41 protein-coding genes and 1 pseudogene (1 of these 42 running past the window's edge) are annotated in these 57,671 nt (G+C 69.7%); 25 read left to right on the top strand and 17 right to left on the bottom strand.

What is annotated here, in order from left to right:
* Positions 1-69: 69 nt before the first annotated feature.
* The 4 genes from OXU32_04565 to OXU32_04580 all read left to right on the top strand — a co-directional run bounded on the left by OXU32_04565 (position 70) and on the right by OXU32_04580 (position 7,358).
* Positions 70-2,463: a TonB-dependent receptor gene (locus OXU32_04565; GenBank protein ID MDE0073242.1), complete on the top strand. Its 2,394-nt coding sequence runs from the start codon at positions 70-72 to the stop codon at positions 2,461-2,463.
* A 59-nt stretch (positions 2,464-2,522) separates the two neighbouring features.
* A complete protein-coding gene (locus OXU32_04570; protein MDE0073243.1) occupies positions 2,523-3,920 on the top strand; it encodes a RagB/SusD family nutrient uptake outer membrane protein in 1,398 nt (465 codons plus the stop codon).
* Positions 3,921-3,987: 67 nt separating this feature from the next.
* Positions 3,988-5,409, top strand: coding sequence for a DUF1552 domain-containing protein (locus tag OXU32_04575; protein MDE0073244.1), 1,422 nt, complete (start codon positions 3,988-3,990; stop codon positions 5,407-5,409).
* Complete coding sequence (locus OXU32_04580; GenBank protein MDE0073245.1) at positions 5,406-7,358, top strand: ankyrin repeat domain-containing protein; 1,953 nt, start codon at positions 5,406-5,408, stop codon at positions 7,356-7,358. The genes OXU32_04575 and OXU32_04580 overlap by 4 nt, the downstream gene beginning before the upstream one ends.
* An 81-nt stretch (positions 7,359-7,439) precedes the next feature.
* On the opposite strand, the gene OXU32_04585 is transcribed toward OXU32_04580, so the two are convergent.
* The gene (locus tag OXU32_04585) at positions 7,440-9,005 is read right to left on the bottom strand and encodes a DUF4384 domain-containing protein (protein MDE0073246.1); all 1,566 of its coding nucleotides are present in this window, start codon (positions 9,003-9,005) and stop codon (positions 7,440-7,442) included.
* 261 nt (positions 9,006-9,266) lie between these two features.
* On the opposite strand from OXU32_04585, the gene OXU32_04590 reads away from it, so the two are divergent.
* The 8 genes from OXU32_04590 (at position 9,267) to moaC (ending at position 21,211) form a co-directional block, all read left to right on the top strand.
* Positions 9,267-10,220: a DUF58 domain-containing protein gene (locus tag OXU32_04590; protein ID MDE0073247.1), complete on the top strand. Its 954-nt coding sequence runs from the start codon at positions 9,267-9,269 to the stop codon at positions 10,218-10,220.
* A 12-nt stretch (positions 10,221-10,232) separates the two neighbouring features.
* Entirely contained in the window at positions 10,233-12,191 is a 1,959-nt protein-coding gene (locus tag OXU32_04595) for a BatA domain-containing protein (GenBank protein MDE0073248.1), read from the top strand.
* Entirely contained in the window at positions 12,188-15,505 is a 3,318-nt protein-coding gene (mfd, locus tag OXU32_04600; GenBank protein ID MDE0073249.1) for a transcription-repair coupling factor, read from the top strand. The genes OXU32_04595 and mfd overlap by 4 nt, the downstream gene beginning before the upstream one ends.
* A 79-nt stretch (positions 15,506-15,584) precedes the next feature.
* Positions 15,585-17,042: a peptidylprolyl isomerase gene (locus OXU32_04605; GenBank protein MDE0073250.1), complete on the top strand. Its 1,458-nt coding sequence runs from the start codon at positions 15,585-15,587 to the stop codon at positions 17,040-17,042.
* 152 nt (positions 17,043-17,194) lie between these two features.
* On the top strand, positions 17,195-18,541 hold the full coding sequence (locus tag OXU32_04610; GenBank protein MDE0073251.1) for a peptidylprolyl isomerase: 1,347 nt from the start codon (positions 17,195-17,197) through the stop codon (positions 18,539-18,541).
* Positions 18,542-18,585: 44 nt separating this feature from the next.
* Positions 18,586-19,587, top strand: coding sequence for a 4-hydroxythreonine-4-phosphate dehydrogenase PdxA (gene pdxA, locus OXU32_04615; protein MDE0073252.1), 1,002 nt, complete (start codon positions 18,586-18,588; stop codon positions 19,585-19,587).
* Positions 19,584-20,726: a hypothetical protein gene (locus OXU32_04620; GenBank protein MDE0073253.1), complete on the top strand. Its 1,143-nt coding sequence runs from the start codon at positions 19,584-19,586 to the stop codon at positions 20,724-20,726. Before pdxA ends, OXU32_04620 begins: the two co-directional genes overlap by 4 nt.
* Positions 20,723-21,211 (top strand): cyclic pyranopterin monophosphate synthase MoaC, encoded by a 489-nt coding sequence (gene moaC, locus OXU32_04625; GenBank protein MDE0073254.1) that lies wholly within the window; start codon positions 20,723-20,725, stop codon positions 21,209-21,211. Before OXU32_04620 ends, moaC begins: the two co-directional genes overlap by 4 nt.
* 57 nt (positions 21,212-21,268) lie before the next feature.
* Here the strand turns inward: moaC and OXU32_04630 are convergent, their stop codons facing one another.
* The 3 genes from OXU32_04630 to OXU32_04640 form a co-directional block, all read right to left on the bottom strand.
* Complete coding sequence (locus OXU32_04630; protein ID MDE0073255.1) at positions 21,269-22,534, bottom strand: transglycosylase SLT domain-containing protein; 1,266 nt, start codon at positions 22,532-22,534, stop codon at positions 21,269-21,271.
* Positions 22,535-22,587: 53 nt separating this feature from the next.
* A complete protein-coding gene (guaB, locus tag OXU32_04635) occupies positions 22,588-24,042 on the bottom strand; it encodes an IMP dehydrogenase (GenBank protein MDE0073256.1) in 1,455 nt (484 codons plus the stop codon).
* Between the two features lie 172 nt (positions 24,043-24,214).
* Entirely contained in the window at positions 24,215-24,625 is a 411-nt protein-coding gene (locus OXU32_04640; protein ID MDE0073257.1) for a DUF2281 domain-containing protein, read from the bottom strand.
* A 203-nt stretch (positions 24,626-24,828) separates the two neighbouring features.
* Between OXU32_04640 and OXU32_04645 the strand changes: the two genes are divergently transcribed.
* The 4 genes from OXU32_04645 (at position 24,829) to OXU32_04660 (ending at position 28,665) form a co-directional block, all read left to right on the top strand.
* Positions 24,829-25,671 carry an acyltransferase gene (locus OXU32_04645; protein MDE0073258.1) on the top strand — a complete coding sequence of 281 codons (843 nt, stop codon included), beginning with the start codon at positions 24,829-24,831 and terminating at the stop codon, positions 25,669-25,671.
* A gap of 90 nt (positions 25,672-25,761) precedes the next feature.
* Entirely contained in the window at positions 25,762-26,703 is a 942-nt protein-coding gene (locus OXU32_04650; protein MDE0073259.1) for an aminotransferase class IV, read from the top strand.
* A gap of 61 nt (positions 26,704-26,764) precedes the next feature.
* Positions 26,765-27,562, top strand: a complete 798-nt coding sequence (locus OXU32_04655; GenBank protein ID MDE0073260.1) for a hypothetical protein — start codon at positions 26,765-26,767, stop codon at positions 27,560-27,562.
* A gap of 14 nt (positions 27,563-27,576) precedes the next feature.
* Positions 27,577-28,665: an NAD-dependent epimerase/dehydratase family protein gene (locus OXU32_04660; protein MDE0073261.1), complete on the top strand. Its 1,089-nt coding sequence runs from the start codon at positions 27,577-27,579 to the stop codon at positions 28,663-28,665.
* A 57-nt stretch (positions 28,666-28,722) separates the two neighbouring features.
* Here the strand turns inward: OXU32_04660 and OXU32_04665 are convergent, their stop codons facing one another.
* From OXU32_04665 to OXU32_04680, 4 genes are all read right to left on the bottom strand, one after another.
* Entirely contained in the window at positions 28,723-29,952 is a 1,230-nt protein-coding gene (locus tag OXU32_04665; protein MDE0073262.1) for a TCR/Tet family MFS transporter, read from the bottom strand.
* Positions 29,953-30,036: 84 nt separating this feature from the next.
* Positions 30,037-32,286 carry an ankyrin repeat domain-containing protein gene (locus OXU32_04670; protein MDE0073263.1) on the bottom strand — a complete coding sequence of 750 codons (2,250 nt, stop codon included), beginning with the start codon at positions 32,284-32,286 and terminating at the stop codon, positions 30,037-30,039.
* A gap of 14 nt (positions 32,287-32,300) precedes the next feature.
* Positions 32,301-33,698 carry a DUF1552 domain-containing protein gene (locus tag OXU32_04675; GenBank protein MDE0073264.1) on the bottom strand — a complete coding sequence of 466 codons (1,398 nt, stop codon included), beginning with the start codon at positions 33,696-33,698 and terminating at the stop codon, positions 32,301-32,303.
* Between the two features lie 78 nt (positions 33,699-33,776).
* The gene (locus OXU32_04680) at positions 33,777-36,236 is read right to left on the bottom strand and encodes a DUF1592 domain-containing protein (protein ID MDE0073265.1); all 2,460 of its coding nucleotides are present in this window, start codon (positions 36,234-36,236) and stop codon (positions 33,777-33,779) included.
* Positions 36,237-36,478: 242 nt separating this feature from the next.
* On the opposite strand from OXU32_04680, the gene OXU32_04685 reads away from it, so the two are divergent.
* From OXU32_04685 to OXU32_04695, 3 genes are all read left to right on the top strand, one after another.
* The gene (locus tag OXU32_04685; GenBank protein MDE0073266.1) at positions 36,479-39,157 is read left to right on the top strand and encodes a TonB-dependent receptor; all 2,679 of its coding nucleotides are present in this window, start codon (positions 36,479-36,481) and stop codon (positions 39,155-39,157) included.
* A 73-nt stretch (positions 39,158-39,230) separates the two neighbouring features.
* The gene (locus tag OXU32_04690) at positions 39,231-40,520 is read left to right on the top strand and encodes an NCS2 family permease (GenBank protein MDE0073267.1); all 1,290 of its coding nucleotides are present in this window, start codon (positions 39,231-39,233) and stop codon (positions 40,518-40,520) included.
* A 329-nt stretch (positions 40,521-40,849) separates the two neighbouring features.
* Entirely contained in the window at positions 40,850-42,133 is a 1,284-nt protein-coding gene (locus OXU32_04695) for a M24 family metallopeptidase (protein MDE0073268.1), read from the top strand.
* Between the two features lie 67 nt (positions 42,134-42,200).
* Here the strand turns inward: OXU32_04695 and acs are convergent, their stop codons facing one another.
* Together acs and OXU32_04705 are read right to left on the bottom strand one after the other, a co-directional pair.
* The gene (acs, locus tag OXU32_04700; GenBank protein MDE0073269.1) at positions 42,201-44,159 is read right to left on the bottom strand and encodes an acetate--CoA ligase; all 1,959 of its coding nucleotides are present in this window, start codon (positions 44,157-44,159) and stop codon (positions 42,201-42,203) included.
* 91 nt (positions 44,160-44,250) lie between these two features.
* Positions 44,251-44,817 carry a hypothetical protein gene (locus OXU32_04705; protein ID MDE0073270.1) on the bottom strand — a complete coding sequence of 189 codons (567 nt, stop codon included), beginning with the start codon at positions 44,815-44,817 and terminating at the stop codon, positions 44,251-44,253.
* Between the two features lie 132 nt (positions 44,818-44,949).
* On the opposite strand from OXU32_04705, the gene OXU32_04710 reads away from it, so the two are divergent.
* On the top strand, positions 44,950-45,390 hold the full coding sequence (locus tag OXU32_04710) for a transcriptional repressor (GenBank protein MDE0073271.1): 441 nt from the start codon (positions 44,950-44,952) through the stop codon (positions 45,388-45,390).
* 8 nt (positions 45,391-45,398) lie between these two features.
* On the opposite strand, the gene OXU32_04715 is transcribed toward OXU32_04710, so the two are convergent.
* Together OXU32_04715 and OXU32_04720 are read right to left on the bottom strand one after the other, a co-directional pair.
* Complete coding sequence (locus OXU32_04715; GenBank protein ID MDE0073272.1) at positions 45,399-45,656, bottom strand: hypothetical protein; 258 nt, start codon at positions 45,654-45,656, stop codon at positions 45,399-45,401.
* A 27-nt stretch (positions 45,657-45,683) separates the two neighbouring features.
* Positions 45,684-46,532, bottom strand: coding sequence for a hypothetical protein (locus OXU32_04720; protein MDE0073273.1), 849 nt, complete (start codon positions 46,530-46,532; stop codon positions 45,684-45,686).
* A gap of 227 nt (positions 46,533-46,759) precedes the next feature.
* Here OXU32_04720 and OXU32_04725 point away from each other — a divergent pair, with 227 nt between their 5' ends.
* A complete protein-coding gene (locus tag OXU32_04725) occupies positions 46,760-48,130 on the top strand; it encodes a hypothetical protein (GenBank protein ID MDE0073274.1) in 1,371 nt (456 codons plus the stop codon).
* Between the two features lie 16 nt (positions 48,131-48,146).
* Here OXU32_04725 and OXU32_04730 read toward each other — a convergent pair.
* Both OXU32_04730 and OXU32_04735 read right to left on the bottom strand, forming a co-directional pair.
* Positions 48,147-49,467 (bottom strand): annotated as a pseudogene (locus tag OXU32_04730) (FAD-binding oxidoreductase).
* 15 nt (positions 49,468-49,482) lie between these two features.
* Positions 49,483-50,892: a M24 family metallopeptidase gene (locus OXU32_04735; GenBank protein MDE0073275.1), complete on the bottom strand. Its 1,410-nt coding sequence runs from the start codon at positions 50,890-50,892 to the stop codon at positions 49,483-49,485.
* Positions 50,893-50,936: 44 nt separating this feature from the next.
* On the opposite strand from OXU32_04735, the gene OXU32_04740 reads away from it, so the two are divergent.
* Genes OXU32_04740 through OXU32_04755 form a run of 4 tightly spaced genes read left to right on the top strand, consistent with a single transcriptional unit; the run spans position 50,937 to position 55,252 of the window.
* Positions 50,937-51,710, top strand: a complete 774-nt coding sequence (locus tag OXU32_04740) for a hypothetical protein (GenBank protein MDE0073276.1) — start codon at positions 50,937-50,939, stop codon at positions 51,708-51,710.
* 13 nt (positions 51,711-51,723) lie between these two features.
* Entirely contained in the window at positions 51,724-53,073 is a 1,350-nt protein-coding gene (locus tag OXU32_04745) for a molybdopterin molybdotransferase MoeA (GenBank protein MDE0073277.1), read from the top strand.
* On the top strand, positions 53,070-54,071 hold the full coding sequence (locus OXU32_04750) for a DMT family transporter (GenBank protein ID MDE0073278.1): 1,002 nt from the start codon (positions 53,070-53,072) through the stop codon (positions 54,069-54,071). The genes OXU32_04745 and OXU32_04750 overlap by 4 nt, the downstream gene beginning before the upstream one ends.
* The gene (locus OXU32_04755; GenBank protein MDE0073279.1) at positions 54,068-55,252 is read left to right on the top strand and encodes a serine hydrolase; all 1,185 of its coding nucleotides are present in this window, start codon (positions 54,068-54,070) and stop codon (positions 55,250-55,252) included. Before OXU32_04750 ends, OXU32_04755 begins: the two co-directional genes overlap by 4 nt.
* 17 nt (positions 55,253-55,269) lie before the next feature.
* On the opposite strand, the gene OXU32_04760 is transcribed toward OXU32_04755, so the two are convergent.
* The 3 genes from OXU32_04760 to OXU32_04770 all read right to left on the bottom strand — a co-directional run.
* Positions 55,270-56,334: an electron transfer flavoprotein subunit alpha/FixB family protein gene (locus tag OXU32_04760; GenBank protein ID MDE0073280.1), complete on the bottom strand. Its 1,065-nt coding sequence runs from the start codon at positions 56,332-56,334 to the stop codon at positions 55,270-55,272.
* Positions 56,331-57,074 carry an electron transfer flavoprotein subunit beta/FixA family protein gene (locus tag OXU32_04765; protein MDE0073281.1) on the bottom strand — a complete coding sequence of 248 codons (744 nt, stop codon included), beginning with the start codon at positions 57,072-57,074 and terminating at the stop codon, positions 56,331-56,333. Before OXU32_04765 ends, OXU32_04760 begins: the two co-directional genes overlap by 4 nt.
* A 186-nt stretch (positions 57,075-57,260) precedes the next feature.
* Positions 57,261-57,671 carry the 3' portion of a C4-dicarboxylate ABC transporter gene (locus OXU32_04770; GenBank protein ID MDE0073282.1) on the bottom strand. Its footprint extends 1,002 nt past the window's final position, so the window shows 411 of its 1,413 coding nt (coding positions 1,003-1,413); its start codon lies off the right edge, out of view; its stop codon occupies positions 57,261-57,263.

Here is a 57,671-nt window from a genome sequence, read left to right on the forward strand (position 1 = left end):
GACCCGGTCATGCAAATCACGCGGGAATCTGCATGATTATGGGAGACAAGCCAGCGCCAGAGCCCGCTCATCTACGTGGACGGCGTGCGCATGGACAACGCAGTCGAGCGCGCCACGTCCGTGAGGACCGACCGGCTGCAGGACATCAATCCCCAGGACATCGACCGGGTGGAGGTCATCCGGGGGGCAGCGGCCGCGACCCTCTACGGCACCGAAGCCTCCAGCGGCGTGATCCAGATCTTCACCAAGCGGGGACAGACGGGCTCGCCGGTATACGCCTTCTCGACCGACCTCCAACACCTCGCCTTTCCACGCGACTTCCCGGATAACTGCGGATACAACCGTGCCGAGCATCGGCTCCTCTGCGACAGTCCCTGGGAAGAGAACGCGGTGCTCGGGTATCACCAGAACTACAACCTGTCGGTTCGCGGCGGGACGCCCGGCCTGCGCTACTACCTGTCCGGGCGCCTGATGGAGGAGCGGAACCCCTCGCCCAACAACGAACTGGCCAACCAGTCGGTGCGCGCCACCTTCGACTTCACCCATACCGAGAAGCTGACCAGCCAGGTCGGGGTGAATGTCGTGCGGCGCAACCTCCAGACCGCCACCCCCGGGTGGGGCGACCTCTTCGGCAACCTCATGCTCGGGAATCCGTTGCGCGCCACCGAGACCAATCCTCACGGGGCCTACACGCCCCTGCTGGCCAGCCGCATCACGGAGAACCTCCAGGAGTCCGTCAACACCATGCTCAACGCCTCGCTGGTCTACCAGTGGGCCGAAGGACTCAGCTCCACCCTTCAGATGGGGCACAACTTCATCGACAGCCGCTTCAGCGCGTTCTTCCCCCAAGGCGTGGTCGCGGAGTCGGTCACCGGCTACAAGCAGGTGAGAAACTCGCGCTTCGCCACGACCACGCTGGACTTCAGCACCCACTGGGAGACCCAGATCAGCGACCGGATGGTCGGCAACGTCACGGTCGGCGGCCAGAGCTTCCGCGAGGTGCAGGCGAACGAGTTCGCGTCCGTGCGCGAGTTCGGGTCGCCCACCCTCAAGACCCTCAGCGGCGGCGCCCAGATCACCGGGGTGAGCGAGGGCTTCGAGGAGGTCATCAACGCGGGTCTCTTCGTCCAGGGGCAGGTCGGGCTCGACGACCGCCTCTTCCTGACCGGGGGCGTTCGCGCGGACGGCAACTCGGCATTCGGCGAGGACTTCGGCCTCCAGGTGTACCCCAAGGCGGGTGTGTCCTGGGTGGTCTCCGAGTACGACTTCTGGAACGTCGGCTGGATGAACGAACTCAGGCTGCGCGCGGCGCTGGGTGCCTCCGGTCTGCAGCCGGGCGCCTTCGACGCCCAGCGCACCTGGAGCCCGAGCAGCAGCGTCATCGGCGGCTACCTTACGCCCCAGAACCTGGGCAATCCGGAACTCAAGCCCGAGCGTTCGACCGAGATCGAGCTGGCGGTCGAGGCGGGGCTGCTGGACGGCCGCTTCGGCATGGAGCTGGTGTACTTCAACCAGACCACCGACGATGCGCTGCTTCCGGTGCCGCCCTCGCCCGGAGACGGGTTCACCCGCTCGCAGTTGCGGAACCTGGGCACGCTCAAGTCCTGGGGGCTCGAACTCACCGCCGACGCGCGCCTGGTGCAGAGCCCCAGCTTTACCTGGGACCTGACGCTCAGCCCCACCTACCTGAAGCAGTGGGCGGACGACCTGGGCGGGCAGCCCGACCGGCGCCTCGGCAGCCGGCGCCGGTTCCATTCGCTCTACGAGGGGATGTGGCCCGGCATCTGGATCGCCCCCATCGTCGACCCCAACCAGCCCTACATTCTCTCCGGACCCATCGACGAGATCCGCAGCCGCCGGGACATCGCGCCCAACATCCTGAAGGCGGCCGACGGCACCGACTCGCTGGCGGTGATCGGCAGACCCCAGCCCAACTGGACCATCGACATCCGCAGCGCCATGCAGTTCGGGAGCTTCAGCTTCCGCAACATCTTCGAGGCGGCGGGCGGCTTCATCGTCTCCAACGAGACCGACCACCTGCGCAACGCGCTGGGCAACGGTCCCCTGGTAGCGACGCTCGAGCATACCCTGAACGACCCCAACGCCAGCGTCGAGGAGAAACAGCGGCTCGTGGACGAGTACGGCCGCAAGCACAACGGCGTCATCTCCAACACGGTCTACCCGGGCGACTATGTGCGCTGGGCCGAGCTCACCGTCTCCTACCAGCTTCCGGACTCGTTCGCCGAGCGTTTCGCGGCAACGAGCGCGCAGATCAGCGTGGGGGCCAAGAACCTCAAGGTGTTCAGCGACTACCTGAGTTCGCCCAAGAACGGCTGGATCGACCCCGGCACCCGCGGCATCGAAGCGGGCACCGCCGGCGCCAGCTACTTCACCCAGAACGTCGACTACCTCAAGGTGCCGGCTCCCAGACGCCTGGTCTTCTCCCTCAGGGCCCAGTTCTGACCGGGCCGAACATGCGGAGGCAATCCATGAACGTGCATGAGAGACAAGGGAGTCGACCGATGACAAAGAACGGAAACCCTGATGCCGGAACGATCGCTGGAACACGACGACTGAGGGGTCTCGCGGCCCTCGCTTCGGGACTGATGCTGACCACGGCCATCGGCTGCAGCGACTTCCTGGAGGTCGACAACCCGGCGAGTCTGCTGGACGAGGACCTGGAGCGCAAGGAGCTTCTGGGGACGCTGGCCAACACGCCGGAAGGGAACCTCGCCGGTACCTATTCGAGCCTGCTGACGCGACACGGGCTCCTGAGCGATGAACTGTTCCATCCCACCACGCAGCTCGAGAACATCGACGCCATGCGGGGCAACCGGCTGGCGTCCAACTCCGCCGTGGAAGGCCACTGGCGCGGGCTCGCCCAGGCGCGCTGGCTCGCGGACGAGGTGGCCGAACGCCTCTCGGCGGCCGGAGGCAACGACCTGGGCGTCGCGCGCGCGTACTTCTTCGGCGGGATGACCCGCATCACCATGGCGGATCACTACAACGTCATCGTGTACGGCGCGGAGGATCAGCTGCGCGGCCCGGTCGACGTGATCGCGGAGTCCGTCGAGCGCTTCCAGCAGGCCGCCCAGGTCGCGCAATCCGCCGGGGACGCGAATCTCGCCGCGGGCGCGATGGGACAGGTCGCGCGGGCCTATCGCTCGCTCTACTACGAGCGCACCCACCTCCAGGGCCAGATGGACCGCAGCCTGTTCGACCAGGCCGAATCGGCGGCCCGGCAAGCGCTTTCGACGGCCCCCGACTACAACGTCTCGCTGCGCTTCGGCGCCCCCGGCGGCTCCAACTCCGGGGCCTCCCTCGGAGGGCCGTACGGAGGCACCAACCGGATCGACGAGATCTATCTCTTCCTTTCGGACCCCGTGACCGGGGACTGGGACCCGCGCATCCCGCACGAGGAAACGACCCGCGAGGAGCCGCTCGGGACCAGCTCCTACAACCTGAAGTATACCGCGCGGGAAACGCCGCTCCCGCTCAGCCGTGCCGCCGAGGCGATGCTCATCATTGCCGAATCCCGCCTGCTGGCCGGAGACCTCGCGGGCGCGGTCGAGTGGATCAATCACACCCGCGCGGCGGCGAGGACCCGAACGATGGCCGGGGACTGGGGCGACGCGTCGCGCGGCTGGCCGCCCACAGCACATGCGCTTTCGGATCTGCGGGACTTCGCCAGCATGGACGCGGGCGAGATCATGGCCCAGCTCCAGCACGAGCGCAGAGCCGAGTTCTGGATGGAGATGCGGCGCTGGCAGGACATGCGCTACTACGAGATCTTCCCCTACCGCTGGTTCGACCAGAACAAGGCGATGGGGATTCATCTGCGCTGGCCGCCCTCTCCCGAGGACGTCAACGCCAACCCCAACCTGACCAACGAGATCGCGCAGCGCCTGTACGTGAACTGAGTGCCGTGAATCGAGTCCGGGAAACCGCGTCCTGTGAACCGAATCGCTGTATGGAGGGAAGTCGTCGATGAATTTCATCACGGGAAGACACCTTTCGCGCCGCACCTTTCTGAAGGGCGCCGGGGCCTCCGTGGGCCTCCCGCTCCTCGAGGCGATGGTGCCGGCTGGCAAGCCCTGGAGCGATGCGGCGCAGTCGCAGTTCACGCGCCTGGTGTGCGTCGAGGAGTCGATGGGGTGCGCGGGCGGGAACGACTGGGGGGACGAGCAGAACCTGTTCGCGCCAGCGACCGCGGGCCGCGACTTCGAGCTCAGGGCGGAGAGCCAGCTCAAGCCGCTGGAAGTCTACCGGGACTACCTCACCATCGTCAGCAACACCGACGTGCGCATGGCGGAGCCCTACCGGGCCGAGGAGATCGGCGGAGACCACGATCGCTCCACCGCCGTGTTCCTCACCCAGGCCCATCCGCTGCAGACCCAGGCCGACGTCTACCTGGGGAAGTCCCTCGACCAGGTCCACGCGGACCGCTTCGGACAGGACACCGCGCTGCCCTCGCTCGAGATCACCACGGAGCAGATGGACCGGGGGGGCGGGTGCGCCTACAACTACCACTGCGCCTACACGACCACCCTGGCGTGGGCGTCGCCCACCCAGCCGCTTCCCGCCATCCGCGAGCCCCGGCGGGTGTTCGAGCAGCTGTTCGGGGCCGGCGACTCCCCGGCCGACCGCGCCGTGCGCCTGCGCAACAGCCAGAGCCTGCTCGACTGGGTGCTGGTGGAGCTGAACGACCTGAAGCGGGAGCTGGGGGCGCTGGACCGGCAGGCGCTCGATCAGTACGCCACCCACATCCGCGAGCTGGAGCGGCGCATCGAGCTGGTGGAGGCGCAGAACTCGAGCGGTGAGGAGCGGCAAATGCCGGAGGCGCCGTCGGGCATTCCGGACCGCTGGGAAGACCACATGCGGCTGATGTTCGACCTGCAGGTGCTCGCCCTGCAGGCGGACCTGACGCGGGTCATCACCTTCAAGACCGGCTTCGACCTGCAGAACAGCACCTTCCCCGGCAGCGGCACCAGCAAGTCGTTCCATGCCGCGTCGCACCACGGCAACGTCCCCTCCGCCGTCATGGAGTTCAACGTCATCAACACGTATCGCCTGGGACAGATGGCGTATTTCCTGGAGAAGATGAAGAACACGATGGAGGGCGAGGCTTCGCTGCTCGACAAGACGGCGATCATCTGGGGTTCCCCGATGGGCGACCCGAACCTGCACAACCACCGGCGCTGCCCGCTCCTGCTCATGGGCCATGCGAACGGCGCGCTGGAGGGCAATCTGCATCTGAGGGCGCCCAAGGGGACGCCCATGGCCAACGTGTTCGTGAGCCTGATGCAGCGCCTGGGGCACGACGACATGCGCGCCTTCGGCGACAGCACGGGCGAGTTCCCGCTCAGCTTTCCGATGGGCCGGCCGGTGAGCACGCGGAGGGAGCCATGAGGCTTGGACGCGGGGTCAGGCGGGCCGGCGCGGTCCTCGCGGTCTTTCTGGCCGTGGCTGCGGCGCGCCCGCAGGACGGGCTGCTGGATGCGGCCAGGCAGGGGGACGCGGACGCCGTGCAGGCGCTGCTCGAGGACGGCGCCGACCCCAACTTCGCGCAGGGCGACGGCCTGACCGCATTGCACCTGGCCGCCCGCGAGGGTCACCTCGAGATCGTGGATATCCTGATCGGCGCAGGGGCCGAGACCGGGGCGGCGACGCGCATCGGTGAGTATACGCCCCTGCACCTGGCCGGCGGCGCGGGACACGCGGACGTGGTGGGCGCGCTCCTGGACGCAGGCGCGGACCCGGGGGCGGTGACCACCTCCAGCGGCGTGACCCCGCTCCACCTGGCGGCAGAGGCGCGCGGCGGCGAAGGCGCGGTTCGGCTGCTGGCCGAGCACGGCGCGCCGGTGAACGCGCGCGAAAAGTCAGCGGGGCAGACGCCCCTGATGTTCGCCGCCGCCGCCGGACGGACGGCCTCCGCGGCCGAACTGCTGGAACACGGCGCCGACCCCTCGATCGCCACCGAGGTGGCGGACGTGCTGCGCCGCATGGCGATCAGCAGGGCGGCCCGGGGGCGTCTGCTGGAGGCGCTGTCCGAGATCCAGCGGGCGACCGAGGGCGGGACCGCGCGGGCGCCCACCGCCGCCGAGGTGCAGGCCGCGCTCGCGGTTCAGCGGGAGTTTCTCGCCTCCGAGGAGCTGCAGGAGCAGTTGGCCGGCTTCCACCCCGACGACCTTGCCAACGTGGTGCCCGCGTGGGACACCCCCGCCGGCTACGTCAGCGACAACGAGATCGTCCGGCGGCCCATGTACGAGACCCTGGTCGGCAGGACCGGCGGCATGACCGCCCTGCTGCACGCCGCCCGCGAGGGCCATCTGGAGGTCGCGCGCGTGCTCCTGGACGGCGGCGCCGACATCGACCAGGTCGCGGGCGACGGGGCCAGCCCGCTTACCCTCGCCGCGCTCAACGGCCAGTTCGACATGTCGATGCTGCTCATCGAGCGGGGCGCCGACCCCGACCTGGCCACCCACACGGACGGCGTCGCCCCCCTGTTCGCTGTGCTGCAGACGCAGTGGGCCTTCAAGTTCACCGACCATCCCCACCCGCGCGCGCACGACAACCAGGCCACGACGCACATGGACGTCCTGCACGCCCTGTTGGAGGCGGGCGCCGACCCCGACGCGCCGATCGGGACACACCTGTGGTACTCGGACTTCCTGCGCGGCAAGCTGGGGCTCAACCTGACAGGGGCCACCCCGTTCTGGCGGGCGGCGCTGGCCCAGGACCTGCCCGCCATGAAGGCGCTGGTGGCGCACGGAGCCGACCCGGACATCCCCACCACCTGGCCGGAACCGGGAATGCGCGAGGGACGCCAGAACGACGGGCGCCTGCAGGAGGATTCCGGGCTGCCCATGATCCCCGAGGGAACCCCCAACATGTACCCCATCCACGCCGCGGCGGGGGGCGGGTACATGGGACTCGGCGCCTTCCTGATGAACCACGTTCCGAACAACTTCGTCAACACGGTCAGGTACCTGGTCGAGGAGCTCGGGGCCGACGTCAATCTCCGCGACTCGTGGGGCTACACCCCCCTGCACTACGCCTCGGTGCGGGGCGGCAACGACCACATCGAGTACCTGGTGGCGAAGGGGGCCGACGTGGGCGCGATCAGCCGGCTGGGTCAGTCCACCGCGGACATGGCGCGCGGCGGCCGGGCGGGCTACTTCTCGCGGCCGTCCTACCCCGGGACGGTGGACCTGCTGGTGGGTCTCGGGTCGGAGCTGAGGTGCCTCAACACCCACTTCCGGGGCACCGGCGACTTCTGCCCGGGTGCCGGGGTGGAGGCGTTCGACACGCAAGGGCCTCCGGGGGAGCAGGATCGGCCGCCGGGCGGAAGGCGGTGATCCCCCCGCAAGCCGGGAGATAGCGAAGCAACTCGCCTGCGCGGTGGCCGCGGCCGCGGCTGCCCGGTAGCCCCGTGCCGGCTACCCGACTGGTGGCCTGCCGGGCGGACGCCTCCGGGCGGCGGGCGGCGGTGGGCCCGAGGACCGGGGCGGAGGACCCGACCGCGCGGATGGCGGCGGCCCGGTTGCGGGGGAGCGACTCGGGCCCGATCCGGCGGCCGACCCCACCGATCCCGGAGGCGGCTGCCCAGCGGACGAAGGCGGCGGCTCGCCGGGCGGAGTGCGCGGCCGCGCCGAAGGAGGGGGACCGGCACCGGCGGGGGGCGGTTCGCCCCGCCGCTGCAGCACCGGTCGCTCGTCGCGGCCCTCAGCGGCACGGACCGCGGGAGATACCGCCGGATCCGGCCGCAACCGCGCCCCGCGAACGGCCGCATCCGGGAGCGATCCGTCAGGCCGCGGGGAGGTGGCGGGGGGCGGCACCGCGGGCGGCGCACCCGCCACGGCATCCCCGACCGTCTCCGGCGATGCCACCGGATCGGCCCCCTCCGCCCGCACCTCGCCGGCCGCGGCCGTGGACCGCCCCACCGGCGCCAGCTCCGCCCCGGCCGGCGCCTGCCCGCGGGCGTCCGCGCTCGACCCCAAGGAGCCCGACGGCCCCGCCATCGCCGGGGGCCGTACGACCCTTCCCGGCAGCGCCGACTCATCTGCGCGGGGTGCCAACCCTCCCCGCGCGCCTGCCCCCGGCCGCATCGGTTCGCGCAGGCCGGGAACGCGCGCGGTGGGCACCTCGCCCGGACCCTGCCCCAGGTCCCTGCCGATACCGCGTTCGGGCGCTTCCCCCGACCTCGTTCGGATCAGGGGCGTCGCGGCTTCGCCATCAACCCGCTCCTTGAACTCGAACATGGGACGCGAGGGCTCGGGCGGGCGCGTGTACACCACCCGGTCGCCGCTGTACCGGTACACGGGGTAGTAGTAGGGGTCGTCGTGGATCACGACCCGGAAGTCGGTGCACCAGCGGCCGTACGGGTTCCAGTCGAACATCGGCCGGAACCCGTGACACTGGTAACACAGGAAGCGCGGATAGTCGTGGGGCCGGTCGATGTCGTAGGCGACGAAGTCGAGCGCGTACTCCCCTGCCTCCTCCGGGATCAGCGCTGCGACCACATCGTCCATCATCAGGAACGGATCGCGATATGCGGCCTGCGCCAACGCGGCCAGGTTCCACCCGCCCTCGTAGCGCGAGTACGCGAAGCCCGAGAAGTCGAGCGGCGCCGAAGCCGCGACGATGAAGAGGTAGCCCTTGCCCTCGTCCTCCTCCACCTGCCAATAGCGCGACTCGGGAAACAGCAGCCGGTAGTCGCGCCCGGGCAGGGCCAGGTGACCGTCGGTGGGGGAGCCGGGATGGAGCAGGCGCGTGAAGCCGTTGGTGTCGATGTGGAAGATGCTCACGTAGGCGTCGCGCGAGGCGCGGTAGAAAACGCGCACCAGATCGCCTCGCCGCAGCACGGGGCTGGTGCCGCGATCCAGCCATATGCGCGACTCCAGGGGCTCGTCCCGGGCTGCGAACTGCTCCTGGGCTGCCATGGGCGCCGCACACAGAAGCGTCAGCCCGAACACCGGGCCGGTGGCCAACCTCGCGAACCGCATCGTCCTGACTCTTCCCCCTGCCGGCGGGCGCGGCCCGCGAAAACGAAACCCTGGGCCCGTTGTGCTGCACCAAGCGTGCCAGCGCCCCGGCCCGTCGCCTTTCCTCTAACCTATCCGACCATGCCGTCCTTCCCGCAAGTAGACGTGGGCCTGATACCTTGCATGCAAGGGCCGGCGGCGGCACCTGCCATACCCTGGAGCCAAAGAGCGGAACCCGGGCGGGCATGGCATCCTCTCCCACGGTTTTCTAGACTACCCACCATGAACGAACCCAACACGTCCGCACCTGACCCCCGCCTCGGGACCGCCCCGGGCCGGCGGCGCGCCGACCTGATGGACCCGGTGGCGCTGTCGGAGGTCGGCGGCCTCGAGTTCATCGCGCGCGAGGTCGTGGAGGGATTCTACATGGGGCTGCACCGTTCGCCGCACCGCGGGTTCTCCGCGGAGTTCGCGGAGCATCGGGCGTATCAGGCCGGCGATGACCTGCGCTACATCGACTGGCGCATGTACGGCCGCTCGGACCGATTCTACGTGAAGCAGTTCGAAGAGGAGACCAACCTTCGCGCATACCTTCTGCTCGACAACAGCCTCTCGATGGCATGGACTTCGCAGCCGGGCACGCTGGCCACCAAGTCGTGGTACGCGAAACACCTCCTGGCATGCATCGCGCTTCTACTCCTGGGTCAGGGGGATCTGGTCGGCTTCGCGTCCTTCCACCACGAGATCCAGGCCCGGCTCGGACCCAGCGGAGGACGCAAGCAGTGGCACGAGGTCATCCGGCGCGTCTCTCCGCTGGAGCCCACGGGCCTGACCTCCGCGCATTCTGCGTTGCGTGACATCGCCGGACGCCTGCGCCGCCGGGGCCTGATCGTGCTGTTGTCCGATCTGTTGATCGACCCCGAGGAGACCCGGCTGGCGCTGCGCTATCTCAAGCACTACGGGCACGAAGTGCTCGTCTTCCACATTCTGGATCCGGGCGAGCGCGAGCTGCCTCCCGCGGGCGACGTGCGCTTCTTCGATCCCGAGAGCCGCGATGAGATTCAGATCAGCGTGCCGGACATGCGCCGCGAGTACCGGGAGGCCGTGGATAGCGCGATCGCCGAGTGGGAGCGCGCCACCCGGCCCTACGGGATCGACTACTGCATGATCGAGACGAGCCAGCCGTTCTCGCTCGCCCTGAGGACGTATCTGCGCAAGCGGCAGAGACTGGGATAGGAGCCGGATGGCGTGGGCTTTCTGAACCCTCTTTTCCTGGCTGCCGCCGCGGTGGTCGCGGTCCCGCTGATTCTTCATCTCTTCCACCGCCACGAGCTCCGCCGCGTCCCGTTCCCCGCGCTGCGCTATCTGCTGCGCGCCACGCGCGATCATGCGCGCACCATTCGCATCCGACAGCTGCTGCTGCTCCTCCTCCGGGTCGCCATCTGCCTTCTGCTCGTTCTGGCGGGGAGCCGGCTCTTCTGGAGGGGCGCCGGGGGCACGCACCAGCCTACCGCGCTGGTGATCATCCTGGACAACTCGCTCAGCTCCGGGCTGGTCCAGGGAGAACAGCGCGTGCTCGATCGACTGAAGGCACTGGCCCTCGAGACCCTCGACGAAGCCGGGCCCGAGGATCGCATCTGGGTGATGAGGGCGGGAGAGCCGTGGGATGTCGCAGTTCCGGGATCTCCCGTCCAGGCGCGGGCGCGCGTTCTCGAGACCCAGGTGAGCGGCGGACGAGGGGATCTCGCCGCCGCGATCGAGAGAGCCGGCGCCCTCGTCTCGGCGGCGCCGCTCGACGAAACCGAAATACAACTGCTGTCCGACCTGCAGGCCACGGCGTTCCCGGGCGACGCCCCCGTGGTGCTCCCCGCCGACACCCGTCTCCTGGTGTACCAGGCACCGTCCTCCGTGGAGGACAACCGTTACCTCAGGGAGGTACTGGTGGGCGGAGGTCTCGCACCCATGACGAACGAGCGCTCCCAGGTGTCCATCGCGGTCGGGGGCAGCGGGGAAGGCGCGGATACCCTGGCGGTGCGCCTGGTCGTGGGAGGGCGCACCGTCGGCGCGACCACCATCACGGCTGGATCGGAGGCGCTGCTCAACGTGGGCCCGTTCGCAGGAGGCGCCGTGAGCGGGTACGCCGAGATCGACCCGGACGCGCTGCGCGGCGACGACCGCCGTTTTTTCTCGGTGTCGGTGCGGCCTCCAGTGGGGGTGTCGCTCCGGGGGGATGGCGGCTTTTTCCTTGAGCAGGCGATCGAGGTGCTGGCTCGGGCGGGCCGGGCGCAACGAACCGCGGACGCAGCGGCCCAGGTACTCCTGAGCGTCGGCGGAGAAGGGTTGGACGGCCGGCCCGGCGGTTCCGCCGCAGTCGTGGTTCCGCCCTCCGACGGAGCGATGCTGCCCGCCCTCAATCGCCAACTCCTGCTGGCGGAGATCCCCTGGCGTTACGAGAGCGAGCCCGGCGCCGGCGAGATCGGGGTGGCCGACAACCGCCTGCCGGTCGCCCTCGACGAGGTGCGCATCGTCCGCCGCTATCGCCTGGTCGCCAACGGCGAGGAAGCGGCGGGTGTGGTCCAGGCCACCCTCGACTCGGGCGAGCCCTGGATCGTGACCGGCAGCGCGCCGGGCGGACCCTATCTGCTGCTCGGCTCCCCGGTGGACGCAGAGGCCACCAGCCTGGCCGTGTCCGCCCCCATGCTGCCGCTGGTCGAATGGATGGTGTCGCGCTGGCCGTTCCAGAGCGACGGCAGGTCGTTCACCGTCGGGGATGTCCTGCCGATTCCGGCCGGAGTCGACGCCGTTGCCGATGCCGCCGGCGCGCGGACGCCGGCCGGCCCGGGGGCCCAGGTTGTCGCGCGCGCTCCGGGGCTCCATCGCCTTCTGGCCGGCGACTCCCTCGTGCGGCAGGTCGCGGTCAACCCGCCCGCGGCGGAATCGATCCTGGAGCCGATCGCGGAGAGCGCCCTCGACGGGGTTCTGGGGGACGACTACGACCGGGCCGACGCCTCGTCCTGGCGGCGCCTGGTCTTCGCCAGCCGGCAGGGCACCGAGGTATGGCGCTGGCTCCTCGTCGCCGCACTGGTGCTGCTGCTCCTGGAATCCCGGGTTGCCGCCACCGGCCGGCGTACCAGCTCCTCGGGCGGCGGCGCCATGTCGGGCTCCCGCGGCCCGTCCGCTTCCGGCCCTCTTCCGCGAACCGGATGAACGCGCGCGAGAACGCCATTCTCGACCTGATCGAGGCAACCGGGCCCTTCCGGTCCCTTCGAGCACGCCTCCCGAACGCCGGCCACGAGTTGTCCCTCGGCGGCGCGTGCGGATCACTGGGACATGCCGTGCTGGCCGCTCTGGTCCGTGCTACGCGAGATCGCGTGGTCGTGCTTCTCGCTCCGTCGCCGGACAGGGCGGTCGCCGCCGAGGCGGACCTGGAGGCCCTCGTGGGCCCGGATGCCGTGGCCGCCTACCCCCAGCGCGAGTCTCTTCCCTACGAGAGCGACGACTTCCACATCGAGATCGAGGGGCGCCGGGTCGAGGCGGTGGAAGCCGTGTTCGGCAACCGCTGCCGCCTGCTGGTGACCACGCTGCGCGCGCTCCAGGAGCGAGGCTCCTTCCCCACCCGCCTCACCCACCTGCACCTCACCCTGCGGACGGGCGCCGAGGTCGGGCTCACCGCTCTGGCGGAGCAACTCCGGGAGCGCGGTTTCCACAAGGCTCCGCTGGTGGAGGAAGTCGGTCAGTTCGCGGTGCGCGGGGGCATAGTGGACGTCTTCTCCTTCGGTTCCCCCGACCCGGTGCGCGTCGAGTTCATGGGTGACGAAATCGTTTCCATGCGCCGCTTCGACATCCTGGACCAGCGGTCCAGGGGGTCGGTCGCCGAGGTGCGCCTGCTCCCGGTCAGGCTGGGCGACGGCGGAGGTCCGGACGCGCCCGGCGCGCCCCGCTCCCTGCTCGACCTGCTGCCGTCGGACACGCTGGTGGCGCGCTGGGCGGGCCACGACCTGAAGGCCTCCGCGGAGCACACATGGACGGAGGTGGAGCGCCGCCACGCCGAAGCCGTCGCGGGCGGAGACGAGCCCCCCCCGCCGGACACCGTCTGTCTTCGGCCCCGGGACCTGCTGGAGCGGCTGGCCGCCCTCCCCCGGCTGGTCGTCTCCCCTGCCGCGGGTGGCGAGATTCTCTTCGGCTCGGAGGCGCCGCCGGTCATCTCCCGTGACATGAAGCGGTTGAAGGAAGTGCTGCGGGCCGGCGCCGCCCGCGGCGACCGAACCCTCATCCTCTGCGACAACGAGGGGCAGATTCAGCGCCTGGAGGAGATTCTGGGCGGGCAGACGCGCCTTCCGGCGGGCGCCCAGCTCGCCGTGGGGGCGCTGGACGGGGGATTCATCCTGAACGACTCGGCCCCGCGCCTGCGCGTCCTCACCGACCATGAGATCTTCCTGCGCACGCGACGCATTCGCCGGCGGCGCCGCTTTCGCGGCTCCGCTTCGCTCGAGAGCGTCGCGCAGCTCACCCCGGGGGACGCGGTCGTGCACATGGACCACGGCATCGGCCGCTTTCGCGGGCTGGAGCATGTCACCATCGGTGGCGAGGAGATCGAGTCGATTCTGATCGAGTACGCGGGGGCGGAGTACCTGCGCGTGCCCGTGTACCGGCTCGACCTGCTGGAGCGGTGGGTCGGCGGCACGGAGGGGGCGAAGCCTCCGCCGGTGCACCGCATCGGCGGGAAGCGCTGGAAGAATCTGCGCGCCCGCACCGAGCAGGCCATCCGCAAGGTCGCCACCGAACTCCTCGAGCTCTACGCCCGCCGCGAGATGGCTCAAGGGCACGCTTTCGCGCCCGACACCCGCTGGCAGAGGGAAATGGAATCGTCGTTCCTCTACGAGGACACGCGCGATCAGCGGCGCGTGGTGGAAGACATCAAGCGGGACATGGAGGCGGCCACGCCCATGGACCGGCTGGTCTGCGGAGACGTGGGATACGGCAAGACCGAGGTGGCGATTCGCGCCGCCTTCAAGGCAGTCCAGGACGGCAGGCAGGTCGCCGTGCTCGCGCCCACCACCGTGCTGGTCGAGCAGCACGCGCGCACCTTCGGAGAGCGTCTCGCCGACTACCCGGTGACCATCGGGGCGCTCAACCGATTCCGGAGCCCGAAGGAGACCACCCGCCTGCTGGGGGAGTTGCGCCGCGGGACCCTCGACATCGCCATCGGCACCCACCGCCTGCTCTCCAAGGACGTCGTCTTCCGTGACCTCGGCCTCCTCGTCGTCGACGAAGAGCAGCGCTTCGGAGTCCGTCACAAGGAGCGTCTGAAGCGGCTGCGGGCCTCGGTCGACGTGCTCACCCTCACGGCGACGCCCATTCCGCGCACCCTTCAGCTCTCCCTCGCCGGCCTGCGCAACCTGTCGCTGATCCGGACTCCGCCCCGCGACCGGGTCCCCATCACCACCCATGTCATTCCGTGGAACGACCACATCCTGTACGACGGCCTGTGGCGGGAGCTCGACCGGGGCGGCCAGGTCTTCTTCCTCCACAACCGCGTTCAGACCATCCACAGCACGGCCGAGAAGGTGCGCGCGCTGGCGCCCGGCGCGGCCGTCGCCGTCGCCCACGGCCAGATGGGCGGCCGGCAGCTCGACCAGGTGATGCTCGGTTTCGTGAACGGTGACGTGGACGTTCTGGTCTGCACCGCCATCATCGAGAACGGCCTGGACGTTCCCAACGCCAACACCCTGATCGTCGACCGCGCCGACCGCTTCGGGCTCGCGCAGCTCTACCAGATCCGTGGCCGGGTCGGGCGCTCCGACCGACACGCGCACTGCTACCTGGTCGTCCCCGACGGCGTTTCCAGGGACGCCATGCGGCGCGTGCGCGTGCTCGAGCGCCACACCGACCTGGGGAGCGGCTACGCCGTGGCGATGCGCGACCTGGAGATGCGCGGCGCCGGCAACCTGCTCGGCGAGGACCAGTCGGGATACGCGCAGGCGGTCGGCGTCGACACCTACATGCGCCTTCTGCGCAAGACCGTGGAGCGCATGAAGCGGGGACGGACCGACCAGCCCGCACCGCGCGATCCCGAGATCTCGCTCGCGGGATCGGCCTACCTGCCGGACAGCTACGTCCCCGAGTCCGGACAGAAGCTCCACCTCTACCGCCGACTGTCGCGCATCACGACCAAGACCGGACTCGACGAGTTCGCCGCGGAGTTGCGCGACCGCTTCGGGACGCTGCCTCCGCCGGCCGACCGCCTGCTCGACGGCCACGTGCTGCGCCTCCTCGGCCGCAAGATCGGCCTCCAGCGCATCATGGTGCGCGGACGCCGCGCGCGCCTCACCTTCCGGGACGACATGGTGCCCCGGCTCGCCGCCCTGGAGGAACCGCTTCGGGACCGATTGATCGCCGTGGAGGTACGCAGGATGTCGCCCCTCTCGCTGGTCCTCCGCCAGGAGGGCGCGGACCCGCTGACCGCCACGCTGATCCGGGCGCTGGACCGGCTGTCGGCGAACCGCGCCCGGGCGGCCTGACCCGACGCCGGGATCTCAGCGAGCGAGCGCCGGGGAATCGCGGTACTATGCACGCAGGCATGACCATCGGGAGTGAAACATGAAGGTTCCTGTACACGGCATCCCACGGATCCCCGGCATCGTCTGCCTCGCGGCGCTCGCCGCGCTCGGCGGGTGTGGCGATTCCGCGCCGGGCGACGAAATCGTCGCGCGCGCCGCCGGCTACGAGCTGTCCGTGGACCAGACCGCCGATCTGCTCGCGCGCCAGGCGCAACTTCCCGACCAGGCCGACGTGGTGGAGGCGATCGCCAGCCTGTGGATCGACTACACCCTGTTCGCCGTCGCCGCTCTGGAGGACTCGACCTTCCAGCACATCGACCTGCTCCCGCTGGTCCGTCAGGAGATCGAACAGGAGCTGGTGGCGCGCCTGCGCGAGCGCGTGATCCAGGTGGACACCGCATTCACCGAAGAGCAGTTGCGACAGATCTACGAGGAGCAGGCGGCGGGGGTGGAACTGCGTGCGCGCCATATCCTCCTTTCGCTCGACCCGGGGGCGGACGCCGCCACCGCCGACAGCGTAATGGAGTTCGCCGGCGGCCTGCGCGAGAGGATCCTGGCGGGAGAGGACTTCGCGGCCCTGGCCGGAGAGTTCAGCCAGGACCCGGGAACCGCGACCCAGGGCGGAGACCTGGGATCCTTCCGGCGCGGCCAGATGGTTCCGGCCTTCGACTCCGCGGCGTTCGCTCTGGCGCCCGGCGAGGTGAGCGATCCCGTGCGCACGGGCTTCGGAGTCCACATCCTGCGGGTCGACGAGCGGACCCAGATCCCGTTCGAGGAAGCGCGCCCCCAGTTCGAGCCACAGCTCAAGCTCGGCCTGGTCAGCCAGGCCGAGGAAGCCTACCTGGGGCGCGTCTTGAGCCGCGCCGAAATGGAACCGGTAGACGGGGGCGCCGACATCGCCCGTCAGCTGGCCGCGCGTCCCAGCCAGCGCCTCAGCCGCCGGGCCGCGGCCCGTGAGCTCTTCCGCTTCGAGGGGGGCGCGTACACGGCGTCGGACTTCCACCGCTTCCTGAACGAACAGGGACCTCCCTTCCGCGCGCAGGTGCGCAACGCGACCGATGACCAGCTGACCGGGCTGCTCGGAAACCTCGCCCAGAGCAAGGTCCTGGTGAACGAGGCGGAGCAGGCCGGCATCTCGCTCAGCGTTGTCGAGCAGGATTCGCTGCTCATGGTCGCCCGCACCCGCTTCACGCGCGCGGCGCGCGACCTGGAACTGACCAGCCTGACGCCGGCCGAAGGAGAATCCGCGCGGGACGCCGTCGAGGCCATCGTGCGTCGCGTCATGCAGCGCATCGTCGACGGAGACGAGAACATTCCGGCTCTCGGACATCTCTCGTTCGCGCTGCGGGAGGAATACCGGGCCGACGTGTTCGAGAACAGCTTCACCGCGGTGACCCAGCGCACCAGCGAGTTCAGGGTGATCCGGGGCCGCTCCCAGCCGATCCAGCCCCCGGACTCGCCGGTTGTGGCTCCCAACGCACCGCCGCCCGGCGATTGAAGGCGATGCCCGCGCAGGTGTCCCGGCGACCTCCGGATCCCGCGGCCGCGCGCTCCGGAACCCGTCGCCAGCACGGGGTTTACACGGGATCGAAGCCCGGATGCGCATTCCGCCCCCCGCTCCATCCCTCCATATCCGCAGGTCCAAACGGCATGGCGAAGTCTCTTCTTGCGATCCCTGGCAGACTTTCCTCGCGGCATCTCCTCATCCTCGCACTGCTACTGTGCGCCGCCCCGGCGCGGGCACAGCAGCCGGGGAGCCTCCCGGAAGTCGTCGACGGCGTCGTGGCGATCGCCGGCGACTCGGTGATTCTGCGATCCGAGGTGCAGGAACGCCTGCTCCAGATGCGTGCCAGCGGCGCGCCCATGCCCGAAGATCCGGCGGGCATCATGCAGCTCCAGGATGAAATCGTCGAATCCCTCATCAACGAGCAGCTTCTCCTGCAGGCAGCCGAGAGCGACACCACCATCGTCGTATCCGACGAGGAACTGGAGGTCATCGTCCAGCAGGACCTGGACGAGCGCATGCGCAACGTGGGAGGAATGGGGCAGATGGTGGCCCTTCTCAGCGAGCAGGGCCTGAACCTGATCAGCTACCGCGAGATGCTGAAGGAGCAGGCGCGCCGGCAGCGCCTGCAGTCGCTCTGGGTGGGCAGGAGACGCGCGGACATCGGTCCCATCGTGGTGACCGAAGGAGAGGTGCGCGCGTTCATCGACGCACAGCGCGATCAGCTTCCCAAACGCCCCGCCTCCATCATCTTCCGCCAGGTCCTCGTGCGCTCGGAGCCATCCGATTCCACCCGCGAGGCGGCCAGGCTGGAGGCCGAGCGCCTGCTGGGGCTCATCAACGAGGGAGAGGACTTCGAGGAACTTGCGCGCCGGTATTCCCGGGACCCGTCGAGCGCGGCGCAGGGCGGTGACCTCGGGTGGTTCCCGCGCGGACGCATGGTGCGTGAGTTCGAGGATGCCGCCTTCGGGATGTTCCAGGAGGGTCAGGTGAGCGACGTGGTCGAGACCGACTTCGGCGCGCACATCATCCGCGTCGACCGCATAAGCCTCGGGGAGCGGAGGGCGCGGCACATCCTCATCACCGCGGAAACCAACGCGGCGGACGAGGCGGCGGCGCAGGTGTTGGCCGGCGAGATTCTCGAGCGGGCGCGGGCCGGCGAGTCCATGAGGGCGCTTCACGAGGAGTACGGTTACAAGGCCCAGCCGCCTCTGGATTCGCTCCAGATCTTCACCCCCCAGCTCGGCTCGCTCCCCCCGGGATACGTGGCCGAGATCGGATCCGCGGCGGACGGGGACGTGGTCGGCCCCATCGAGTTCGACGACCGGGGCAAGGTGTTTGCCGTGGTCAAGGTTCTCGAGACGCGGCCCGAGGGCGACTACACCTACGACGATCTGCGGACCCGCGTGGAGGATCAGCTGCGCGAGACGAAGGTGCTCGACGAGATCATCGAAGAGCTGCGCGCGCGGGCGCATGTCGAGCTTCGCCCATGAGCGGCTCCGCCTGAGCTTCCGCTGCGTAGCGCAGCGCGACTGACGTGACGTCGCTTGCCCCCGCCCCGCGCGCACGACTCGCCGTGACCCTCGGCGACCCGCGCGGCATCGGACCCGAGGTGATGTCGGTGGCTGCCCGCCGTTTCGTGGAGGAAGACCCGGGCACCGAGTTGCTGGTGCTGGGACCGGCGGGCGCGGACCCGGGTGTGGGCGAATACCACTCCATGGGGAAGTGGGACGGCACCGAGCTGAGCGCGGGACAAGTGTCGCTTGCGGCGCTGGAGACGGGGGTCGAACTCGCGATGGAGGGTGCCGTGGCCGGGATCGTGACCGGACCGGTGCACAAACCCGCGCTGCAGGCGGCCGGGAGCCGCCACCCGGGCCAGACCGAGCTGCTGGAGGCGCTCGCCGGGGCGGACGAGTCCGGAATGCTCATGTGTGCCGAGCGGACGCGCCTGGGAGCTCCCCTGCGTGTCCTGCTGGCCACACGGCACATCGCGCTGGCGCAGGTCGCCGCGCACGTGACGGTAGACGTGCTGGTACGGCAGGCCCGCCTTCTGGTCGCGGGGCTGCGAACGGACTGGGCCATCGCCGAGCCGCGCGTCGCGCTGTGCGCCCTCAACCCCCACGCCTCCGATGGCGGCCTCTTCGGCGACGAGGAGGAGCGGGTGTACGCGCCCGCGCTCGAGGCGCTCGCGCGGAAAGCCGGAAGGGTGGCCGGCCCCCTCCCCGCCGACACCGTGTTCGTGCGCGCCCTGCGGGGCGAGTTCGACGCGGTCGTCGCCCCCTATCACGATGTGGCCATGGCAGCCCTCAAGACGGTCTCCTTCGGCACCGGGGTCAACGTCACCCTTGGGCTGCCCTTCGTGCGCACCTCCCCCGACCACGGCACCGCCTTCGACATTGCCGGCCGGGGAGTGGCGGACGCCACCTCCGCGCTGGAGGCGTTGCGGCTTGCGACCCGCGTCGCCGCCAACCGGGCGACCACCTCCCGCGGTGCCGCAGCGCCCGCAGGCCCATCCGCGGCGCCCTCCGCGACCCTGTGACGCTGCCGCCGGTTACGGGGCACGAGCCGGCGCGCTCGACGTTCGCCGGAGCGCACGCAAGAGATTCCCTCCCGGCCGCGCTCCTGATCCACGGCCTCGCGGGAACCGGCAAGCAACGCATCGCCCTGTGGCTCGGCCAGTTGCTCCACTGCGAGATCCCGAACGCCCGGGGCCCGTGCGCCCGCTGCCGCGCCTGCCGGATGGCCGTCCGGCTGCAGCACCCCGACCTGCACTGGTTCTTCCCCCTGCCGCGCCCCAAGCGCGCCAGCGGAGCGGAGCGGATGGTGGCCGCCCTGGAGGAGGCCCGCGCGGCCGCCCTGGAAGCCGTTCGGCGCAAGCCCCTCCGCCCCACCCACAGCGACCAGCCACGGGGCATCTACCTCGGCGCCGTCACCACCATCCGCCGCATGGCGCTCAAGCGCCCGTCCCTGGGCGAGCGGCAGACCTTCGTCATCGGCAACGCGGAGGAACTCATCCCCCAGGAAGCGAGCGACCAGGCGGCCAACGCCCTGCTCAAGCTGCTGGAGGAGCCGCCCGCCGGCACGACCTTCATCCTTACTTCGAGCGAGCCCGGCCGGCTGCTCCCCACCATCCGGTCGCGCACGGTCCCCTTCCACCTCGGCCCCCTGCCCGTCGAGCAGGTGGAACGCTTCCTGGTGGAGACCGCCGGAGCGCCCGCCGCCGACGCCCGCCTGGCCGCCGCGCTGTCGCGCGGCTCGATCGGGCGCGCCCTGGCCTACCTGCCGGCAGACGGCGAGCCGGGCCCGCTCGAGCACGAGCGGGCCCGGGCGCGCCATCTGCTGGAAGCCGCCCTGGACGGCGGCATCGGCGCCGCCGCCACGGCGGCGAGCGGGGTCGGGGTGTCGGGCGCGCGCGGGATGCTCGGCCTGTTCGGCGCGCTGGAGGACTGGCTGCGCGACCTGGCAGCGGTGGCGACCGGCGCACCCGCCTTCAACCAGGACGCCGGGCCCTTCCTCGAACAGGCCGTCGCACGGCGGAACATACACCCCGAGGGCGTCGCGCGGGCCGTGGCGGAGGTGGAGCAGGCCAAGCACCTCGCGGCCAGCAACGTCAACCCCCAGCTCCTCGTCTACGGCATGGTGCGCGATGCTTCCGCGGCCCTGGAGACACGCACATGAGCGATTCGCCGAAACTCACGCACCTTGACGCCCGCGGCCGGCCGCGCATGGTCGACGTCACCGGCAAGCCGGGCACCCGGCGCACCGCCGTGGCCGAAGGCCGCATCCGAATGGCGCCCGCGACCCTCGCCGCGATTGAGGAGGGCACCGTCGCCAAGGGCAACGTCCTGCGCGTGGCCGAGGTGGCCGGCGTCATGGCCGGCAAGCGGACCGGCGAACTCATCCCGCTGTGTCACATCCTGCCCGCCGCGTCCATCCGGGTGGAGGTAGCGCCCGACCCCGATCTGCCGGGAGTTCGCGCCCGCGCGGTCGCCCGCATCGAGGGCCGGACCGGGGTGGAGATGGAGGCGCTCACCGCAGTGTCGGTGGCGCTGCTCACAGTCTACGACATGGCCAAGGCGGTGGATCGCGGCATGGTCATCGAGGGAGTGCGCCTGCTGCGCAAGGAAGGAGGCCGCTCCGGCGTCTGGACGGCCAGCGGCTGAGGGCGCGGCCAGCCCGGCACCCCGACCGAGCCCACCCCCTTCCGGCCAGGGGCCAGGCTAGCCGCTCCCCTCCCCCGCCAGCACCCGGCGCAGCCGCGGCACCACCACTTTCTGCCCGATCTGCAGATAGCGCGGGCGCAGCCCCGGGTTGGTGTCCATCAGGTCGGCCAGCCGAACCCCGTAGATCTCGGCGATGTGCCCGAGCGTCTCGCCCGCGCTGATGGTGTGCTCGACGATGGTGAGGCGCTCCTCGGTGGGGATCGCCGCGTAGTTGCGCTCGAAACGCGACACCGTGCCCACCGGCAGCCGCAGCACCGTCTCGATGTGGGTGGGCACGATCCGCGCCGGCAGGTGCGGGTTCAGGACCCGGATATCGTCTTCGGACACGCCCGCCGCCTGCGCCACCACGTCCAGCGAGGTCGGGTCCGGCACCGTCGTTTCGTCGTATTCCAGGGCGGGCTCGAACTCGATGTCGGTAATGCCGTACGCGCCGGGATCATCCGCGATCGCGGCGACCGCCAGGAACTTGGGGATGAAGTGGCGCGTCTCCCGCGGCAACCGGTCGCGGATTCCGATGAACGCGCTGTCGCCGGGCGGTCCCGAATGGTGCCTGCGCAACAGGCGGGCGACGCGGTTGGGGCCCCCGTTGTAGGCGGCCAGCGCCAGGAACCAGGAATCGAAGCGCTCGCGCAACTCGGCGAGCATGTCCAGCGCGGCCTCCGTCGCCGCCTCCGGGTCCCGCCGCTCGTCCACCAGCGAGTTCACCAGCAGCCCGCGCTCGCGGGCCGTGCCGGGCATGAACTGCCACATGCCGGCGGCTCCCACGCGGCTGTACGCACGAGGGTTGTAGTAGCTCTCGGCGATCGGCAGATAGCGGAGGCTGCGGGGCAGGTCCCGTTCCTCCAGCGCGGCATCCACCATGTCCCCGTAGCGACCCATGCGTTCAAGGGAGAGCCGGAGATTGGGACCATAGTCGTCCAGCCAGTAGTCGAACCACGCGTCGAGGTCGTCCGCGATTTCGTGGTGCGCGGCCGCGGGCGAGCCGGTAACGGCGTCCACGAGGACGGGCTCCGGTTCGGGCTCCGAGGGAGCCTCCACCTCCGGCTCCCGCGTCGGCTCGATCGCCGGTTCTGGAGCAGGCGATCGCTCTGCCAGGGCCCGGTCCTCGGCCAGCGCGACGGGCGCCGCCTCCGCCTCCGCCGGCGATCCGGGCTCCGAGGGAGCCGCGGGCATCTCCACCGGCGCGCGGGTCGGCGCGAGGAAGCAGCCCGTCGAAGCCCACGCAGCCCCGGCGATGAGAACAAGATGCGCGCCTCGAGTCATTGGGTTTGCCATGGAATGCCGTGGTGTTCCGCGGCTTGGGACTTCCCGCGGATTCATGTGTGGTAGTTGGGAGCTTCGCGCGTAATGGTCACGTCGTGCGGGTGGGACTCGCGCAGACCGCCGCTGGTGACCCGCAGCAGCCTGGCCTTGTCCCGCAGCTCGCCGAGATCGGCGGCGCCGCAGTATCCCATTCCGCTCCTCAGGCCTCCCACCAACTGAAATATCGTGTCTGCGACCGGCCCCTTGTACGGCAGCCTCGCCTCGATTCCCTCCGGCACCAGCTTGCTGGCCCCTGCATCCGATTCCTGGAAGTAGCGGTCGGCTGAGCCTTCCTCCATCGCCGACAGCGAACCCATGCCGCGGACGATCTTGAAACGCCTGCCCTCGTACAGGAAGCTCTCGCCCGGCGACTCCTCCGTCCCCGCGAACATCGAGCCCATCATGACGCAGTGGGCTCCCGCCGCCAGCGCCTTGACCAGATCGCCCGAGTAGCGAACGCCGCCGTCGGCGATGATGGGCACCCGTCCGGCGGCTCCTTCCACCGTTTCCATGATGGCCGTCAACTGGGGCACGCCGACGCCGGTGACCACCCTGGTGGTGCAGATCGAACCTGGTCCAACCCCCACCTTCACGGCGTCCGCCCCGCGCTCCACGAGGGCCTCGGCAGCTTCCGCGGTGGCCACGTTGCCGGCCACAATGTCGATGTCCGGGAAGGCTTCGCGAACACGGCCGAGCGCGTCGAGCACCCCCTGCGCGTGTCCGTGCGCCGTGTCGATCACCAGAGCGTCCACCCCGGCGCCGACCAGCAGTCGCGCCCGTTCCATGTCCTCCGGCGCGGCACCCACCGCCGCGGCCACCCGCAGACGCCCGTGCCCGTCCTTGCAGGCGTTGGGGTGCCGGCGGCGCTTGAAGATGTCCTTGACCGTGATGAGCCCGCGCAGCCTGCCGTCGTCGTCCACCACCGGCAGCTTCTCGATGCGGTGTCGGTGAAGGACGCGCTCGGCTTCCTTGAGGGTCGTGCCCACGGGAGCCGTGACGATGCGGTCCCGGGTCATTACGTCCTTGATGTCCCGGTCCAGGTCGGTCTCGAACTGGAGATCCCTGTTCGTGACGATCCCGACGAGCCGGCCATCCTCTTCGACGATCGGCACGCCGCTGATCGAGAACCGGGCCATCAGCGCATGCGCGTCGCGCAGGGTCGCGTCCGGCCCCAGCGTGATGGGGTTCAGGATCATCCCGCTCTCGGAGCGCTTGACGCGGTCGACTTCCTGCGCCTGGCGCTCCGCAGGCATGTTCTTGTGGATGACGCCGATTCCGCCCTCGCGCGCCACGGCGATCGCCATCTGCGACTCGGTGACGGTGTCCATGGCCGCCGAGAGCACGGGGATCGGCATGGAGATGCGGCGGCTGAGGCGCGTGCCTACAACGGTGTCCCGGGGGTGAACCGTGGAGTGCCCCGGCACAAGGAGAACATCGTCGAAGGTCAGCCCTTCGCCGAACCCGGTCATGGCAGAGCGGCGCCCTGCCGGCGCGTTCGTCCCCGTCCCCGGATTCCTCCCGTTCCGCCCCGGGGACCGGGGCCCGCCTCGCATCCAGAAGCCCAAAGCATTGCCGAGTCTACCGGGTTTCGAGATGGGGTGTCAAGCGACGCGACGCGAGGGCGGCACGCGGCCGCGTGCCCTATTCGGAAGGGGCTCCGTCCGTGCGCGCGGAAGTCCCTGAGGAATCGTCCTCCTCGGCGCGCGCCTCCCCGCCACCCTCCTCCCGCTCGCGCGAACTCCCGGCGCGCTCACCGGGGCCGTTGAGGTCCCGCAGGAACTTCTGTCCTGCCGCCGAGACGTTCGAGAGGCCGCGGTCCGCGGCTGCGAGGAGCTGAAACGCTTCACGGATGACGGCGGGCCTGACGGTTCGCTTGCGCAGGCTGTCCTCGAGCCTTTCGGCGAAGCGCTGGAACCCGGTGGGCTCCTGCTCGCCCTCGCGCTCGCCATACTTCTCCTCCAGGAACTCGATGTAGTCCAGGACCTGGTAGATCTGCCGGTCGGGCAGGCTCTCGATCTTTCTCAGCAGCCGGTTGCGCAGGACATCATGCATTTGCGTTCATCCTTTTCAGGGTCCCGGCGCCCTACGCAGGGCTCATGTGTCGAGTTCCGGGGAACACTTCCCCTCCAGACCTTGCTGCGGGTCGGGAACCGCGTATCCTTCTGGCAGGGCTGGAGAGCCCGGACAACCATCCGCGACACATCCCGGCAGTGTGCGCGGTTTCAACATACAACCGAATGCGGGAATCCGCGTAGATGGCGTATCTGCCCCTGAGAAGCGTTCCCATCACAGGCGATGCGAGAGAGGTCTACCATCGCTGGCTGGAGGGCATCGACGACGAGCTTTCGGGCGCCGGCTGCAACCGGCGGGAGCTGTGCCGGCGCGTGCTGACCGACATCTATCGTCCGTGGGGAGCCGCCGCCTCAGGCCTGTCGCGTCTCTTCGGCGACGCTTTGCACGACACGGAGCGCGTCCAGCTCCTGCAGATGGATCCGGCCAACGTCACCGTTGAACCGGAGCATTACGCCGACATCGACACGGAGCGGTATGCCCGGGTCAAGCCGCTGCTCTGGATGTGGGAGATGTTCGACCGGAGCCCGCTGGGGGAGAACCTCTACCTGGGCGTGCTCTTCCGGCGCATCCTGGCCCGGCGCATCTTCCGCCGCTGCGGCAGGGACTTCAAGGCGTTCCACCAGGTCAAGTTCTCCTTCGGCTACAACATGGATGTGGGGGACGGAGTGGTCGTGCACCGGCACGTGCTGCTCGACGACCGGGGCGGCATCCGGCTCGGAGACGGCGCCTCGGTTTCCGACTACTCGAACATCTACAGCCACAGCCATGATGTCGTGAACTCCCCCGAGATCACGAACCGGATGACGGTGGTCGGGGCGGGCGTGCGCATCGCGTACCACGCCACCATCCTCACCGGCGTGACCCTCGCGGACGACAGCATGATCGGCGCGGGGGCGGTGGTGTCGCGGGACACCGAACCCAGCGCCGTCTACGCGGGGATCCCCGCCAAACTGGTGCGAAGGAAGCCCGATCTGCCGAGGAAATCCGCGCCGCCCGATCCGTTCGCGGGAATGTTCAACGGGTAGCTCCTTCACAGCCCGGCGGGATTGGCTCGACCGGCGCTCGCAGGACGCGCCTGCAGGAAGGCTGCCCCGAGCCCTGAGACATCCCAACCCATGCTCCAGCGCTTCGACGAACGCAACCGGGACCTGATCGTCAACATCAACGGCCGGCTCGTGCACCGGGACGAGGCGGGAGTGAGCCCTTTCGACTCGGTCGTGCAGGGCGGCGATGCGGTCTGGGAAGGACTGAGGCTCTATGCTGGGCGGATCTTCAAGCTTGAGGAGCACCTCGCGCGGCTCCGCTCGTCGGCGCTCGCGCTCGCCTTCGCCGAGATTCCCTCGGGCGAGGAGATCGTCGAGGAGATCCGGCGCACACTGGCGGCGAACCGGATGCGCGACAACGTGCACATCCGGCTGACGCTCACCCGGGGCGTGAAGCACACCAGCGGCATGGATCCGCGCCTCAACCGGTCCGGCCCCACGCTGATCGTGCTGGCCGAGCACAAGGCACCCGTCTACGACCGTTCGGGACTCCGGCTGGTGACCAGCGCCCTCCGGCGTTTCGACCCGGATGCGCTCGATCCGAAGATTCACCACGCCAACCTCCTGCAGTCGATCCTGGCCAAGATCGAAGCCAACGCCGCGGGCGCCGACGACGCGCTCATGCTCGACAGGCGCGGGTTCATCGCCGAAACCAACGCCACCAACTTCTTCGTCGTGACCGGCGGGGTCGTGATGACCGGCCGGGCCGTTGCATGCCCGGAGGGAATCACTCGCGCGACCGTCCTTGAGCTGTGCGATGTGAACGGAATCCCCTCGCGGGTGAAGGACCTCTCCCTCACGGAAGCGTACCGCGCCGACGAGGCCTTCTGCACGGGCACGATGGGCGAACTGGCCAGCGTTACCGAGATCGACGGGCGCACGATCGGCGACGGCAAGCCGGGGCCGATGACGGCAAGGCTGAGCGATCTGTTCCGGGAGTTGACGGGCCTCGCGGGAACGGTCGTTGCGGGAGAGAGGCAACCTGTGGCAGGAGGCGGGCATGCCGCCGGCTGACGGGCGCCGCGAGGAGTCGTCGCCGCGATCAGATCCCCCCGCGCAGGGGTCGAGCGGCTCAGTGACGGTCACGCGGGAGCAACTCGAGCGCGTAATCCTGCGCGCGGCGGATCTCCAGTTCCGACGTTCCAAGCCGGCCAGCGGGGAGTTACGCGCGGGCGAGGTCGTTCAGATCGGCGCGGAGGTCGGGATCGAGGAGCGGTACGTCCGGCAGGCCCTCGCCGAAGTCGAGGCCGCCTCCCTCGTCCCCGACGCGCCTCCCGACGAGGGACTCGCGCGGCGGATCGCAGGTCCCGCGATCGTGAGCACGAGCCGGGTGGTGCCCGGAAGCCCAACGGAAGTGGAGGCGAACCTCGAGTCCTATCTGCGACAGGAAGAGCTTCTCAGACAAGTGCGTTCACGATCGGGTGGATCGATCTGGGAGCCGGGGAGCGGCCTCGTCCACCAGATGCGCCGCGCCTTTGATGTCGGCGGGCGCCGGTATACGCTCGCCAAGGTGCGCGACCTCCAGATCCGCGTGGCAGCCCTGGAGAGCGGCTGGTCACTCGTTACGCTGACAGCCGACATCGGCAACCTTCGAACGGAACACCTGGCCGGCTGGTTCACGGGAATGGGGTTGGCGGGAGCGGCCGGCTGTGTCGGCCTGTTCATGGCTACGGGAGGCGGTATCCTTCCGCTTCTGGGCGGACTCGCGATCCTCTCGGGTTTCACAGGCCTCGCGACGGCCTCCGCACGAGCCGGGCTGCGGAAGGCGGGGCAACGAACGAAACTCGCACTTGAGGGTCTTCTGGACCGACTGGAACGCGGCGAGAATCTCCGGAGCGAGGAGGAGCCATGGCACCGGAAGCTCCTGCGCTGAGCAAAGGAAACGAGATGCCCGACACCCGCCTCTCACGCCGCCGCTTTCTTCAGACCACGACGCTCGCGGTCGGCGGCCTGGGCGTGGGCGCCTGCCGCCTGGACGAACCGGCGCCGGCACCCCTCCGCATTCTCATCCTGGGCGGCACCGGCTTCGTCGGCCCCAACCAGGTGCGAAGCGTCCTGGCGCGGGGGCACGAGGTCACCCTCTTCAACCGGGGCATCACCAACCCGGATCTCTTCCCCGACCTCGAGACCCTCATCGGCGACCGGGACGGCGACCTGGCCGCGCTGGAAGGGCGCACGTGGGACGTCGTCATCGACAATTCGGCCAACCTTCCGCGCTGGGTGCGCCTCTCGGCCGAAGCGTTGCGCGGCTCCGTCGGCAAGTACCTCTTCGTGTCCTCGACCGGCGTCTACATCCCGTACCTCACCACCGACATCCGCGAGGACGCCCCGGTCGACACCATCGACGATCCGGAGACCGAGGTCGTCAACGGCCGCACCTTCGGCGCCCTGAAGGCGCTCGCCGAGGAGGAAGCCCGCACGACCTTCCCCGACACGCACCTGGTCCTGCGCCCGACCTACATCATCGGGCCCGGCGACCCGACCGACCGCTACACCTACTGGCCGGTGCGGCTGGCGCGCGGCGGCGAAGTGCTTGCACCCGGAAGCCCCGACGACCCCATGCAGCACGTCGACGTGCGCGACCTGGCCGCCTTCATGATCCGGGCCGTGGAAAACGACCTGACGGGCACCTACAACGTGACAGGTCCGCGCGAGCCGCTCACGATGGGCGGCCTGCTCGAGCGGACGCGCTCCGCCGTTGGCTCCGACGCTACCCTGACGTGGGTGAACGCCGGCTTCCTGCAGGACCACGGCCTTTCGGCCCTGACCTACTGGACGGAGCCCGCTGGCGACTACCTGGGCATGATGCAGGTCAACGGCGAAAAGGCGTTCGACGCAGGCTTCGCGATGCGCCCGCTCGAGGAAACCGCGCGCGACACGCTGGAGTGGTTCAACGCGCAGGACGCGGAGCGGCAGGAGCTGAGATCGGGGCTGACACCGGAGCGCGAGGTGGAGCTGCTGGCGGCGTACCGCTAGAGAACGCGACTCCAGCGCAATCACGCAGGCCCCTCGGCTTCCCGACGGACCTCCCCCCTACCCTGGCATCCTCCGGAACAGTCTCAGCACCGACCAGAACGCCAGCCCGTACATCACGGCGCCCAGCAGGAACGGCGCCCCGGGCAACTGGACCGGCGCGCTCGCCGACGTGAAGTAGCTGAACAGCCCCGCCGTGAAGATCAGCGGCGCCGCGATGCTGGTGAGGCTCATGAGAGACTGGATGCCGCCCTGGACCTTGCCCTGGTCTTCTGGAGGGACCGCGCCCGCCACCAGGCTCTGGATCGCGGGGCCGGCGACGCCGCTGATCGAGCCGACGACGATGACTAGGAGCAGCATCCATCCGGCCGTGGCCAACCCGTAGCCAAGAAACGCGACCACTGCCCAGATGAGGCCGTAGAGGACCGCCCGGCGTTCGCCGATGCGCTTGATCACGGGCTGGACCAGCCCGCCCTGGACGATCGCTGACATGATGCCCACCAGGGCCAGCGACAGCCCGTTCGCCCGCTCGTCCCACCCGAATTTGTGTCCCGTGTAGAGAACCCATACGGTCTCGAGCCCGCGCTGCGCGAGGATGACGAAGACGAAGGCCGCGGTCAGCCCGGCGACGAGAGGATAGGTACGCAGCACGTGGAGGCTGCCCACCGGGTTGGCCTTGCGCCAGCGGAAGACGTCGCGCTTCTCCGGGGGCAATGATTCCGGCAGGACGAAGAAGCCGTACAGCCAGTTCACCAGCGCGAGTCCCGCCGAGGCGAAGAACGGCAGCCGCAGGTCGATGCTTCCGAGCAGACCGCCTATGGCGGGGCCGAAGATGAAGCCGAGCCCGAAGGCCACGCCGATCAGACCGAAGTTCCTTGCCCGGTTCTCGGGCTTCGACACATCGGCGATGTAGGCGTTGGCGGTGGTGACGTTCGCGCCCATCACGCCCGCGATCAGGCGGCCCACGAAGAGCCAGCCGAGCGTCGGCGCGAACCCCATGATGAGGTAGTCGACTCCGAGCCCGAAGAGGGAGATCAGGATCACGGGCCGGCGTCCCACCCGGTCCGACAACGCTCCCAGAAGCGGCGCGAACAGGAACTGGGTGACGGCGTAGGTGGCCGCCAGGACGCCGTACCAGCGCCCCGCGAGCGCGGAGCTTCCTCCCACGAATTCCCGGATCAACTCCGGGAGGATGGGGATGATGATGCCGATCCCCAGCATGTCGATGAAGACCGTGATGAGGATGAAGATCATCGCGGCCTTGCGGCGCTGTCCGGAGGACTTCACCACGGGGTCGACGCCTGGAGCGGAGGGTCGGGAGGGCTGGTTCGAGACGTCCGGGAGCCGAGCTCGCCGAGACTCGGGATCAAGCCCTCAGCAGGACACGCAGTTGTTGTTGTTCTTCGACCCCAGGCGCTCCAGCAGAGCGATGGTGGACGGGAACGGCTGCACGCGCTGCACCGGACCGTTGGCCATGTCGGCGGTAGTCTGGCCCCTGCGGCTCAGCACCGTGACGTCGGCGCCGTGCTCCACCAGATAGAGCACCAGCTCGTCGTCGCCCCGGGACGCGGCGTGATGGAGCGCGGTGTAGGCGTTGGCGTCGCGCACGTTGACGTCCGCGTTGGCCTCTTCCACCAGGAACTTGACCGCCGCGAGCCAGTTGTCGGGCACGTAGCGATGCGCGTTGCCCGCGAAGGACTGGCCGTAGCCGACGCCGGAGGCAGCGTGGATCGGGTAGATGGCGGGCCCGCCGGTGGGGACGGACGGCACGCCGGAGAGATCGTCGTCGTCGCCCCGTCCATAGCCCTGCTGTGCGGGTTCTTCCTCCTCTTCATCCGTCTCGCCCTCGGCGTTGGCCAGGCCGGGACCCTCGGCCTCGGCTCCAGCTGCCTCGGTGGCTGGCTCTTCGCTGGCCGGCGTCTCCGTCTCGGACTCGCCCTCGGCCTCCTCACCTTCAACGGCCTCACCCTCTCCAGCCTCGACGACCGCTTCCTCCGCCGGCGCCGGTTCCGGGGGCGGCGGGGGACGGCGGCGGCGGCGCTGGGGCGGCTTCATGGTCGGGATGCCGGGATCGGCGCCGTGCTCTTTCAGGAGTCGCATCGCATCCACGTCGAGCGCATAGGCGGCCCTCCAGAACGGCGTCGCGCCCTGCAGGTTGATGCCGCTGCCGCGGAGCACCCCGAATGTGTACTCCATGAACCAGAGATGGGCCTTCAGGCGCGCGTTGGGATCGGCGCCGGCTTCCAGCAGGGCATCCAGCACCTCCAGATGGGTCGCGTTCTGCTGCAGATGCTCGGTGGGGTGCGCATAGGACGCCCGCGGCGCCCATTGCCGCTCCAGCACCGCGAAGAGCGGGGTCGTGCCCGCCTGACTCGCCAGGTTGGGGTCGGCGCCGCGCTCGAGCAGGGTCAGGGCGAGGTCGAACTGACCGTTCACGGACGCCATCAGGAGCGGGGAGGTCTGGTCGCCCTCGGAGACCTGGTTGATCTCCGCGCCGGCTTCGAGCAGCGTGAGGGTCGCCTCCACGTGGCCCTGCCGGATTGCGTGCAGGAGAGGCGTCAATCCGCCCCAGGCGCCCACCATCTGCGCGTAGGACATGGGCCGGGGCTCTTCGTCCGGACGGGGATCGCCGTCCTCGTCGTCCGCGGATTCGTCCTCGTCTCCCTCGTCGTCCGTGGATTCCTCCTCGTCCCCTTCGGCTTCCTCGGATGCCTCGTCGGCCTCCCCGCTTTCCGCGGGCTCGCCGGAGTCTTCCTCCGCTTCGGAAGCCGCGTCAGCCTCGGTCCCGGATTCCTCGCCCTCCCCTTCTTCCTCCGCCTCGATCTGCCCTTCCTGGTTGGCCATGGTGCGCCCGTCGTTCGCGGGATCGGGCACGTCGGGCCACCTGCGCTGGATTTCGCGCGAAGCCTCGATGGCCGCCTGCACCTGGCTGGGGGTGGGCTGCCACTCCGGACCCCCGCCCTCCTTCTCCTTGAAGTCGGCCAGGAACTCGTTCAGGCGGCGGTCGGCCGCGGCGTCCGCCCGCTCGCGCTCCGCCACGTCCACCGACCAGGCCGCCAGCGATAGATCGGCACCGGCTCCGAGCAGCACCTCCAGGGCCGCGACCCGGTTGCTGGCGGCGGCGAAGATGAGGGGGGTCTGGCCCCATGCGCCCTCGCGCCCGTTCACGTCCGCGCCGGCCTCGACCAGTACCTCGACCACTGCGGGATCGCCGGTGGCCGCCGCCAGGTGGAGCGGCGTCGCGCCCGAATTGGTCGTGCTCGCGTTGGGGTCGCTGCCCGCATCCAGAAGCACCTCGACCACGGTGGCGCGCGCGCGCCGGGATGCCAGGTGGAGGGGCGTGTAGTGCCCGATGCGGGTGCCCGCGTCCACACGCGCGCCGGCATAGAGCAGCACGTCCGCGAGTTCGGCGTCGCCGCGCTCGGCGGCCCAGTGGAGCGCGGTCATGCCGTCGCCCTGGGGCGCATTCACGTCCGCGCCTTCCCGCAACAGGCGCCGCACGGCCTCCAGATCGCCCCGCGCCGCCGCGTCGGCCACGGGCGCGTCGGACCAGCCGCCGCCCAGCAGCAGCAGCGGCACGATCGCCATCCCCAGCAAGCGCGCCCGCCCGCGAGGGCTTCCCATCGGCCCCGCCGTTTTCATGACGTCACCGGCACGGTCAGGGAGAACTCGCCGGTTGCATCCCCGAACGTGACCAGATCCTCGTGGCCGAGCTTGTGCAACAGCGTGGTGAACACATTGGCCATCGGCGTGCCGTCCGGGGCCTTCAGATGCAGGTTGCCCTCAAGCTGGCCGTTGGCCCCGCCCAGGATCACCAGCGGGCACCGCCTGTGGTTGTGCAGGTTCGCATCCCCCATCGGCGAGCCCCAGATGACCATGGACCGGTCCAGCAGGCTCATCTCCCCGTCCATCGTCTCCTGCAGCCGCTCCAGCAGGTACGCCAGTTGTCCCGTGCGCCACTGGCAGATCGTGTTGAACTCGAGGATGGCCTCCTCGTTGCCGCCGTGGTGAGAGGCGGGATGGAAGGCCCGGTCCGAACCGCTCTCCGGGAACCTGCGGTTGGAAGCGTCCCGTCCCATCTTGAGTGAGGCGACCCGCGTGGCGTCCGTCTCGAAGGCCAGCACCTGCAGGTCGAAGAGGAGGCGCATGTGCTCCTCGAAGGAGTCGGGCACGCCCGGAGGAGCGCCGGGCAGCTCGCGCGGGGCTCCGCTGGTGTTGCGCTCCTCCACCCGCTCGATGCGCCGCTCGATCTCGCGGACGCTGTCCAGATAGCGGTCCACCCGCTGCAGGTCCACCGCGCCCAGCTGGCGCCGCAGGTCGGCCACCTCGCCGGCAACCCAGTCCAGGATGCTCCCGTGGGTCCGCCGCCGCCGTGCCCGCTCGTCGGTGCTACCGCCGGCCCCGAAGAGCATGTCGAACGCGGCGCGCGGGCTGCGGATCATCGGCAGCGGCAGGTCGGGCGACGCCCAACTGATCGAGTCCATGTACGAGCACGAGTAGTTGTAGTCGCAACCGCCCCCCGAGTCCGTGGGCTCGATGGAGAGCTGGAGCGAAGGCAGCACCGTGTCCTGCCCGAAGCGCTGGGCGTGCAACTGATCCAGCGAGGTTCCGCAGTAGATGTCGGATCCCTGGGTCTGCTTCGGATGCGACTGGGTCAGGAACACCGCGCTGGAGCGGAAGTGGTCGCCGCCCACCTCCGGCGGCGCGAAGGCCTCCGCCATGCGCACGTCGGTGTTGCTGATGATGGTCATGTCGTCACGCCACGGCTCGAGCCCCTTCAGCACGTTGATGTCGCTGAGCTCGAAGTCCCGTCCCTGGGTGACGGGCGCGAAGAGATGCTGCCTGGCGCCCCACTCGTTGCAGCCGGCGACGCCGTGCACCTCCTCGATGCAGATCAGGCGTGTCGGCTCGCCTTCCGCGCGCCCGCGCGCGATACCGGCGGGAATCATCGCGTCCAGCAGCGGAAGCGAGAGGGTGGCGCCCGCCCCGCGCAGGAAGGTTCGCCGCGGAAGAGCCTTGCTGGTCAGAAAATGCATGCCACGATCCAGGATGAAGGATGATGGACGCGGGCCCGCCCGTGCCGTACACGGTCGAGCGCGCGGTTCGCGGTCATATCAGTTGAATGTATCCCGGGCCCCGCTGTTCTCGCCATCGGCGAGCGCCAGTGCCTGCTTCATGCGGAACGCGTCGCTCATCACCACTCCGACGATGAAGGACGACATGCGATAGTCGTTCCGCTCGGCCTCGCGCGCGATGGCGCGAACGGCAGGCTGGTCCCGATGGTCGATCCCCCGCCCCAGCGCATAGGCCATCAGGCTCTCGGTGAACTGCCGCACCAGCGGAATGGGGCGCTTGAGCAGGACGCGAGACAGATCCGCCGGGGTCTCGATCTCGGTCCCGTCGTAATAGGTGCTCCGGGTGTCGAGCGGCGTGCCCTCCTCGCGGATGCGCCACTGGCCGGTCACGTCGAAGTTGTCGAGCGCCAGCCCGATGGGGTCGATGAGCTCGTGACAGGAGGCGCAGTCCGGGTTGTCCCGATGGGCCTCCAGCCGCTCGCGCGTGGTCAGGACCTTGCCGTCGCGCGCGCTTGCGGTCTCCTCCAGGTCGGGGATGCCGGGGGGAGGAGGTGGCGGCGGGGTACCCAGCAGGACTTCCATCACCCACAAGCCGCGCAGCACCGGCGACGTGCGGTTTCCGAGCGAGGTCTGGACCAGCATGCTGCCGTGGCCCAGGATTCCGCGCCGGCGATCGTCGGGATAGCCCACGCGACGGAAGGCCTCGCCCTGCACGCCCTGGATGCCGTAGTGACGCGCCAGCCGCTCGTTCACGAAGGTGTAGTCGGCGCTGTACAGCTCCAGCAGGCTCCGGTCCTCGCGGATCAGGTTGTGGAAGAAGAGCTCGCTCTCGCGCCGCATCGCATCGGCGAACTGGCGGCTGTAGTTGGGGAAGCGGAACGCGTCCGGGCTGACCAGTTCCACGTCCTGCAGGCGCAGCCAGAGTGACGCGAAGCGGGTGGCCAGCGCCTCCGAACGCGGATCGGCCAGCAGCCGGCGCGCCTGGGCCTCGAGCCGGACCGGATCGGAGAGCGCTCCCTCGCGCGCTGCGGCCACCAGCTCGGCGTCCGGGCCGGCGCCCCACAGGAAGAAGGACAGGCGCGCCGCAAGATCTTCGCCTGCGAGCGGATAGATCTCTCCGGGCGCCACATCCCCGGGCTCCCGCTCCATGCGGAAGAGGAAGTGCGGACTCGAGAGGATCGCCTCGAGCGCCGTCCGCACGCCCGCTTCGAAGCCCCCGTCCTCCGAACCCATCCCGTAGAAGACGAGGAGATCGCTCACCTCGCTGTCGTTCACGTCGCGGCCGTAGGCTTCCGCGGCGAGCCGGGACACGATCTCGTGGGCGCAGGGCCGCTCCTCGGCGGCGGCCGTGGGCCGGCAGGAGAAGACCCGCCGCCGGGCGTCGAAATCGGACACGCCCGTGGTGTTGTGCGGCCCTTCGACCGTCAGGCTCATAATGTGCGGGAGCGAAGTGGTCCCGTAGCTGGTCTCGGTGCCGGTCAGCGACCAGTCGTTGGGGCGGATCAGGTCCTCGTAGGGGCCGTCCATCTGGCGGATGAAGGCAGCCGTGAGGCGGTGCTCGCCCGCGCGCACGGGGATGGGGTCGGTGCGCACCGGGAAGCCCTTGCGCCCCTGGAAGTCGATGTCGCCCCCGTAGCGCAACAGCGCCACCCGCTCCCCGTTGACGGAGATGTCGATGTCGTGGTCGCGCTCGCCCCAGCCCGACATGAAGCTCATCGAGAAGATGTACTCCCCGTCGGCCGGGAAGGAGTGCAGGACGCTCACACCTCCGCGGGTGCCGAAGGGCGCCCCTTCGACCCGCTCCCATTCGTGCTGGGACACGGAGGGCGGGTTGCCGTAGGTAACGGACGTGGTGGCCGCGTCGCGGTCGCCGATGGCGCGGCGCGCGATATCGCTGGCGGCGGCCAGGTAGGCGTCCATCAGGGTGGGGGTGAGCGTCTGGGCCTCGGCGTTGTTGTCGAAGCTCTCGCTGATGCGGTCGGGCGGCAGCCAGTCCTCCGGGTCGACCGTGAGGCCCAGCAGGTCGTGGATGACGCGGGCGTACTCGGCCCGGTTGAGGCGCTGGAACGGGCGGGTGCCCGCATACGGGCGGGCGGCCGCCGCCTCGTCCACCACGTCCTCCAGGTACTGCGCCAGCGCGGTGAGGGTGTCCTCGGTGGGGCGGCGCGAGCCGGGCGGCGGCATCATGCCCGCGCGCAGCTTGCGGATCATGCGCTCGGCAACTTCGGCGTTTTCGTCCGCGCGGGTGACATCGAACCCCTCAAGCGACAGGTTGCCGCGCATGCGCCGCTCGCTGTGGCAGCGGGTGCAGTAGCGCTCGACGACGTCTTCGACGGGGACGGAGCCCAGATCGGCGGGGAGAACCGGATGGGCATCGTCGTATGCGGGATATGCATCCGGGGCAGGCCCATACGTCACGTCGGAGGAGCCGGCGTCGCGCGCTCCCTCCGCGACCAGCAGCACACCCCCCAGCGCCACCGCGGCGGCCAGAACCTTCATGACTTCTCCTTGCCGAGCGGGCCGCGGTCCGGCAGCCCCTCCACCCAGGGTCCCCGCCAGGCACTCGCAGCCGGACGAGGACAACCCTTCAATGTAACGATGTGCCGCATGCGGAACAGCCCGCCTGGAACCGACCTTGCCGTAGCGGTCCGCGTCAGCTCGTCAGGCCGCTTGCCGGGGTCTCCGGCAGCCGGTCTTATCCTACGATGGTCCTGACGTTGCGGCTAAAGGGGAGGCGGACGATGGGTGCCTTGCACGGGCTCCAGGTGAGTTCCCTGTTTGCGCTCGTTCTCACGGCGGTTCAACTGGAAGCCCAGGAGGGCGCCATCGCCGGCCGAGTGACGGACATGGAGACCGGCGCGCCGCTGGCGTCCGCCGCGGTGGAGGTTCTGGGTGCGGCGGCCACCTCGTCGGTGACCGACGCCGCCGGCGAATTCCGCGTCTCCGTGCCGGCTGGCACCCATTCCCTCCTGGTCACCCTCATCGGGCACGAGTCCTCGCGCACGGACGGTGTAACCGTGGTGGCCGGAGAAACGGCATCGGTCGCCATCCAGCTCCGCTCCCGCGCGCTCGTCCTCAACCAACTGGTCGTGACCGTATCTCGCCGGGAGGAGAAGGAGCTCGACGCCCCGGCCTCCGTCTCCACCCTGACCAACCAGCAGATCTCGCGCATCATCGCGCGAACCCCCGCGGACCACGTCAGGACGCTCCCGGGAGTCGACCTCGCCAGCACCGGTCTCACCCAGAGCTACGCGGTCGTGCGCGGCTTCAACAACGTGGCCTCCGGACGGCTGCTCAGCATAGTCGACAACCGCTATGCGCGCATACCGGCGCTCAGGATCAACGCCATCAACATGATCCCGACCACCGACATGGACATCGAGCGCATCGAGCTGGCGCGCGGCCCGGGCGCGGCGCTCTACGGGCCCAACGCGGCCGAGGGCGTGATGCACATCATCACCTGGTCGCCGATCGACCGGCCGGGGACGACCGTCACGCTCGGCGGCGGCGAGAGGTCGGTCGTGCAGTTCCTGCTGCGCAGCGCGCACTCGGTCTCCGACCGGTTCGGCTTCAAGGTGTCGGGCCAGTATCTCCGCGGCGAAGACTGGGAGTACGAGGACCCGTGGGAGGTGCAGGCGCGCACGGAGGAGCCCGACCATCCGCGCATCGGGATCCGCAACCCGCTCAACGAGCGCTTTTTCGGCGACGTGCGGGCGGACTATCGCTTCGCGGACGACGGCGAGTTCATCGTCTCGGGCGGACTCAACAACTCCCTCAGCAGCATCAACCTCACCGCCATCGGCTCCTCCCAGACCCACGACTGGCAGTACCGCTACACCCAGGCGCGGCTGCTGAAGGGACGCTTCTTCGGGCAGTTCTTCCTCAATCAGACGCATTCGGGCCACAACAGCTACCTGCTGCGCAGCGGGGATCTCATCGTCGACCGCTCGCGCACCATGGCCGCCCAGCTTCAGCACGGCCTGGATCTCGGCACCCGCCAGAGCTTCACCTACGGGATCGACTGGCAGCGCATCGAGCCCCGCTCCCAGGGCACCATCTACGGGCGCAACGAAGACGACGACGTCCTCGTGGAGGCGGGCGCCTACCTGCACTCCGAGACGCGGCTCGGAAGCCGATTCGACCTGGTGACCGCGTTTCGGGTCGACGATCACAACCGCCTGACCGGCCTGAACTTCTCGCCGCGGGCCGCGCTCGTCTTCCGTCCCGCCGAAGGCCACAACCTGCGCCTGACCTACAATCGCGCCTTCGCGAACCCCTCCACGTCGGCGCTCTTCCTCGACATCGCTTCGGGCAGGCTGCCGATCGTCCCGGGCATCGGCTACACATTGCGCGCCTTCGGCGTCCCGGGCGACGGCATGAGCTTCTCGGACCGCTGCTCCGGCGGGTTGATGGACTACTGCATGCGATCGCCCTTCATGCCGGGCCAGCTCCCCGCAAACGCCGCGCCGTTCTGGGACGCGCTGGTGACGCAGTTCGCGCCGGAGATGCTGCACCCGCTCCTGATGGGGCCAGGGAATCGCCCCGGCGATCCGGCGCTGGGCACGGTCTTGCGGCGCTTCGACCCGAACGCGCTTGGCGTCGAGGGTGGCGACATCTTCCCCCTCGATCCGGGACCAAGAGCGGTCCCTCCCCTCGTCGCGACCACCTTCAATACGATCGAGGCCGGGTACAAGGGGCTGATCCAGGACCGTGTGAGGCTGGCCGCCGACGTGTATTACGCCAATGTCGAGAACTTTGTCGGCGCCCTGAAGGTGGAGTCGCCCAACGTCTTCCTCGACCCGGCCTCGGCCGGCGCGTTCCTGCAGAGCCGGCTCGGCCCGCTGGTTGAGGCGGGGCTGGTCACACCCGGGCAGATGACCGAACTGGCCGCGGGGCTCGTGTCGGTGCCGCTGGGAGTGGTCACGCCGGACGGGTTCGACGTGCATGACATGGTCTTCACCAGCCGGAATTTCGGATCGGCGAGCTACTGGGGAGCCGACTTCTCGGCGCAGTACCTCGTCTCCGACCGGGTCAGCCTGACCGCGGGGTATTCGTTCCAGAACACGGATTGCTTCGACTTCGACGACGACGGCCACTGCCCCGGCCCGGACGACCTCGCCCTCAACGCTCCCAGCCACAAGGGCGCCCTCGGCTTCGCCTACACCGACCGCGCCGCGGGATTCACTTTCGACGGGCGCTGGCGCCTTTCCGACGCCTTCGAGATGAGTTCGGGCGTCTTCAGCGGGCGCGTGGATGCCTACCAGGTCGTGGACGTCACAGCCGGTTATCTGCTTCCATTTCAAACAGATACGCGCGTTGAGTTCACCGTCTACAACGCCCTGGACAACCTGCACCAGGAATTCGTGGGCGCTCCGGAGCTGGGCAGGCTGGCGCTCGTGAGGGTACGCTACGACTTCTGAACCATGACGGATTGTCCCAGGTCGCGAGAGCGGATCTCATGACGAATCTCTTCCAGTCGCAGGAGCGGGCCTCATGCTGAGTTATTTCCAGCTTCAGGAACGCGGATCGTCCGTCCGGACCGAGGTGCTTGCCGGATGCACCACGTTTCTGACCCTCGCCTACATCATCTTCGTCAACCCGCTGGTTCTTGGGGGCGCGGGGATGGACACCGGGGCCGTGCTGGTGGCCACCTGCCTGGCCTCGGCGTTCGGCTGCCTGGTGATGGGGCTGTGGGCCAACTACCCCATCGCCCTGGCACCGGGGATGGGGCTGAACGCGTACTTCGTGGCGATCGCCGTGGGCACGATGGGGCTGGCGTGGCAGGTCGCGCTGGGAGCGGTGTTCCTGTCGGGCGTGTTGATGTTCATCCTTTCCGTGCTGCCGGTGCGCAAGTGGGTGGTGGACAGCATCCCGCGCTCGCAGAAGATGGCCATCGCGGCCGGGATCGGGTTCTTCCTGGCGATCATCGCTCTGCAGAACGCGGGGGTGGTGGTCGACAGCGAGGCCACGCTGATCACGCTCGGCGACCTCGGCCAGTGGACGGTGTTGCTGGCCGTGCTGGGCTTTCTCGCCATGGTGGCGCTGGAGCACCGCGGGCTGCCGGGGGCGGTGCTGCTGTGCATCCTGGCGGTGGCGGTCGTGGGATGGCTGTCCGGCCTGTCCCCGGCGCCCGAGTCAGTGGTGTCCGCCCCGCCCTCCCTGGCGCCCACGGCCTTCCAGCTGGACGTGGCGGCGGCGATCGAGGTGGGGCTGGTGGCGATCGTCTTCTCGTTCCTGATGGTGGACCTGTTCGACACCAGCGGCACCCTGGTCGCGGTGCTGAACGAGGCCGGGCTCGCCGACGAGGACGGGCGGATTCCGGGGCTGCGGCGGGCGCTGGTCGCCGACAGCTCGGCCACCATGGTCGGCGCGCTCCTCGGCACCTCGACCACGACCTCCTACATCGAGAGCGCGGCGGGGGTGCGGGCCGGCGGGCGCACGGGCCTCACCGCGGTGGTGGTGGCGGGCCTCTTCCTGGCGGCGCTGGTGCTCGCGCCGGTGGCGACCGCCATCCCCGCCTTCGCGACTGCTCCGGCAATTCTGTTCGTGGGCTGCATTATGGCGCGGGCGCTGCGCAACGTCCCCTGGGACGACCTCACCGAGTGCGTGCCGGCGATCGTGACCGCGCTGTCGATGCCCTTCACCTACTCGATCGCCACCGGCATCGGCATGGGGTTCATCGCCTATGCGCTCATCAAGCTGTTCTCGGGGCGCGCCTCCGAGTTGAACGCCGCCGTGGTGATCGTGGCGGTGCTGTTCGGGATTCGCTTCGCGATCACCTAGGAGTCTGCGCGGCAGCAGCCATAGGCCACAACATGTCGTGGATGAGGCGCAGGAACCACAACATATGGTAGTGTGGGAAGCACCCGCGCGAAGCTGGCGGTGGCACCTGCGTATCAATGTGACATACAGGTTTCATACATGATTCATACAGGAATTTGCCGATGCACACGACTCCCGCTCCTCTGAGAACCGGATCATTGGCTGCCATCGCGGCCCTGATCGCCTCCTGCGCTCCGACAGAACAGTCAGCCGCCACCCGCTCTGCCAGCCAACGTCCATCCGTATCCTCCCGGCCAGTCGAACTCTTTGACGGCCGCATCATCCCCGGGATGCCCGAGCTCCTGGGAATGCGCACCCAGTACGAGGTCCGCCTCGACTGGCTCGCGCGGAAGCGTCCCCTGCTGCTCGAGCAGATGCGGGAGCACGGAATCGAGATGTGGATCGTGGTGAGCGAGGAATTCCACCCCGACCCCGTCACCCAGTTCGTCGCCCCTCCCCTGCGCTACACGCGCCGGCGCGATGTCATGGTGTTCGTGGATGCCGGCGAGGACGGGCTCGCGGCCTACTCCGACTACTGGCGCCCGACGGAGGACTACCGCCGCTTCTTCCAGCCACTCCCGGCCGCACGCAACGCCCGCGGCATCCAGGACACCCGTGCCGGGCTTGGAGCGCTGATGGAGCGCTATGGGCCCGCCACCATCGGGCTCAACATCGGCGGATCTCGCGGCCACGACAGCGCTCTCACCCACGACAGCTACCTGTTTCTCGCCGACGCGCTGGGCCCGGAAGCGGAATCCCGCTTCGTCTCCGCCGCCGACCTCATCGAGGACGTGTTCGATACCCGGCTGCCCGAGGAGCTGGAGCACTATCGCCAGCTCGTGCTCGCCACCGATGTCATCGCTCAGACTGCGTTCTCGAACGTGGTCATCACCCCGGGCGAGACCCGCGCGGGCGACATCAAGTGGTTCTTCGAGGAGACCATCGCCGAGCTCGGCGTCGGCGGCGTGCCCTGGTTCGAGATCCACGTGGCCGTGCAGCGCTACGATACCGACTACGGCGAGATGATCCCCTACGTGCATCCCGCGCCCGACGACCTGGTCTTCCAGCGGGGCGACATCATCCACCTCGACTGCGGCTTCGACTACATCGGTTTCGCCAGTGACTGGCAGAAGGTCGCCTACATCCTGCGGGAAGGCGAAGACGATGTCCCCGAAGGACTCAAAACCGCGCTCAGGAACGCCAACATCGTGCACGAGGCGTTCGCGTCCGAGCCTCGCCCGGGGATGACCGGCTGGGAGGCCACCCTCGCGATCGCCGCCAGGCTCGAAGGCGTCGACTTCCTGCCCAGCCTGTACTCACACCCCATCGGCTACCATGGACACGCGCTGGGCCCGAACATCAACGCGCGCGACATGGATCTGTCCTCGCCCCCGGAGCGGGACTCCCATCTCAGGAACGGCGCCTATCGCTCCATCGAGTTCAGCGCCACGTCGGCGGTCCCGGAATACGGCGGCGGCAGGGTAACGATTCCGATGGAGGACGACGGGTATCTCACGCCCGACGGCTACGAGTACTTCCGGCCCTATCAGACGGAGTGGTACGTGATCCGATAGGAATGGACCCCGAAGGTGGACAACCCGGCAGGACGCGCTGGGCTGCCCACGGGCGAATCCCCTTCCCCTACCCCTCCGTGTCCGCGTACGCCTCGGTCAACTGCTGTACAACCGACGGGTCCGCCAGCGTCGTAGTGTCCCCCAGGGCACGCCCCTCCGCGATGTCCCGCAGCAGGCGGCGCATGATCTTGCCGGAGCGCGTCTTGGGCAACTCCGCCGTGAACAGGATGGCGTCCGGGCGCGCGATGGGGCCGATCTTGGTGCGCACATGCTGTCCCAACCCGGCCATCAACTCGTCGGAGGCCTGGAACCCCTGGCGCAGACTGACGAACGCCACGATTCCCTCTCCCTTCACCTCGTGGGGCCGCCCCACCACCGCCGCCTCCGCGACCGCCTCGTGCTCCACCAGCGCGCTCTCGACCTCGGAGGTGCCGATGCGGTGCCCCGCGACGTTGAGCACGTCGTCCACCCGGCCGAGTACCCAGATGTAGCCGTGGGCGTCCTCCTTGGCGCCGTCCCCGGCGAAGTAGACGTCGTCCCACTTCGACCAGTAGACCTCGCGGTAGCGGTCGTCGTCGCCGTAGATGGTGCGGAGCATCGCGGGCCAGGGCCGGTCGATGGCCAGATACCCGGCCTTTACCCGCCTGCCGTCGTCGTCGCGGAGCGAAACCGAGATGCCCGGGAAGGGCCGCGTCGCGCTCCCCGGCGTGGTCGCGGTCACCCCCGGTAGCGGCGTGATCATCATCCCCCCGGTCTCGGTCTGCCACCAGGTGTCGATGATGGGACAGCGCCCGGCGCCGATGGTCTCGTGGTACCAGATCCACGCCTCGGGGTTGATGGGCTCGCCCACCGTGCCCAGCAGGCGGAGCTGCGACAGGTCGTGCCCGGCCGGCCACTCGTCGCCCCACTTCATGAATGCCCGGATGGCCGTGGGCGCCGTGTAGAAGATGGTCACGCCGTACTTGGCGCAGAGGGCCCAGAAGCGGTCCTTGCGCGGCCAGTCGGGAGCCCCTTCGTACATCACCACGGTCGCTCCGGCCGCCAGCGGACCGTAGACGATGTAGCTGTGCCCGGTGACCCATCCCACGTCGGCGGTGCACCAGAAGACGTCGTCCTCCTTCAGGTCGAAGACGCATTTCGCGGTCGCGTGCACCTGGGTCAGGTAGCCGCCGGTCGTGTGCACCACGCCCTTGGGCTTACCCGTCGTGCCGGAGGTGTAGAGGATGAAGAGCAGGTCCTCAGCGTCCATCGCCTCCGGCGCGCAGTCGGCGCTCGCCCTCTCCATGAGTTCGTGGTACCAGTGGTCGCGCCCCGCCTGCATCTCCACGGGGGTGTCGGCACTCAGCCGCCCGCCCCGCCGCACCACCACCACGTTCTCCACCGAAGGGCACTCCGCGACTGCGACGTCGGTGTTGGCCTTGAGCGCGACGTAGCCGCCCCGCCGCCAGCCGCCGTCCGCGGTGATCACGGTGGATGCCTGTGCGTCGTTGATCCGCCCCGACAGCGACTCCGGGCTGAATCCCCCGAACACCACCGAGTGCGCGGCGCCGATGCGGGTGCAGGCGAGCATGGCGATGGCCGCCTCGGGAATCATGGGGAGATAGATCGCCACCCGGTCGCCCCGCCGCACCCCCAGCCCGCGCAGCACGTTGGCGAACTTGCACACCTCGCGGTGCAGGTCCCAGTAGGTGAAGGTGCGCGTGTCCCCGGGCTCCCCCTCCCAGATGAGCGCAGCCTTGTTGCGGCGGAAGCCGCCCAGGTGCCGGTCGAGGCAGTTGTGCGAGACGTTCAGCTTGCCGCCCAGGAACCAGCGCGCGTGCGGCGGATTCCATTCCAGCACCGTGTGCCACTTCTCGAACCAGTCGAGTTCCCCGGCCCATCCGGCCCAGAACCCCTCCGGATCGGCGGCGGCGCGCTCGTAGACGCCCGGATCCGAGAGGTTGGCCTGCGCGCGGAATTCGTCGCTCGGCGGGAAGAGCCGGGTCTCCCGCAACAGGTCGTCGAGCACTCCGGGTTTGCCGCTCATCTCACGTCTCCGCTGCCTGGTGACATGTCGTGCCTGTCTACTGTCATATGCTGTCATCTACTGGTGATTATCGGTTCCCAGCGTCCGCCGCTCATGAATCTTCGGCCCCGAGAAAGTCGGCCACAACCCGGCTCGCCAGCAGCGCCTCGAACGACTTCACCGTGGCCGTGCTCAGCGTGCGCACCACGCGTGCCCCTGCGTCGATCGCCACATCGGGGATTACGAGCCTGAAACGGCACTCGGTGCGGGCATCCGCGGCGCGCGCATTCCGGTGCGGCACGGTCGCGCGCAGCGTCACCGGCGTGCTGTGCCCCCGGGTCAGCTCGCGATTCGCCACCCGCGTCAGTTCCCCGAGCGTCTCCGTGAAGTCCCCGAGGTCTTCCAGGGACGGCCCCTGCACGGCGAGCGTCAGGTTGCCGCCGAGCCCCTGCGAGGTCTCGTCGAGGAAGACGTCCACGCTGACCGGATTACGGCCGCCCGGCTGGTGGAAGAAGAGATAGGCGCTGCGCGTCGATTCGCCGGCCCAGCGGCCCTCGAACTGGTGGCTGGTCGTCTTCTGCATCCCGGAGAGCGTCCAGCCAGCCTTCTCGATCCCTTCCCGAACGGCATCGATCAGCGGCTCCAGCGTCAGCAGCGGGCCTTCGCCGGGATCCATCATCCCTCTTTCGGGCGGCTCGGTTCCGGTTGACACATTTTTGCCCCGCTCATTACGTTGGCTGGTCAGGGGAATACGTGTTGAAGGCCCGGTTTCAGTTGGCTGTCAGCCACGGCGGGCCGAAGATCACTTGCGATGTTGACCCAGTCCGAGCAGAGCGACGTCCTCCTCCGGGAGGCGATGGAGCGGAGCGGTCAGCGCTTCACCACGCAGCGCGCCGCCGTCTTCCGGTTTCTGCACGCCACCGACACCCATCCCACCGCCGACGACGTGTACCGCAACGTGCGCGCCGACCTGCCGGGCATCTCCCTGGGAACCGTCTACAAGAGCCTGGAGACGCTCGTGGGATGCGGGCTCGCGCGCAAGCTCGCCAGCGGGAACAGCTCTGCCAGATACGACGGGCGCATGGACCCGCACTACCACGCGCGCTGTCTTGAGTGTGGGCGGCTGCGGGACGTGCCCGCGCCGGTCAAGCCGGAGTCGGTCGTGGACGTGCCCGTCGTGATGGACGGCTTTGCCGTCACCGAGTTGCGGCTGGAAGTGGTGGGCTACTGCGACGGCTGCCGCCCCGACTAGACCCCCGTCTACGGGAGCGCCCGCGAAGAAGCCCGGCCCCGGGCAGAGCGCAGGCGCCGGCGCAACTCCACGCCGGAGGTGGTCGCGAGCGTCCGCTGCGCCGTCTTCAGTGAATTCCAGCGTACATCGGCGAGCTCGATCGGCTCGCCGCCCTCCTGGCCTTCGGGCGTGAACACGAACGAATAACGGCCCTTGTAGTCGTGGCCCGGGCGCTCCCGCACGGTCGCAATCCACGTTCGCCCGCGTTCGTCCTGGAACGTCCTCATGTATCGCCGCTCTCCTCGGTCGATGCCCTATGGTCCCCGTCCCGGCCTGCGCTGCAGCTCCGGGAACTCGTATACGATAACCCCTTCGTCGGTCACATCCGAGCACACACGCTGGCTGTCCTCCAGCTCCATTCCGTCGAGGAGCTTCTTGGCGGCATCCGGCGACAGATCCATGTACGCTGCGACTTCGCTTGCGGTCAGCCGGCCCCCCCGCTGGCTGGCCAGGCGGAGGATGCCGCGCTGGAGCTGACGGGGGGATCCCCTGCGCCAGCGCAACCTCTTGATTCCCGACCAGATCAGCGCCGCTCCGCCGGCGACTGCGGTGGCTCCGCCAGCGAGCATCACCAGCGTCATGATAGCCAGGCCGGGGGCACCCATGCCGAGGACCGTGGCGCCCCCCGACAGCCAGCCTGCGCCGATGAAGCCCAGCAGGGCGCCGCCTCCGATCCGGATCCAGCCCTGTGCCGAACGATCTTCAGGGGGCGCGTAGATGGCTGGAGCCGATGGATCCGCATAGTGGGCGAGGGCTTCGTCACCGGGCTGGATCCCCGGGGCTGCATCCGGACTCGAGATCGCGCGGTACGAAGCATGTCTCCAGTTCAGGCCACAGCGCGGACAAAGGCGGTGCTGGAACCGCATCAGCCAGTAGATCAGAGCCCCGATGCCGGAGGTGGCCAGGCCAAGGACGACCAGCAAGGCGATGTGCTGCGGCTTCGAGAAGTAGTGGTCCCCGTAGCCCTGGTGCCGGCACCGGGGACAAGCCTTCACCCAGGTCAGGGGGCGGCCGCCGGGATTCTCCGCGCCACACGTGGTACATCGTCGCGCCGGGGTCTCCAGGGCGGCGCCGCAGGTCGTACAGCGGAGGGGTTTTGCCATGCGTCCTCGGACTGTTGAATCCGGCAGTGCCGTACGACGATTCGGCTGGAACGGATTCGCGCAGTCCGACCGGTAACCCGCGCCCGCGCGGCGCGGAAGCTCGACAGCGACGGCTGCGCTCTCAAGTATAACACGCTCCCCCGGAGCCTCGAACGCCGCCCGGGCCCGGTCCATTCACACGGTCGGTCCACCCGGACGGGCCACCCCTCCTGCGCAAGGCACGAGCCATGTTCCTGGATTTCGCCCTGATCTCCGGCCTGCTGGTGGTCGCCCACCTGCTGCGCTCCCGGATCGGGCTCTTCCAGGCGATCCTCCTGCCCACGCCCATCCTCGCGGGGCTGATCGGGCTGGCGGCGGGGCCCGAGGGACTGGACCTCATCCCCTTCGCGCGCGACGAGGGTGGGGCTCCGGTGATGCGGCGCTACCCGGGGGAGCTCGTGATCCTCCTGTTCGCCACCCTGTTCATGGGCTCGCGGGCGGACGAACCGGGCCTCGCGACGATGATTCGCAGCGCGGGAGACACCTTCTTCTACAATCTCTCGGCCTGGATCGGACAGTTCGGCCTCGCGCTCCTGTTCGCCGGCGCCGTCCTCATTCCTCTCTTCCCGGAGGTGGGCGGACCCTTCGCGCTGATGCTCCCCTCGGGCTTCGCAGGGGGACACGGAACCGCCACCGCCGTCGGGTCCATTCTCGCCGGCCAGGGGCACGAGAACGCCATGGCCATCGGGTACACCTTCGCCACCATCGGGCTGCTGGCGGCCGTGCTGGGGGGCGTCGCGGCGATCAACCTCGCCACGCGGTCGGGCTGGACGCGTCTCGTCGCCACCCCGCGCGAGCTTCCCGCCGACCTGCGCCGCGGGCTGATCGATCCGGCCGGTGCCAGGCACGTCGCCAGGGAGACGGTCAGCCCCCTGGCCCTCGAAACCCTCACCTGGCACCTGGGACTCGTGCTACTGGCATACGGTGCCGCCCACGCGGTCCGTTGGGCGCTCCAGTCGGCGGGAGACCACTTCACCGCCCTCCCCATGTTCGCACTGGCGGTGATCTGCGGCGCGGTGCTCCAGAAGCTGCTGGACGGCGTGGGCGTCGGCCGGCACGTGGACCGGCAGACGATGGGACGCCTCGGATCGTCGATCTCCGACTTTCTCGTCGCCTTCGGGGTGGCGTCGATTCCTCTCACCATCGTGGCCGACTACGCTGCGCCCATCCTGGTGATGTCGGTGTTCGGCTTCGCCCACGCCGCCTTCATCACGTGGTGGATCGCCCGCCGGACCTTCCACAACTACTGGTTCGAGCGGGGGATCTTCACCTTCGGCTGGACTACCGGGGTGGTGGCCATGGGGATCGCTCTGCTGCGCGTGGTAGACCCCCAGATGAAGTCGAAGACGCTGGATGACTACGGGCTGGCTTACCTGCCGATCGCGATGGTCGAAATCGTGGTGCTATCGACCCTGCCGCTATGGGTTGCCGGCGGGGCGGTCTGGCAGCCGGGATTGCTGCTCACTGGCGTGGCTGCTGGCCTCCTGCTGGTTTCGTGGAAGACGATCGGGTTCTTCCCTGCCGACCCAGTGGTCCGGCGGGCGGAAGAGTCCCGGTGACGCGAGCTGCCGCCTCTCAGCTCCAGGGGAAGGGCGAGTTGCTCACCGGGTGGAGCCGGCCTTCGGCGTAGCGGCTGTAGCGGAAGGGCTCGAGCAGCTCCTGCGGCCATCCGGTCAACTCCTTCGCCACCAGCGCGCCCACGCCGATCATCTTGTAGCCGTGGTTCGAGTCGGCGATGAAGTAGACGTTGTCGGCGAAGGTGTCGAACACGGGGAAGCTGTCTGGCGTGAAGCTGCCGATGCCCCCGGAGGGCTCCCGGCCGATCAGGTGGTTCCTCCTCTCGAAGCGCTTCTGGCAGAAGGCCAGCGCCGCGGTCCACGCGCGGTGGAAGTCCTCTCCGACGACGAAGTCGGCGGACTTGGGCCCGTAGGGATCGATGGCGACTTCGCACTCGGGCCTGGCGACCCTGCGCGGCATGGTTCCGCCCTGCACCCCCCCGAAGTGGAAGTCCGGCTTGTAGTAGATGCCCCAGGGACCCTCGGCCACCGGTCCCTCATCGTCGAAGAGGGGTTCGTCGGTGTCGACGTGCACGACCCGGCGGCATGTCGCCCCGGTTGTCCACCAGGAAGCCGGGATCGACCTTGAGCGTCCCTTCCTGAAGCGCCCAGCATGTCCAGGTGGGCACCTGATGGAGCTGGCCGCCTGTGTCCCGGACCGCAGTCGCGTCCGGGAGATCGAGCATCGCCCATTGCCTCCCTACCCAGGGACCGGTAGCCACCACCACCTGCTCGCAGCGGATGTCCCCCCGATCCGTGACCACCGCCGTGACCGCGCCCGACGCATCGCGCGCGAAGCCCTCGTTCCGGACCCCGAAGACGAGCCGGACATCCTCGGCCTCCACTCGCGCCCGCAGGCCCTCCAGGGAGGCCATGTTGTTGGCGTAGCCGCCCCGATGCTCGTGCAGCACGCTGGTGATGCCCCCGGCCTGCCAGTCGTCGAAAATGGCCCGCATGTAGGTGCGGGATGCTCCGGCGCCCTCCACGAAGGTCGATTCGTACCCGATGGCCCGCTGCTGCTCGTGGATCGAGGCCACGTCGTCGCCCATGGCTTCGTGGCTGATCTGCAGATAGCCCACCGGGTGGTAGGAGAACCCCTCCGGATCGCTCTCCCAGACGGCCACCGAGTGCGCCATCAGTTCGCGCATGGCGGGCTGGAAGTAGTTGTTGCGTATCACGCCGCAGGCGATGCCCGAGGCCCCCGCGCCGACGCCGGTCTTGTCGATGACGACGATGTCGCGCCCGTCGCCGCGCCCGGACGCCCGGAGTTCCCGGGCCAGGTGCCAGGCGGTGGAGAGGCCGTGGATGCCGGCCCCGATGATGACGTATTTCGCGGTCATGGCCCCTCGGAGGGCCTATCTCACGAGCAGAATCCGGTTGTTGACGGGATAGAGCCACTCCACCCCGCGCTCAGTCACCACGGCATCGTCCTCCAGCGGGATGCGCACCTTGGCGTTGTCCCACTCCGGGTTGGCCGTATAGGCAAACAACTCGACGGAGATGAGGGTGCCCGGGCGCAGCTCGTAGGTGAGCTGGGTCGGGTTGAAGAAAGCCAGCGAGGGGCCGATGCCGTGGCCCCAGTTCCCCACCGAGTGCGGACCGATGACGACGTCGGTGACCTCCGGATCGGCGGTGGGCTGGTTGAACTCGATGCGGTTGAAGCCTGCGGCCTCGATGGCGGCCCAGGTGGCGTCCAGCGCCTCCCGGGCGGTGGCCGCGGGCTTGATGGAGGCCTTCATCACGTCGCGCACCTCCACCGCCCGATCGAAGGCGAGCTGGAGTCCCGGCGGCGCCCGGGTCTCGCCCTCCCGCAACACGTACGCGATGCGCTTCATGTCGGTGTAGAAGTCGAGGTAGCCCACGCCCCAGTCGATCATGAGCAGATCGCCCCGCTGGATGATGCGCGCCGAGGAGGTGGACTCGATCCCCAGCGGGCCGGTGATGTAGATGGAGGGCATGTCGAACGACGACTCGAGGCCCCGCTCCAGCAGCCGGTCCCAGATCCACCAGGCCACGTCCTCGAGCGCGGTCACGCCCGGCTCGATGACCTCGTTGGAGAACGCCCGCTCGGCGATCTCGCGGCTGATCTCGCCGGCCTCTGCGAAGGTGGCGATCTCCATGGCCGTGCGGGTGGCCCGGAAGTCGGACACGAAGCGCTCGGCGGAAACCAGACGTTCGCCGTAGACGGGGCCCAGCGTCTCCTTCAGGTGCAGGTAGGAGCTGTGCGAGAGGCCGTCGGCTCCGCCGATGGCGGGGGCCATGTTCACGCCGATGCGGCCGGGGTCGCGCTCGGCGACGAATCCGGCGAGCGCGGCCGCCGGGACGAAGCGGTCGTAGACGCCGCACTGCTGGAGCATGTAGCCGCCCACGCCCAGCGCCGCGCGCTCGACGCGCCCGCCGTCGCCCGGGTTGGTGAACACGTAATAGGCCCAGTCGCCGACGTAACCCCGGCCCAGCGCCTCCCACAGCGGATCCAGCAATCCCTCGCGCATCACCACGATCCACATGTCGAGATCGTTGTCCTGCATGGCCTTGGGGAGGACCAGGTCGAACTTCTCGGCACGAATCTGGCACATGCGCTCCCAGCGGCGGCGCGCCTCCTGCCCTTCCGCGGGGGGCGCCGCGGTGATGCCGGCTGCCAGCAGTGTGGCGGCGAGGAGTAATCCTCGGGCCGAGGACCTCGCGGCGGACCGGCCCGCGACCGGTCCCGGATGCGGCGAGTGTAGAGACGGACGGGCCGATTGGGTATCTTCGGTCACGTTCATGGCAACGTTCCTGAAAGGTGCGAAGTCTCAAGGACATGTTTCGGATGCAAACACGCGGGGAATCTCGGGGATCGCCTGCCGTCTGGCAAAGCCGGCGATTCCTCCTCCCGACGCTCGTCCTCGCGGGCAGCCTGGCCTTCGGGACTGGTCCGGCGCACCTGTCCGCACAGCGGATTCCCTCCGCCTACCGCTTCATCGAGACCGCGCAGGAGGCGGGCGCGGCCATGTTCACGGTCGAGCCCCGGGCGGGGATCTTCGGTTTCGGGCCCAAGGGCGGCCGCATCATGGGCTCGTACTATCAGATACGCGTCGGCGGACCGTTCTCCCTGCAGGGGAACCTCGGGTACCTGCCGACGACCCGGGACGTCATCGACCCGCGCCGGATCAAGGGGGACCGCAAGATCGGGGAAGCGGACGTGACCATGGGAACGGCGGACGTGCGCCTCCAGTTCACCCTCACGGGCCCACGGACGTGGTATCGGCTGGCGCCCCACCTGTTCGCGGGTGGGGGCATCGCCATGGACCTGGCGCCGGAGCAGGACATCGACATGGTTCTGGAGGAGGACGACCGCTTCTCGTTCGGTCCCTCCTTCCTGGGGAGCTTCGGCGCGGGGATCAAGTTGTTCCCAGTCGATCGCATATCGGTGCGCGCGGAGGGCATCGTAACCTACTGGAAGGTCAACACGCCCCGCGGCTTCCTGCGCACGGACCGACGGCTCCTGCCGCCACCCGAGGGCTCCGACGAACCCGCCATCCCGGAGGACGGGTTCTGGGCGGTGGGGAGAGGTCTCTCGGTCGGGATCGCCTGGCGGTTCTAGCGGTGGACGACTGATGGGTGAGAGGCCGGAAGCCCGGAGGGATCGGACTCCGGCGACGCGATTCGAGTCCCGCTCCGCCGACTGGCTCTCCTGCGCCGAGGCGCTGGCGCGGGTGATGGAGCACGCGCGGGCGCTTCCCGTGCTCCGGCTTCCGGTCGAGGCGGCGAGGGGCATGGCGCTGGCGCGGCCGGTGGAGAGCCCGGTCACCCTGCCCCCCTGGGACAACTCGGCCATGGACGGCTACGCGGTGCGGGGCGACTCCATCGAGGGGGCCTCTCCGGAAGCCCCCCGCACCCTGCGCGTGACTGCAGCCCTGCACGCGGGCGAGGTGGGCGGGGTAGCGGTGGGGGCGGGCGAGGCCGTGCGCATCATGACCGGCACTCCGGTCCCGGAAGGGGCCGACTGCGTGGTCCGGGTCGAGGACACCGACGCCGAGCGGAAACCGGGGCGGGTGGCGGTCTTCTCGGAGCGGGACCGGGGCCGCAACGTGCGCCCGGCCGGACAGGACATGCGGGCGGGCGAGACCGTGCTCGCGCGCGGGACCACCCTGGGCGCGGGCCAGCTCGGCGTGCTGGCGGCGTGCGGGCTCACCTCGGTGGAGGTGCACCGGCGGCCGGTGGCGGCGGTGCTCGCGAGCGGCGACGAGATCGCGCCGGTCGAGCGGTTCGCCGAGGTGGCGGCCGGGCGCGCCATCCCCGACACCAACGGTCCGATGCTGGCCGCCGCGGTGGCGGAGGCGGGGGGGGAGGGGGTGCGGCCGGGGATCGCGCGCGACACCGAAAAGAGCGTGCGCGAGCATCTGCTGCGGGGCGCCGCGCAGGCGGATCTGCTGATCACCATCGGGGGCGCGTCGATGGGCGAGGGCGACCTCTTCAAGCGAGTGCTCGACGAACTCGGGTACGAGCCCGACTTCTGGCGCGCGCGCATCCGACCGGGCAGCCCGGTCGGCTTCGGGCACCTGCCGGTCGAGGGGCGGGCGCCGGTTCCGGTGTTCGGGCTGCCGGGCAACCCGGCGTCGGCCTTTGTCACCTTCCACCTCCTGGCGCGGCCCTTCATCAGCGCGCTTGCCGGGCACCGCTACCCATTCCCTCCCGCCGTGCGGGCACGCGCGGGAGTGGCCATGGGGGGCCCCAGGGGCCTCGCGGTCTACCCGCGCGTGCGCCTGCTGCCCGCCTCGAAAGGTGGATGGACCGCGGTGCTTTCCGGCCATCAGAGTTCCGCGCTGGTCGCGCCCACGGGACGCGCCGACGGGCTGGCCGTCATTCCCGAGGGGGTGCAGCGCATCGCCGAGGGGGAGGAGGTCGACGTGCTGCTGTTCGGCGGCCCGGGCCTGCTTTCGGGCGAGACCGCAACCGGCCGATGAGGGCCTCGCCGGCGCGCGCGCCGCGGCTGGCCCGCACCCCCACAAGCGAACTCGACCTCCTGGCCCTCGTGGTCATCTGGGGGGTGAACTTCTCGGTGGTCAAGGTGGTGCTGCAGGAGGTCGAGCCGCTGGCCTTCAACGCGCTTCGCTTCCCCTTCGCGGCACTTACGGTGTGGGTTCTCCTGCGCGCGCAGGGACGGCGCGTGCTGCCGCGCCCCGGAGACTGGCCCAGAGTCGCGTGGCTCTCGCTCTTCGGACACGTCGCATACCAGGTCTTCTTCATCTTCGGGCTCTCGCTGACGCTCGCCGGCAACGCCTCACTCATGCTGGCGACAGTCCCGATGTGGATCGCAGTCCTCTCCCCGGCGCTGGGCCACGAGCGCTTCAGCTGGGTGATTCTGGGCGGAGTCGGCATCACGATGTCGGGATTGACGCTCGTCATTCTTGGAGGATCCGCGGGGATGGCCCTCGGAGGCGTGACCCTGCGGGGAGACCTGTTCATGCTGGCCTCCGCGGTGGTCTGGGCACTCTACACGGTGCTGGGACGCCGGGCAGTGCGACGCAACGGAGCGCTCGAGATGACCGCCTGGACCCTCTGGCTGGGGACGCCCGCGATCGTTCTGATGGGTTTGCCGGGCCTGTTGCGCACCGATCTGGGGTCGCTCTCGGCGGGCGCGTGGCTGGGAATCGCCTACGCCGGGGTGCTGGCGATCGGGCTTGCATACTTCATCTGGTACAGGGGCGTGCGGCGGCTCGGCAGCAGCCGGACCGCCGTATACTCCAACCTGGTGCCGGTGGCCGCGCTGCTCACGGCCTGGCTCTGGATCGGCGAGACGCCGCGCGCGTTGCAGGTGCTCGGGGCGGGCGTCATCTTGGCGGGCATCGCCGTCGTGCGCCTGGCGCCACCAACCAGGGCGGGCGACCGGGCCCGGCGCCGCGCCGCGCGGGAACGCCGGCGAGCCGAGAAAGCGGCACGATCCAGGAGGACGCCATCATGAATTCCGGCAAGGTCGCTCTCGCCCTCTTCGGGACGCTGTTGACCGCGGCGCCTCTCGCCGCACAGGACTCCCCCGCCGACTACATCGCCCTCATCGAAGGCGTACAGAGCCCCAGCCGCCAGGGGCTGGATGTCCTTACGCTGCCGGAGGTGATGGAGCGATTCGGCGTCCCCGGGATGAGCGTCGCCGTCATCCGCGACTTCGAGGTGCACTGGGCGAAGGCGTATGGAGTTGCGGATGTGGTGACCGGCGCCCCGGTGGACACCGAAACCCTCTTCCAGGCCGCCTCCATCTCGAAGCCGGTGACCGCCATGGCGGCGCTGAGCGCCGTCCAGGAGGGCCTGTTTTCGCTGGACGACGACATCAACTCGATCCTGCGTTCGTGGTCCCTCCCGGGCAGGGGCTTCACGGACGAGCAGCCCGTTACGCCGCGGCTGCTCTTCAGCCACACCGCCGGGCTGGGTGACGGGCACGGGTTCCCCGGCTACGCGCCGGACGCTCTCCGCCCCACCCCGGTGCAGATCTTCGAGGGAGACGCGCCATCGAACGTCGGACCCGTAGAGCTGGTGCGGCCGCCCCTCACGGCCATGCACTACTCCGGCGGCGGCACCACCATCATGCAGCTGGCCCTCGCCGATGCCCGTGACGAACCCTTCCCCGACCTCATGCGCCGGACCGTCCTGGAACCGGCGGGGATGACGCGGAGCACGTTCGAGCATCCCCTTCCCGCAGCGCTCGACGCGAACGCCGCGCGCGGTCACCGGGGCGACGGGCTGCCCATGGGAGTCGAGAAGTGGCACGCGTACGCCGCACTGGCCGCAGCCGGGCTGTGGACCACGCCCACGGACCTGGCGCGCTTCGCGATCGAGGTGCAGAAGGCGGCCCGCGGCGACCCGGACCGGGCGCTGTCACGGGCGAGCGCGCAGGAAATGCTTAGCCCGGTGGGCGTGGGCTCGTATGCCGTCGGCTTCCACATCGAACAGCGCGGCCAGGGCTGGTACTTCAGCCACTCCGGAGGCAACTGGGGCTTCGTGTGCTACCTGACGGCCCACAAGGCCAAGGGGTACGGGGTAGTGGTCATGACCAACTCCTCCGGCGGAGGCGGCCTCTACCGCGAGGTGCTGGAGCGGGTCGAGCGGGCCTACGGCTGGGATTCCCTGGACAAGCCGGTGCTGCGGTAGCGTATCCGGACGGATCCCTACCCGCCCGCGCTCTTCAGCCGCCGGATCTCGGCGGCCAACACCGGGGCCACCTCGAATACATCCCCGACGATGCCGTAGTCGGCGACGTTGAAGATGGGCGCGTCGGCGTCCTTGTTCACTGCGACGATGGTGCGCGCGGTTCGCATCCCGGCCAGGTGCTGGATCGCCCCGGAGATGGCGAGCGCGAAATAGAGCTTGGGCGCAATGGTCTTGCCGGTCTGCCCCACCTGTTCGCCGTGCGGGCGCCACCCGGCGTCCACCACCGCGCGCGAGGCGCCCAGGGCGGCGGTCGGCCCCAGCGCGTCGCGCACATCCTCGATCACGCCCCAGTTCTCCGGTCCGCGCAGGCCGCGGCCGCCCGACACCACGATCTCCGCCTCCGCCACGTCGACGCTTCCACCCGAGGCGGCCCGGAAGTCCACCGCTCTCCCTCCCGCCGGCGCTCCTCCGGCCGGGGTGAAGACCTCCACCCGGCCGGCTGCGGCGCGGGTGCCCGGGGGGAACACATGTGGACGGAGCGACACCACCGCCGGGCTGGCGTCGAAGCCGACGCGCGCGAACGCCTTCCCCCCGTATACGGGACGGGTCGCGACCAGCCCGCCGTCCACCACCTCCAGGCCGGTGGCATCCGAAGCCAGCGGGACGTCGAGAAGCGCCGCTACCCTGGGCGCCAGGTCGGCCCCCAGCGCGCTGGCGGAAAAGAGCACCGCCTGGTATCCGCCCCCGGCGACCATGCCGGCGACGATGTGTGCGTAGCGCTCCGCCTGGTACTGTGCCAGCCCGGCGCCCTCGGCCACCCGGATCATCCCCGCCCCGCGCGCGCCCAACTGCTCGCACTCCGCGCCCAGGCCGGGCCCGCCCACGGCGAGCGCGTGCACTTCTCCACCCAGGCCGCGCGCCAGTTCGGCCGCCGCCCCCACGACCTCGTGTGCCGTGGCGCGGATGCTCCCGTCGCGCTGCTCCACGAACGCAGCCACGACTCCTGCACCGGACTCCATCTTCGCCTCCGACCCGTCCTCGGGCATCGTCATCGGTTCGGCCAACACGGCAGCGGCGCTCACAGGGCTCCCGCCTCCTCGCGCAGCAGCCGGACCAGCTCGGGCACCGCCTCCACGCCCTCTCCCACGATCCGTCCCGGTGGTCGGGGCGCCGGGGGTTCCAGCGCCAGCACGCGCAGGCGCGCGGGGGGCATCTGGGCCGGTCGTCGCTCGAGCGGCTTGCGGCGCGCAGCCATGATGCCCTTCAGGGTGGCGTACCGGGGCTCGTAGGTGCCCTTGGTGATGGTGACCACGCTCGGCAGGGGCAAATCCACCACCTCCGTTCCGCCCTCCACCTCGCGGTGGCAGCGGACATGTCCGTCCCTAACCTCCAGCCGGGTTACCGCGGTCGCGCAGGGCCGTCCCAGCAGCGTGGCGAGCATCGGACCCACCTGCTGCTGGTCGTCGTCCGCGGCCTTCACTCCGAGCAGGATGAGCGGGGCATCGGTTTCGGCGAGTTCCTCGGCCAACGCTCTGGCGGTCGCGAGCCCGTCCATCGTGATTTCGCCCTCGAGCAGCAGCGCCCTGTGGGCGCCCATCGCCAGGCTGTTCTTGAGGCTCTCCGTGGCCCCCGCGTCTCCCACGGTCACCACCGTCACCTGGCCCGCCCCCAGGCCTTCCGTCACCTGCAGCCCCGCTTCCAGGGCGAACTCGTCGTAGGGGCTCACGATGTATTTCACGCCGCTGGTGTCGATGGAGACACCGTCTTCGCCGACGCGAATCCGCGTCTCGGTGTCGGGCACCCTGCGGATGCAGACGGTCACGTTCACTTCCGGGTCGCTCCGGTTTGAGGATCGGGACGGGAAGGCGACCGCCGCGCGCACACGCTCACGCCCGCCAGCCGGCCGCAGCCCAAGGAAGGTACACCGGATCCCGTTCAGGGGAATGGCGGTCCGGCTCGAAGGCGATGGCACCGGATCCCGATGCGCTCGCATCGTGTTGCGGCGGCATCAGAGCGTCGCCCCCAGCACCGCGAAGCAGACGGCCGCCGCCCCCCCGGCCAGCAGCGCGTAGGGCAGCTGCGTGCGCACGTGGTCGATGTGATCGGTGGCGGCCGCCATGGACGAGATGATGGTGGTGTCGCTGATGGGCGAGGAGTGGTCGCCGAAGATGCCGCCGGAGAGGGCCGCCGCCACGAACGGGGCGAGCGGCATGCCCAGCGTCTCCGCCACCGGCACCGCGATGGGCAGCATGATGGCGAAGGTTCCCCAGCTCGAGCCGATCGAGAACGCGATCCCGCCCGCGACTACGAAGACCAGGGGCAGGAAGAGCATCGGCGCGAGCACGCCCTCGGTGACCTGCGCCACGTACTCGCCGGCGCCCAGGGTGCGCGCCACCGACCCCAGGGCCAGGGCCAGGAG

This window comes from Gammaproteobacteria bacterium, assembly GCA_028819075.1.
GTDB lineage: Bacteria > Gemmatimonadota > Gemmatimonadetes > Longimicrobiales > Gaopeijiaceae > BD2-11.

What these genes read in the sequence shown, in the direction of transcription:
- OXU32_04680 (MDE0073265.1), bottom strand. Translation starts at nt 36,236, where the DNA reads ATGAAGGTTCTGGCCGCCGCGGTGGCGCTGGGGGGTGTGCTGCTGGTC.
- OXU32_04640 (MDE0073257.1), bottom strand. Translation starts at nt 24,625, where the DNA reads ATGCATGATGTCCTGCGCAACCGGCTGCTGAGAAAGATCGAGAGCCTG.
- OXU32_04740 (MDE0073276.1), top strand. Translation starts at nt 50,937, where the DNA reads ATGCAAACACGCGGGGAATCTCGGGGATCGCCTGCCGTCTGGCAAAGC.
- OXU32_04690 (MDE0073267.1), top strand. Translation starts at nt 39,231, where the DNA reads ATGCTGAGTTATTTCCAGCTTCAGGAACGCGGATCGTCCGTCCGGACC.
- OXU32_04630 (MDE0073255.1), bottom strand. Translation starts at nt 22,534, where the DNA reads ATGACTCGAGGCGCGCATCTTGTTCTCATCGCCGGGGCTGCGTGGGCT.
- OXU32_04575 (MDE0073244.1), top strand. Translation starts at nt 3,988, where the DNA reads ATGAATTTCATCACGGGAAGACACCTTTCGCGCCGCACCTTTCTGAAG.
- OXU32_04645 (MDE0073258.1), top strand. Translation starts at nt 24,829, where the DNA reads ATGGCGTATCTGCCCCTGAGAAGCGTTCCCATCACAGGCGATGCGAGA.
- OXU32_04675 (MDE0073264.1), bottom strand. Translation starts at nt 33,698, where the DNA reads ATGCATTTTCTGACCAGCAAGGCTCTTCCGCGGCGAACCTTCCTGCGC.
- OXU32_04605 (MDE0073250.1), top strand. Translation starts at nt 15,585, where the DNA reads ATGAAGGTTCCTGTACACGGCATCCCACGGATCCCCGGCATCGTCTGC.
- OXU32_04610 (MDE0073251.1), top strand. Translation starts at nt 17,195, where the DNA reads ATGGCGAAGTCTCTTCTTGCGATCCCTGGCAGACTTTCCTCGCGGCAT.
- OXU32_04755 (MDE0073279.1), top strand. Translation starts at nt 54,068, where the DNA reads ATGAATTCCGGCAAGGTCGCTCTCGCCCTCTTCGGGACGCTGTTGACC.
- OXU32_04725 (MDE0073274.1), top strand. Translation starts at nt 46,760, where the DNA reads ATGTTCCTGGATTTCGCCCTGATCTCCGGCCTGCTGGTGGTCGCCCAC.
- OXU32_04580 (MDE0073245.1), top strand. Translation starts at nt 5,406, where the DNA reads ATGAGGCTTGGACGCGGGGTCAGGCGGGCCGGCGCGGTCCTCGCGGTC.
- OXU32_04720 (MDE0073273.1), bottom strand. Translation starts at nt 46,532, where the DNA reads ATGGCAAAACCCCTCCGCTGTACGACCTGCGGCGCCGCCCTGGAGACC.
- moaC (MDE0073254.1), top strand. Translation starts at nt 20,723, where the DNA reads ATGAGCGATTCGCCGAAACTCACGCACCTTGACGCCCGCGGCCGGCCG.
- OXU32_04660 (MDE0073261.1), top strand. Translation starts at nt 27,577, where the DNA reads ATGCCCGACACCCGCCTCTCACGCCGCCGCTTTCTTCAGACCACGACG.
- OXU32_04685 (MDE0073266.1), top strand. Translation starts at nt 36,479, where the DNA reads ATGGGTGCCTTGCACGGGCTCCAGGTGAGTTCCCTGTTTGCGCTCGTT.
- OXU32_04670 (MDE0073263.1), bottom strand. Translation starts at nt 32,286, where the DNA reads ATGGGAAGCCCTCGCGGGCGGGCGCGCTTGCTGGGGATGGCGATCGTG.
- OXU32_04745 (MDE0073277.1), top strand. Translation starts at nt 51,724, where the DNA reads ATGGGTGAGAGGCCGGAAGCCCGGAGGGATCGGACTCCGGCGACGCGA.
- OXU32_04750 (MDE0073278.1), top strand. Translation starts at nt 53,070, where the DNA reads ATGAGGGCCTCGCCGGCGCGCGCGCCGCGGCTGGCCCGCACCCCCACA.
- OXU32_04585 (MDE0073246.1), bottom strand. Translation starts at nt 9,005, where the DNA reads ATGCGGTTCGCGAGGTTGGCCACCGGCCCGGTGTTCGGGCTGACGCTT.
- OXU32_04715 (MDE0073272.1), bottom strand. Translation starts at nt 45,656, where the DNA reads ATGAGGACGTTCCAGGACGAACGCGGGCGAACGTGGATTGCGACCGTG.
- OXU32_04705 (MDE0073270.1), bottom strand. Translation starts at nt 44,817, where the DNA reads ATGATGGATCCCGGCGAAGGCCCGCTGCTGACGCTGGAGCCGCTGATC.
- OXU32_04650 (MDE0073259.1), top strand. Translation starts at nt 25,762, where the DNA reads ATGCTCCAGCGCTTCGACGAACGCAACCGGGACCTGATCGTCAACATC.
- OXU32_04570 (MDE0073243.1), top strand. Translation starts at nt 2,523, where the DNA reads ATGACAAAGAACGGAAACCCTGATGCCGGAACGATCGCTGGAACACGA.
- acs (MDE0073269.1), bottom strand. Translation starts at nt 44,159, where the DNA reads ATGAGCGGCAAACCCGGAGTGCTCGACGACCTGTTGCGGGAGACCCGG.
- guaB (MDE0073256.1), bottom strand. Translation starts at nt 24,042, where the DNA reads ATGACCGGGTTCGGCGAAGGGCTGACCTTCGACGATGTTCTCCTTGTG.
- OXU32_04735 (MDE0073275.1), bottom strand. Translation starts at nt 50,892, where the DNA reads ATGAACGTGACCGAAGATACCCAATCGGCCCGTCCGTCTCTACACTCG.
- OXU32_04590 (MDE0073247.1), top strand. Translation starts at nt 9,267, where the DNA reads ATGAACGAACCCAACACGTCCGCACCTGACCCCCGCCTCGGGACCGCC.
- mfd (MDE0073249.1), top strand. Translation starts at nt 12,188, where the DNA reads ATGAACGCGCGCGAGAACGCCATTCTCGACCTGATCGAGGCAACCGGG.
- OXU32_04695 (MDE0073268.1), top strand. Translation starts at nt 40,850, where the DNA reads ATGCCCGAGCTCCTGGGAATGCGCACCCAGTACGAGGTCCGCCTCGAC.
- OXU32_04710 (MDE0073271.1), top strand. Translation starts at nt 44,950, where the DNA reads ATGTTGACCCAGTCCGAGCAGAGCGACGTCCTCCTCCGGGAGGCGATG.